The sequence below is a fragment of the Kitasatospora dryopteridis genome (assembly GCF_050749075.1).
Classification (GTDB): Bacteria; Actinomycetota; Actinomycetes; order Streptomycetales; family Streptomycetaceae; genus Kitasatospora.
The window spans coordinates 5,422,099-5,479,769 of sequence record NZ_CP192749.1 but is presented as its reverse complement, the minus strand read 5'-3'; the positions used below and the strand labels follow the sequence as shown (position 1 = coordinate 5,479,769).

45 protein-coding genes and 2 rRNA genes (1 of these 47 running past the window's edge) are annotated in these 57,671 nt (G+C 73.0%); 13 read left to right on the top strand and 34 right to left on the bottom strand.

Annotated features, from left to right (window positions below):
- The 5 genes from ACQ614_RS24745 to ACQ614_RS24725 form a co-directional block, all read right to left on the bottom strand.
- Positions 1–169: ribosomal RNA gene (locus ACQ614_RS24745) — 23S ribosomal RNA — on the bottom strand (it extends 2,937 nt beyond the left edge of the window).
- Positions 170–442: 273 nt separating this feature from the next.
- Positions 443–1,957, bottom strand: a 16S ribosomal RNA gene (locus tag ACQ614_RS24740).
- Together the 16S and 23S rRNA genes form the textbook arrangement of a ribosomal RNA operon.
- Before the next feature lie 408 nt (positions 1,958–2,365).
- Positions 2,366–3,154 carry a DUF3710 domain-containing protein gene (locus ACQ614_RS24735; protein WP_431680855.1) on the bottom strand — a complete coding sequence of 263 codons (789 nt, stop codon included), beginning with the start codon at positions 3,152–3,154 and terminating at the stop codon, positions 2,366–2,368.
- 80 nt (positions 3,155–3,234) lie between these two features.
- Positions 3,235–3,702 (bottom strand): dUTP diphosphatase, encoded by a 468-nt coding sequence (dut, locus tag ACQ614_RS24730; RefSeq protein ID WP_431680853.1) that lies wholly within the window; start codon positions 3,700–3,702, stop codon positions 3,235–3,237.
- Positions 3,699–4,241 carry a PaaI family thioesterase gene (locus ACQ614_RS24725; protein ID WP_363491003.1) on the bottom strand — a complete coding sequence of 181 codons (543 nt, stop codon included), beginning with the start codon at positions 4,239–4,241 and terminating at the stop codon, positions 3,699–3,701. Before ACQ614_RS24725 ends, dut begins: the two co-directional genes overlap by 4 nt.
- A 183-nt stretch (positions 4,242–4,424) precedes the next feature.
- Between ACQ614_RS24725 and ACQ614_RS24720 the strand changes: the two genes are divergently transcribed.
- The gene (locus ACQ614_RS24720; protein WP_431680851.1) at positions 4,425–4,874 is read left to right on the top strand and encodes a DUF3093 domain-containing protein; all 450 of its coding nucleotides are present in this window, start codon (positions 4,425–4,427) and stop codon (positions 4,872–4,874) included.
- 320 nt (positions 4,875–5,194) lie between these two features.
- Here ACQ614_RS24720 and ACQ614_RS24715 read toward each other — a convergent pair whose 3' ends face one another.
- From ACQ614_RS24715 to ACQ614_RS24700, 4 genes are all read right to left on the bottom strand, one after another.
- A complete protein-coding gene (locus ACQ614_RS24715; RefSeq protein ID WP_030277357.1) occupies positions 5,195–5,494 on the bottom strand; it encodes a DUF4193 domain-containing protein in 300 nt (99 codons plus the stop codon).
- 478 nt (positions 5,495–5,972) lie between these two features.
- Complete coding sequence (locus ACQ614_RS24710) at positions 5,973–6,950, bottom strand: acyl-ACP desaturase (RefSeq protein WP_431680850.1); 978 nt, start codon at positions 6,948–6,950, stop codon at positions 5,973–5,975.
- Positions 6,951–7,241: 291 nt separating this feature from the next.
- Positions 7,242–8,558 carry a sensor histidine kinase gene (locus ACQ614_RS24705; RefSeq protein WP_431680848.1) on the bottom strand — a complete coding sequence of 439 codons (1,317 nt, stop codon included), beginning with the start codon at positions 8,556–8,558 and terminating at the stop codon, positions 7,242–7,244.
- Between the two features lie 92 nt (positions 8,559–8,650).
- Positions 8,651–9,304, bottom strand: a complete 654-nt coding sequence (locus ACQ614_RS24700) for a response regulator transcription factor (protein ID WP_030277361.1) — start codon at positions 9,302–9,304, stop codon at positions 8,651–8,653.
- Between the two features lie 514 nt (positions 9,305–9,818).
- On the opposite strand from ACQ614_RS24700, the gene ACQ614_RS24695 reads away from it, so the two are divergent.
- Positions 9,819–10,004: a hypothetical protein gene (locus ACQ614_RS24695; RefSeq protein ID WP_363490817.1), complete on the top strand. Its 186-nt coding sequence runs from the start codon at positions 9,819–9,821 to the stop codon at positions 10,002–10,004.
- Positions 10,005–10,209: 205 nt separating this feature from the next.
- Here ACQ614_RS24695 and ACQ614_RS24690 read toward each other — a convergent pair whose 3' ends face one another.
- Together ACQ614_RS24690 and ACQ614_RS24685 are read right to left on the bottom strand one after the other, a co-directional pair.
- Positions 10,210–11,025, bottom strand: coding sequence for an inositol monophosphatase family protein (locus tag ACQ614_RS24690; RefSeq protein WP_431680846.1), 816 nt, complete (start codon positions 11,023–11,025; stop codon positions 10,210–10,212).
- A gap of 29 nt (positions 11,026–11,054) precedes the next feature.
- Complete coding sequence (locus tag ACQ614_RS24685; protein WP_431680845.1) at positions 11,055–12,191, bottom strand: ferrochelatase; 1,137 nt, start codon at positions 12,189–12,191, stop codon at positions 11,055–11,057.
- A gap of 140 nt (positions 12,192–12,331) precedes the next feature.
- Here ACQ614_RS24685 and ACQ614_RS24680 point away from each other — a divergent pair, with 140 nt between their 5' ends.
- From ACQ614_RS24680 to sepH, 3 genes are all read left to right on the top strand, one after another.
- Entirely contained in the window at positions 12,332–13,579 is a 1,248-nt protein-coding gene (locus tag ACQ614_RS24680; protein WP_431680844.1) for an MFS transporter, read from the top strand.
- Positions 13,580–13,675: 96 nt separating this feature from the next.
- Complete coding sequence (locus ACQ614_RS24675; protein WP_431680842.1) at positions 13,676–14,992, top strand: D-arabinono-1,4-lactone oxidase; 1,317 nt, start codon at positions 13,676–13,678, stop codon at positions 14,990–14,992.
- Between the two features lie 449 nt (positions 14,993–15,441).
- A complete protein-coding gene (sepH, locus tag ACQ614_RS24670) occupies positions 15,442–16,515 on the top strand; it encodes a septation protein SepH (protein WP_431680841.1) in 1,074 nt (357 codons plus the stop codon).
- A 97-nt stretch (positions 16,516–16,612) separates the two neighbouring features.
- Here sepH and ACQ614_RS24665 read toward each other — a convergent pair whose 3' ends face one another.
- From ACQ614_RS24665 to ACQ614_RS24645, 5 genes are all read right to left on the bottom strand, one after another.
- Positions 16,613–17,467, bottom strand: coding sequence for a sulfurtransferase (locus ACQ614_RS24665; RefSeq protein WP_431680839.1), 855 nt, complete (start codon positions 17,465–17,467; stop codon positions 16,613–16,615).
- 64 nt (positions 17,468–17,531) lie between these two features.
- Entirely contained in the window at positions 17,532–18,179 is a 648-nt protein-coding gene (locus ACQ614_RS24660) for a thymidine kinase (RefSeq protein WP_363490831.1), read from the bottom strand.
- Between the two features lie 47 nt (positions 18,180–18,226).
- Entirely contained in the window at positions 18,227–19,384 is a 1,158-nt protein-coding gene (locus ACQ614_RS24655) for an alkaline phosphatase family protein (protein WP_431680837.1), read from the bottom strand.
- Positions 19,385–19,396: 12 nt separating this feature from the next.
- Entirely contained in the window at positions 19,397–19,987 is a 591-nt protein-coding gene (locus tag ACQ614_RS24650) for a DUF5998 family protein (RefSeq protein ID WP_363490835.1), read from the bottom strand.
- Positions 19,988–20,109: 122 nt separating this feature from the next.
- A complete protein-coding gene (locus tag ACQ614_RS24645) occupies positions 20,110–22,902 on the bottom strand; it encodes a GNAT family N-acetyltransferase (protein WP_431680836.1) in 2,793 nt (930 codons plus the stop codon).
- Positions 22,903–23,068: 166 nt separating this feature from the next.
- On the opposite strand from ACQ614_RS24645, the gene ACQ614_RS24640 reads away from it, so the two are divergent.
- Positions 23,069–23,347 (top strand): HPr family phosphocarrier protein, encoded by a 279-nt coding sequence (locus ACQ614_RS24640; protein ID WP_431680835.1) that lies wholly within the window; start codon positions 23,069–23,071, stop codon positions 23,345–23,347.
- Between the two features lie 73 nt (positions 23,348–23,420).
- On the opposite strand, the gene ACQ614_RS24635 is transcribed toward ACQ614_RS24640, so the two are convergent.
- The 4 genes from ACQ614_RS24635 to ACQ614_RS24620 form a co-directional block, all read right to left on the bottom strand.
- Positions 23,421–24,332 carry a glutaminase gene (locus tag ACQ614_RS24635; protein WP_431680834.1) on the bottom strand — a complete coding sequence of 304 codons (912 nt, stop codon included), beginning with the start codon at positions 24,330–24,332 and terminating at the stop codon, positions 23,421–23,423.
- 113 nt (positions 24,333–24,445) lie between these two features.
- The gene (locus ACQ614_RS24630; RefSeq protein WP_431680833.1) at positions 24,446–25,639 is read right to left on the bottom strand and encodes an RtcB family protein; all 1,194 of its coding nucleotides are present in this window, start codon (positions 25,637–25,639) and stop codon (positions 24,446–24,448) included.
- Between the two features lie 305 nt (positions 25,640–25,944).
- Entirely contained in the window at positions 25,945–27,312 is a 1,368-nt protein-coding gene (locus ACQ614_RS24625; protein WP_431684012.1) for a M16 family metallopeptidase, read from the bottom strand.
- Positions 27,313–27,320: 8 nt separating this feature from the next.
- Positions 27,321–28,658 carry a M16 family metallopeptidase gene (locus ACQ614_RS24620; protein WP_363490845.1) on the bottom strand — a complete coding sequence of 446 codons (1,338 nt, stop codon included), beginning with the start codon at positions 28,656–28,658 and terminating at the stop codon, positions 27,321–27,323.
- Positions 28,659–28,966: 308 nt separating this feature from the next.
- On the opposite strand from ACQ614_RS24620, the gene ACQ614_RS24615 reads away from it, so the two are divergent.
- Positions 28,967–31,417, top strand: a complete 2,451-nt coding sequence (locus ACQ614_RS24615) for a DNA gyrase/topoisomerase IV subunit A (protein ID WP_431680832.1) — start codon at positions 28,967–28,969, stop codon at positions 31,415–31,417.
- A gap of 108 nt (positions 31,418–31,525) precedes the next feature.
- Entirely contained in the window at positions 31,526–32,425 is a 900-nt protein-coding gene (locus ACQ614_RS24610) for a sucrase ferredoxin (protein WP_431680831.1), read from the top strand.
- Between the two features lie 54 nt (positions 32,426–32,479).
- On the opposite strand, the gene ACQ614_RS24605 is transcribed toward ACQ614_RS24610, so the two are convergent.
- The 3 genes from ACQ614_RS24605 to ACQ614_RS24595 form a co-directional block, all read right to left on the bottom strand.
- Positions 32,480–33,544 (bottom strand): ABC transporter substrate-binding protein, encoded by a 1,065-nt coding sequence (locus tag ACQ614_RS24605; protein ID WP_431680829.1) that lies wholly within the window; start codon positions 33,542–33,544, stop codon positions 32,480–32,482.
- A gap of 65 nt (positions 33,545–33,609) precedes the next feature.
- Complete coding sequence (locus ACQ614_RS24600) at positions 33,610–34,479, bottom strand: ABC transporter permease (protein ID WP_431680828.1); 870 nt, start codon at positions 34,477–34,479, stop codon at positions 33,610–33,612.
- Complete coding sequence (locus ACQ614_RS24595) at positions 34,469–35,293, bottom strand: ABC transporter ATP-binding protein (RefSeq protein ID WP_431680827.1); 825 nt, start codon at positions 35,291–35,293, stop codon at positions 34,469–34,471. The genes ACQ614_RS24600 and ACQ614_RS24595 overlap by 11 nt, the downstream gene beginning before the upstream one ends.
- Positions 35,294–35,531: 238 nt before the next feature.
- Between ACQ614_RS24595 and ACQ614_RS24590 the strand changes: the two genes are divergently transcribed.
- The 3 genes from ACQ614_RS24590 to ACQ614_RS24580 all read left to right on the top strand — a co-directional run bounded on the left by ACQ614_RS24590 (position 35,532) and on the right by ACQ614_RS24580 (position 38,360).
- Positions 35,532–37,118 (top strand): ATP-binding protein, encoded by a 1,587-nt coding sequence (locus ACQ614_RS24590; protein WP_431680826.1) that lies wholly within the window; start codon positions 35,532–35,534, stop codon positions 37,116–37,118.
- Positions 37,115–37,798, top strand: coding sequence for a response regulator (locus ACQ614_RS24585; RefSeq protein ID WP_431680825.1), 684 nt, complete (start codon positions 37,115–37,117; stop codon positions 37,796–37,798). The genes ACQ614_RS24590 and ACQ614_RS24585 overlap by 4 nt, the downstream gene beginning before the upstream one ends.
- 226 nt (positions 37,799–38,024) lie before the next feature.
- A complete protein-coding gene (locus ACQ614_RS24580; protein WP_431680824.1) occupies positions 38,025–38,360 on the top strand; it encodes a hypothetical protein in 336 nt (111 codons plus the stop codon).
- Between the two features lie 41 nt (positions 38,361–38,401).
- Here ACQ614_RS24580 and ACQ614_RS24575 read toward each other — a convergent pair whose 3' ends face one another.
- The 3 genes from ACQ614_RS24575 to ACQ614_RS24565 all read right to left on the bottom strand — a co-directional run bounded on the left by ACQ614_RS24575 (position 38,402) and on the right by ACQ614_RS24565 (position 42,941).
- Complete coding sequence (locus ACQ614_RS24575) at positions 38,402–40,045, bottom strand: solute symporter family protein (RefSeq protein WP_431680822.1); 1,644 nt, start codon at positions 40,043–40,045, stop codon at positions 38,402–38,404.
- Entirely contained in the window at positions 40,042–40,524 is a 483-nt protein-coding gene (locus tag ACQ614_RS24570; protein ID WP_431680820.1) for a DUF485 domain-containing protein, read from the bottom strand. Before ACQ614_RS24570 ends, ACQ614_RS24575 begins: the two co-directional genes overlap by 4 nt.
- Positions 40,525–40,832: 308 nt before the next feature.
- Positions 40,833–42,941 (bottom strand): DNA gyrase/topoisomerase IV subunit B, encoded by a 2,109-nt coding sequence (locus ACQ614_RS24565; protein WP_431680818.1) that lies wholly within the window; start codon positions 42,939–42,941, stop codon positions 40,833–40,835.
- A 496-nt stretch (positions 42,942–43,437) separates the two neighbouring features.
- Between ACQ614_RS24565 and ACQ614_RS24560 the strand changes: the two genes are divergently transcribed.
- Complete coding sequence (locus ACQ614_RS24560; RefSeq protein ID WP_363490867.1) at positions 43,438–43,668, top strand: DUF7455 domain-containing protein; 231 nt, start codon at positions 43,438–43,440, stop codon at positions 43,666–43,668.
- Between the two features lie 148 nt (positions 43,669–43,816).
- Here the strand turns inward: ACQ614_RS24560 and ACQ614_RS24555 are convergent, their stop codons facing one another.
- The 7 genes from ACQ614_RS24555 to ACQ614_RS24525 form a co-directional block, all read right to left on the bottom strand.
- Positions 43,817–44,734: a S1 family peptidase gene (locus ACQ614_RS24555; protein WP_431680817.1), complete on the bottom strand. Its 918-nt coding sequence runs from the start codon at positions 44,732–44,734 to the stop codon at positions 43,817–43,819.
- Between the two features lie 223 nt (positions 44,735–44,957).
- The gene (locus ACQ614_RS24550) at positions 44,958–46,595 is read right to left on the bottom strand and encodes an RNA polymerase sigma factor (RefSeq protein WP_431680816.1); all 1,638 of its coding nucleotides are present in this window, start codon (positions 46,593–46,595) and stop codon (positions 44,958–44,960) included.
- Between the two features lie 633 nt (positions 46,596–47,228).
- Entirely contained in the window at positions 47,229–48,155 is a 927-nt protein-coding gene (locus ACQ614_RS24545) for a FadR/GntR family transcriptional regulator (protein ID WP_431680815.1), read from the bottom strand.
- A gap of 205 nt (positions 48,156–48,360) precedes the next feature.
- Positions 48,361–49,176, bottom strand: a complete 816-nt coding sequence (locus ACQ614_RS24540; RefSeq protein WP_431680814.1) for a hypothetical protein — start codon at positions 49,174–49,176, stop codon at positions 48,361–48,363.
- Positions 49,173–50,381, bottom strand: a complete 1,209-nt coding sequence (locus ACQ614_RS24535; RefSeq protein WP_431680813.1) for an ATP-binding cassette domain-containing protein — start codon at positions 50,379–50,381, stop codon at positions 49,173–49,175. The genes ACQ614_RS24540 and ACQ614_RS24535 overlap by 4 nt, the downstream gene beginning before the upstream one ends.
- Before the next feature lie 271 nt (positions 50,382–50,652).
- Positions 50,653–51,396: an NUDIX hydrolase gene (locus tag ACQ614_RS24530; RefSeq protein ID WP_363490879.1), complete on the bottom strand. Its 744-nt coding sequence runs from the start codon at positions 51,394–51,396 to the stop codon at positions 50,653–50,655.
- A gap of 206 nt (positions 51,397–51,602) precedes the next feature.
- The gene (locus tag ACQ614_RS24525; RefSeq protein WP_431680812.1) at positions 51,603–53,612 is read right to left on the bottom strand and encodes a glycogen debranching N-terminal domain-containing protein; all 2,010 of its coding nucleotides are present in this window, start codon (positions 53,610–53,612) and stop codon (positions 51,603–51,605) included.
- Positions 53,613–54,614: 1,002 nt separating this feature from the next.
- Here ACQ614_RS24525 and ACQ614_RS24520 point away from each other — a divergent pair.
- On the top strand, positions 54,615–55,928 hold the full coding sequence (locus ACQ614_RS24520; RefSeq protein WP_431680811.1) for an alpha/beta fold hydrolase: 1,314 nt from the start codon (positions 54,615–54,617) through the stop codon (positions 55,926–55,928).
- Positions 55,929–55,968: 40 nt separating this feature from the next.
- On the opposite strand, the gene ACQ614_RS24515 is transcribed toward ACQ614_RS24520, so the two are convergent.
- Positions 55,969–57,543, bottom strand: a complete 1,575-nt coding sequence (locus tag ACQ614_RS24515; RefSeq protein ID WP_431680810.1) for a DUF4192 family protein — start codon at positions 57,541–57,543, stop codon at positions 55,969–55,971.
- Positions 57,544–57,671 lie beyond the last annotated feature (128 nt).

Here is a 57,671-nt window from a genome sequence, read left to right as displayed (position 1 = left end):
TATGTGTTCAGGTATGGGTGACAGCCCATGACGACTGCCGGGTTTCCCCATTCGGACACCCCCGGATCAAAGCTCGGTTGACAGCTCCCCGGGGCCTATCGCGGCCTCCCACGTCCTTCATCGGTTCCTGGTGCCAAGGCATCCACCGTGCGCCCTTAAAAACTTGGCCACAGATGCTCGCGTCCACTGTGCAGTTCTCAAACAACGACCAGACACCCACCCTCGGCAACCCGAAGGCTGCGTCGCATGGGACCGGCATCCACGAGGAAACCATCGTTCCCTCAGGACCCAACAGCGTGCCCGACCCACCCGGCGGTGATCCACGTTCCACGCCCCGAAGAGCAGTACTGGTGACCCCTTACCGTGTGTGCCGAATAGTCAACGTTCCACCCATGAGCGAGCACTCCGGAACACTCGTCCGAAGCTGCTGTGTGCTCCTTAGAAAGGAGGTGATCCAGCCGCACCTTCCGGTACGGCTACCTTGTTACGACTTCGTCCCAATCGCTGGTCCCACCTTCGACGGCTCCCTCCCAAGGGTTAGGCCACCGGCTTCGGGTGTTACCGACTTTCGTGACGTGACGGGCGGTGTGTACAAGGCCCGGGAACGTATTCACCGCAGCATGCTGATCTGCGATTACTAGCAACTCCAACTTCATGGGGTCGAGTTGCAGACCCCAATCCGAACTGAGACCGGCTTTTGGGGATTCGCTCCGCCTCGCGGCATCGCAGCCCTTTGTACCGGCCATTGTAGCACGTGTGCAGCCCAAGACATAAGGGGCATGATGATTTGACGTCGTCCCCACCTTCCTCCGAGTTGACCCCGGCAGTCTCCTGTGAGTCCCCGACATTACTCGCTGGCAACACAGAACAAGGGTTGCGCTCGTTGCGGGACTTAACCCAACATCTCACGACACGAGCTGACGACAACCATGCACCACCTGTACACCGACCACAAGGGGGCTGATATCTCTACCAGTTTCCGGCGTATGTCAAGCCTTGGTAAGGTTCTTCGCGTTGCGTCGAATTAAGCCACATGCTCCGCTGCTTGTGCGGGCCCCCGTCAATTCCTTTGAGTTTTAGCCTTGCGGCCGTACTCCCCAGGCGGGGAACTTAATGCGTTAGCTGCGGCACCGACGACGTGGAATGTCGCCAACACCTAGTTCCCAACGTTTACGGCGTGGACTACCAGGGTATCTAATCCTGTTCGCTCCCCACGCTTTCGCTCCTCAGCGTCAGTAATGGCCCAGAGATCCGCCTTCGCCACCGGTGTTCCTCCTGATATCTGCGCATTTCACCGCTACACCAGGAATTCCGATCTCCCCTACCACACTCCAGCCTGCCCGTATCGAATGCAGACCCGGGGTTAAGCCCCGGGCTTTCACATCCGACGCGACAGGCCGCCTACGAGCTCTTTACGCCCAATAATTCCGGACAACGCTCGCACCCTACGTATTACCGCGGCTGCTGGCACGTAGTTAGCCGGTGCTTCTTCTGCAGGTACCGTCACTTGCGCTTCTTCCCTGCTGAAAGAGGTTTACAACCCGAAGGCCGTCATCCCTCACGCGGCGTCGCTGCATCAGGCTTTCGCCCATTGTGCAATATTCCCCACTGCTGCCTCCCGTAGGAGTCTGGGCCGTGTCTCAGTCCCAGTGTGGCCGGTCGCCCTCTCAGGCCGGCTACCCGTCGTCGCCTTGGTAGGCCATTACCCCACCAACAAGCTGATAGGCCGCGGGCTCATCCTGCACCGCCGGAGCTTTCCACCCACCCCCATGCAGGGGCGGGTCGTATCCGGTATTAGACCCCGTTTCCAGGGCTTGTCCCAGAGTGCAGGGCAGATTGCCCACGTGTTACTCACCCGTTCGCCACTGATCCACCCCGAAGGGCTTCACCGTTCGACTTGCATGTGTTAAGCACGCCGCCAGCGTTCGTCCTGAGCCAGGATCAAACTCTCCGTGAATGATGACCCGTTATCGGGTGCACACTCGCGTTGAGCGGCACGGCAACCACCGGAATAGGGCGGCCCCGCGCACTGCGTCCTCGCTGTGTTATTTCCAAAGGAATCTCCAACCGATCCACACGGACCGGCCGGGGATGTCAACATATCTGGCGTTGACTTTTGGCACGCTGTTGAGTTCTCAAGGAACGGACACTTCCTTCGGACCGCCTTCCAGCGGACCCTCCGGGCGTTTCGCTCTTTCGTGTTTCCAGCTTATCAGAGGATTTCCGGCCCGTTTCACCGGGCGTTTTCCTTCGACTCGCTTTCGTCGCCCCTCTCGGCGCGACTCCGGAACTGTACGGGGCCCGGGGCCCCGCAAGCAAATCGCCTCCGCCCGGCTCACAACCGGACGGAGGCGAGGTGCTCGACTCAGCGGACCTCGGTGATCTCCGGGCCGCGGGCGAAGGGGTCCAGCGAGGCGCTGTAGCGCTGGTCGCCGCCCTCGGTGGGGGTGCCGTCGGCCACCATCTGGGCGTCCTCGGGAAGCTTCAGCACGATCGGGTCGCGCGGTGCCATCGGGGCCTCGCCGCGGACGACGACGGTCTGGCGGAAGATCTCCTCCAGGATGCCGGCCATCTCGGGCTGCACGGCCGCCTGGCCGGAGATCACACCGCGCAGGAACCAGCGCGGGCCGTCGCAGCCGACGAACCGCACCAGCTGTGCGCCCTGGGTGCCGTCGGGCAGCTGGACGGGGACCTGGGCGCGGAGGTGCCAGCCGATCGGGCCCTCCTCCTCCTCGATGAGGCCGCCCTGCTGGGTGATGCCGTTGGCGATCTCCTCACGGACCTCGCCCCAGATGCCCTCGGACTTGGGGGCGGCGAACGCCTGGAGCTGGATCGCGCTGTTGCCGAGGACGAGCGTCGCGGCGACGATCGCGTCACCGGCGACCTCGACCCGGAGCTCCATGCCTTCGACCCCGGGGACCAGCAGACCCCCGAGGTCCACTCGCCCCTCCTCGGGCTTCTCGAGCTCGGAGAAGTCCCACGGGCCGTCCGGACGCGGTGCCGGCGGCAGTCCGACCCGGTCCGCCGGGTCGAGCTCGGTGTCGTTCTCGCTCTCGGCGGAACCTTCGACGTCATCGGCCGTCTCGTCGGCGCTGGTGGCGTCCTCGGCGAGCTGCTCGACAGCGTCCTCGCTCTTGTGGCGACGACGGAACACGGTCACTGTCCTTCCCGGTCCAAGACCGAATCCAAGACCGAAGCGAATACCTGCTCGGCTACTGCGAGACCGCGGGCATGCTAGACCGCGGCGTGGCCGCCGGTCGACCCGAACCCGCCTTCGGCTCGCGCCGATCCGGGCAGCTCCTCAACCTCGTGGAAACTCGCCCGCTCGACCTGCTGAATGACCAGCTGGGCGATGCGGTCCCCTCGGCGGAAGCTGACGGCCTCGCGCGGGTCCAAGTTGACGACGATCACCTTGATCTCACCACGGTACCCGGCATCGACCGTCCCCGGGGCGTTCACAAGGGCAACTCCGCAACGAGCTGCGAGCCCCGACCGCGGGTGTACGAACGCCGCGTAACCGTCCGGAAGCGCAATGGCTACACCGGTGGGAAGAACGGCCCGCTCGCCGGGGGCGAGGTCGGCGTCGACGGTGGTGCGGAGGTCCGCGCCGGCGTCGCCGGGGTGCTCGTAGGCGGGCAGCGGGAGATCGGCGTCGATCCGCCTGATCAGGACGTCCACCGGCGGACGGGCGGTGCTGGTCACGGGTTCACCTCGAAGGCTCTGGCGCGCTTGAACAGGTCCGGGTCGTCCAAGGCCTTCTTGATGTCCTCGGGACGACCGTGCGTGGTGAAGTGTTCCAGCTTCACCTGGATGAAGAGCGCCTGTGCCCGGATGGCGACCGGGCCGTCGGGGCCGTCGATGCGGCCCTCGGCCGCGCTGTACACCTTCCGCCCGTGCACACCGGTCACCCACGCGTGGATGTGCAGGACGCTGTCGACCGGCACCGGGCGGACGAAGTCGGTCTCCAGCCTGCCGGTCACGGCCGGGGCGTGCAGCAGCCAGTTGAGGGTGCCGAGGGTCTCGTCCATGGCCGTGGTGAGCAGGCCGCCGTGGGCGAGGCCGGGGCCGCCCTGGTGGACCGCCCGGACGGTGAAGGTCGCGTCCACCGTCAGCCCCTCGCCGGCGACCGCGCTGATCTGCAGGCCCTCGGGGCGCTGCGGCCCGCAGCCGAAGCAGAGGTCGTAGTGCGGACCGATCGGCGTGCCGGGCGCCGGCGCCCCGGGGGCGCGGGGCGGCAGCACGGCGTCGGCCGGGGGCGTCGTCGGGGTGAGGGGGGCGGGGCGGGCCCCCTGCGTGTCGTCGGCGCTCTGCGGCGCCCGGGCGGAGGCGATGGAACCGGTCACGGCCGCGATGCTACCCGCGAGTAGCTTCCGATGGGGAGGGTCAGCGGCGGACCGGCGCCGGCGAGCGCCCACAATAGGTGCATGTACGACGAACGCCTCACGGTCCCGCGGTCCTGGTGGCTGCTCCCGCTCGTCACCGGGGTCTCCTTCGCCCTCGTCATGCTGCGGTTCAGCGCGATCGGGGCGCTGATCGGCCTCGTCGTCGGCATCGCCGCGACCGCCGCCGCGCTCAGCTCCTACGGCTCGGCCCGCATCCGGGTCGTCCAGGGGTCGCTGGTGGCCGGCCAGGCCCGCATCCCGGTCGACGCGCTCGGCGGCGCGGAGGTCCTCAACCCGGCCGAGGCGGTCGCCTGGCGCTCGGTGAAGGCCGACTCACGGGCCTTCATGCTGCTGCGCAGCTACGTTCCGACGGCGCTGAAGGTGGAGGTCACCGACCCGGCCGACCCGACGCCGTACCTGTACCTGTCGACCCGCTCGCCGCAGAAGCTGGCGGAGGCGCTGCAGGGTGCCCGCCGGGCCGCCCAGCGCTGAGCCGCGCCGGACCGGGCCTCCGCCGGCAGGTCCGGCCCGCAGGCGGAAAAGGGCCGGAAGTCGCCCACTGTCCGCCGCCCGCTTGCCTCCGGGCCCGAGCCCCGGGCCCGGAGCGGCCCGGAAGGGCCCCGGAAACGGAGGAGGGACGGATCCGCATCCGCGGACCGTCCCAGCGCTCCTGTGGTCGCAGGCGCCCGACCTGCGGGTGCGGTCCCCCGAGGGGGCCGCGTCTGCTGCCTCCGGCCTTGCTGCCCAGGGCCGGCGGGGTGGCCTGCCGGGCCGACGGTGAGGCGTCGGACCCGAGCCATTCCGCACGGTGCTCAGGCGCCGCAGTCCCGGCAGATCGGCTGACCGTTCTTCTCGCTGTAGAGCTGGCTGCGGTGGTGCACCAGGAAGCAGCTCATGCAGGTGAACTCGTCGGCCTGGCGCGGCAGCACCCGGACCGACAGCTCCTCGTTCGAGAGGTCGGCGCCGGGGAGCTCCAGACCTTCGGCAGCGTCGAACTCGTCGATGTCGACCGAACCGGTCGTCTTCTCGTTCCGCCGCGCCTTCAGTTCCTCGATGCTGTCCTCGTTGAGGTCGTCATCGGTCTTGCGTGGGGTGTCGTAGTCCGTAGCCATGTTTCGCTCTCCCCCTTTGGGTGTGTGCGGTATCTCCAGCGCACGTAACGCGTGGGGGGTCGGTCTTGTGCCCGACCCGAGGCGGAGATTTTGCCTTACTTCAAGCCCCGTTACTCAATCGACACCCAGTTTCGGACCCGTTGGGGTGACCGAACGGGGCTCGAACGCATCGGGGCGGGGTCACCCGCCCGGGCCTGCAGGCCGACCGGAGCGGCTACCTTGGGTAGCAGCAGGCAGGTCGGCCGCTCGCCAATTCGCCCTGCCGACAGCAGGGTTGGCGACAGATCGACAAATCTGCAGCGGCCGACGACGGTCACCGTGCGCCACCGCGCCCGGAGGCGCGGCGGTCACCGTGCGACGTCGGCCGAACGTGTCCGGCGACTCAGTGTGAGCTTGGTCACATCTCACGTCTTTCCGGAAAATCCTGACATTCCCGGTGCGGTCCGGGTAGTCCGCGGCGGCCCGCCGCGGCCCGGACTCACTTGCGGTTGGCGGCCCTGCGGGCGAGCAGCGCGGCCTGCCGCTCGTCGAACTTCGCGGCCTGCTCGTCCAGGCCGTCCAGGAAGGCTCCGAGCAGCTCCTGGGCCTGCTGGCCGGAGGGGCCGAGGCCGGTGATCTCCATGACCTTCAGGTGGCGCAGCACGGGCTGCAGCACGTCGTCGTGGTGGATGCGCAGGTTGTAGACGCCGCCGATGGCGATCTGGGCGGCGGAGCGCTCGAAGCCGGGCATGCCGTGGCCGGGCATCCGGAAGTTGGTGACCACCTCGGCGATGGCGTTCATCGCCTCGTCCGGGGCGATCTCCAGGGCGGCCTTCAGCAGGTTCCGGTAGAAGACCATGTGCAGGTTCTCGTCGTTGGCGATCTTCGCCAGCAGCTGGTCGCACAGCGGGTCGCCGGAGTGGTGGCCGGTGTTGCGGTGGGCGATGCGGGTCGCGAGCTCCTGGAAGGCCACGTAGGCCACGGAGTGCAGCATGCTGTGCGCGTTGTCGGACTCGAAGCCCTCCGACATATGCGCCATGCGGGCCCGCTCCAGCTCGACCGGGTCCACGGCGCGGGTGGCCAGCAGGTAGTCGCGAATGGCTATGCCGTGCCGGCCCTCCTCGGCCGTCCAGCGGTGCACCCAGGTGCCCCAGGCGCCCTCGCGGCCGAACATGGTCGCGATCTCGTGGTGGTAGCTGGGGAGGTTGTCCTCGGTCAGCAGGTTGACCACCAGGGAGACCCGCGCCAGCGGGGTCACCTTGGACTGGTCCGGCGCCCACGCCTCGCCGCCCAGCACGCCGTCGAAGTCCCGCCCCTGGCCCCACGGCACGTACTCGTGCGGCATCCACTCCTTGGCGATCTTGAGGTGCCGGTTCAGCTCGGTCTCGACGACCTCTTCGAGGGCCAGGATCAGCTTGGCGTCGGTCCATGCGGTCGACGCGGGCGGGGCGGTGCGCTGGACGGGTGCGATGGTCACGACTGGTGCTCCTGTGGGCGGCGTCCGGCGCGTCGGGCGATGGGCCCGACGGCTGCTGCACGGACGGTGGCGGAACGGGGACGGGGGCGGGCGGCACGAGCGCGGAGGCGGACGCGACGGCTGTCCGGGTCGACCCACCTACGGCTCCGTAGGTTACGTAACCGTAAGTTGTTCCGACGGCAAAAGACAAGCCGCCCCCTGCCAGCGCTTATGTCGTCTTGACACGGCCGGCAGGGGGCGGAAGCGGTGCGGACGATCGGTCCGCGCACGGAGTGACGGTGCGGTGACGGGTCAGGGCCCGGGGATGCGCACCCTGATGGTCAGGCCTCCGCCGTGGCGCGGCGTGGCCTCGATGGTGCCGCCGTGCGCGCGGACCACCGAGCGGACGATGGACAGGCCCAGCCCGACGCCCTTGTCGCTGCGGGTGCGGTCGGCGCCCTTGACCCGGCGGAACGGCTCGAAGATGTGCTCCATCTCGTACCCGGGCACCACCGGGCCGGTGTTGGTCACGATCAGCTCGCCCACGCCGCCGGGAGCGGGCGCGGTGGAGATCTCCACCCAGCCGTCGGGGGCGTTGTAGCGCACCGCGTTCTGCAGCAGGTTGAGCGCGATCCGCTCCAGCAGGACGCCGTTGCCGGAGACGGTCACCGGGTTGAGCTCCGGGCGCAGCTCGACCTCGCGGGTGACCGCCTCGGGGCGCAGCTGCTCCAGGGCGCGCAGCGCCACCTCGGAGAGCTCGACCGGGCGGCGGTCGGTGATCTCGTTGTCGCTGCGGGCGAGCAGCAGCAGGCCCTCGACGAGCTGTTCGCTGCGCTCGTTGGTGGCGAGCAGGGTCTTGCCGAGCTGTTGCAGGTCGGGGGAGGCGGCCGGATCGGAGAGCTGGACCTCCAGCAGGGTCCGGTTGATCGCCAGCGGCGTCCTCAGCTCGTGCGAGGCGTTGGCGACGAACCGGCGCTGGGAGTCGAAGGAGCGGTCGAGCCGGTCGAGCATGTCGTCGAAGGTGTCGGCGAGCTCCTTGAGCTCGTCGTCGGGGCCGTCCAGCTGGATCCGGCGGTGCAGGTCCGAACCGGCCACCTCGCGGGCGGTGCGGGTGATCCGGCCGAGCGGGCGGAGCACCCGGCCTGCCATCGCGTAGCCGGCCGCGAAGGCGATCACGGCGAGGCAGATCAGGGCGGTGAGGGCCTTGCGCAGCAGGGTGTTGAGCGAGCGGTCGGCCTCGAGGTCCTGGTAGTGGTCGAGCCAGCGGGTGAGCTCGCCCTGTGTGGTGATCACCTGGCCGTCGGGGGTGGTGATGGTGACGCCCTGGCCGAGCCGCAGGGCGGGCAGGGTGCCGCTCTGCATGGCCTCGCGGACGAAGTAGTACATCAGCAGCAGCAGGACGACGCCGGCCATGAGGAACATGCCGCCGTAGAGCAGGGTGAGCCTGATCCGGACGGTGGGGCGCAGCGACAGCCAGGCGAACAGGCCGTCGCCGGGGTGGTAGTGCTGCGCGGTGTTCCCCGGCGCGCTCGACGCGCCCAGCTGGGGGCGGGCGGGGCGCGGCGGGACGTGGCCCGGGCCGCCGGCGGGCGCGCCGGGGGCCCCGCCGACGGGGGGCGGGGTGGTCATGTCCTGTCCTCTCGGTGCTGCGGTGGCGGTGCCGATGCGGCTGGATCGGGGGCGGTGTCCGTTTTCTGGCCGGATTCCGCCGATGCCGGTTGTCAGATGCGGTAGCCGGAGCCGGGCACGGTGACGATGACGGCCGGGTCGCCGAGCTTGCGGCGCAGTGTCATCACGGTGACCCGGACGACGTTGGTGAAGGGGTCGGTGTGCTCGTCCCAGGCCTTCTCCAGGAGCTGCTCGGCGGAGACGACGGCGCCGCCGGCGCGCATCAGGACCTCCAGGACGGCGAACTCCTTGGGAGCCAGCTGGACGGGCTTGCCGTCGCGGAGCACTTCGCGGCGGCCGGGGTCGAGGCTGATGCCGGCGCGCTCCAGGACGGGCGGCAGCGGGACGGTGGCACGGCGGCCCAGGGCCCTTACGCGGGCGACGAGTTCGCTGAAGGCGAACGGCTTGGGGAGGTAGTCGTCGGCGCCGATCTCCAGGCCCTCGACCCGGTCGCTGATGTCGCCGGAGGCGGTCAGCATGATGACGCGGGTGGCGAGGCCCTGCTCGACCACCCGGCGGCACACGTCGTCGCCGTGCACCAGCGGGAGGTCCCGGTCGAGGACCACCACGTCGTAGTCGTTGACGGCGATGCGCTGCAGGGCGGCCTCTCCGTCGTAGACGACGTCGACCGCCATGGCCTCGCGGCGCAGACCGGTGGCCACGGCCTCGGCGAGCAGCTGCTCGTCCTCGACGACGAGTACCCGCACGGTGGTTGTCCCTTCCTCGGAGCGGCCCGCCGTGCTCCGCCCGTGCGGGCCGTGGGGCGCCGGGCGCGGAACCGCGTCCAGGGACACGGTTCCGACGGTGCCTCCATCCTGCCTGGTCTTCGGATAAAGCAGCTGTAAGCTGCGGGCTCGGGCCTCCCCCACCCGGTTGACCAGCCGTGATGCGGAGTTCGGGGCGGTCGGGCACCGGCGGGCCGAAAGCATTCCCTCCGGTTGGACTGTGACACCGGCAACTTTCTCGCGGTGGAGAGGTTTCCCGGGCGTGCGGTTGGGGAGGACAAGCTCACACCGCGATCGCGCCGTGCGCGGATCGCACCTACCCGCCGTGTGCTCATCCGCACCGGATCGGGGGATCGACGTCATCGGGAGCGGCCGCCGCGCCGTCTCCGCGCCCACCCGGGGCCGGCACCGTACCGACCGTGGGGCGTCCCGTGGCAGTGTCCACCGACCGGGGAGCATGCGGGCCCGTGCCCGTCCGACACAGCAAGGGGGCCGTATGGACGCCTTCACCGCCGGAATCCTGCAGCGCATACAGAACGCCGAGCAGGATCTCCACCGCGCTCTCGAGTCCGGGGACGAGTTCCTGGCCGAGGTCGAGCAGTCCGAGCTGGAGGACCTGCGTCGGCTGGCCGCCGACCACGGCATCGATCCGGTGCACGAGATGCACCGGTCGGCTGCCTGATCCCGGCCGCAGGACCGACACCCGCCCCGCCCCCGCGGGGCAACCGCACCATCAGGCGACACAGCAGGACGCATCCGCGAGCCCTGGCACCACCCGTGCCAGGGCCCTTCTGCGCTCCGGGCCCGTGCCCGAAGGGCCTGCCACCGTCCCCCTCGCGGGGCGGTGGCAGGCCCTTCGCCGTCTCTGCGGGACGCCTGCGGGGGGATCAGCCGTGCCAGGCGCCGAGGGCGTCCAGGCGGGCCTGCAGGGGCTCGAAGACGCCGGGGGCGGCGGCGACGGTGAGGTCTCCGTCGGCGGGCCGGCCGGGGCGGCCGCCGGCCAGGGCACCGGCCTCCCGGGCGATCAGCAGGCCGGCCGCCATGTCCCAGGGCTTGAGGCCGCGTTCGTAGAAGGCGTCGACCCGGCCGGCGGCGAGGTCGCACAGGTCGACGGCGGCGGCGCCGGCCCGGCGGATGTCGCGGACCTCGGGCATCAGGGCGAGCAGCACCTCGGCCTGGTGGACGCGTTCGGCCTGCACGTAGTTGAAGCCGGTGGCGACCAGCGCCTGCCCCCACGGCGGGGCGGGGCGCACTGCGAGCGGGCGGCCGTCGAGGTCGGCGCCGGCACCGCGGACGGCCCGGAAGAGCTCGCCGCGGGCGGGCACCGCGACCACGCCGACGACGGCCTCGCCGTCCAGTTCGGCGGCCACGCTGACGCCCCAGGAGGGCAGCCCGTACAGGTAGTTGACGGTGCCGTCGAGCGGGTCGACGACCCAGCGGACGCCGCTGGTGCCGGGCCGGTCGGTGCCCTCCTCGCCGAGGTAGCCGTCCTCGGGGCGGCGGGTGGCGATCAGCTCCTGGACGAGCTTCTCGGAGGCGAGGTCCATCTCGGTGACCACGTCGACCGGGCTGGACTTGGTGGCGGCGACGCCGAGGTCGGCCGGGCGGCCGCGGTGCAGCAGTTCGCCGGCGGCGCGGGCGGCCTCCTCGGCGACGGCGAGCAGTTCGGCCAGCAGCGGGTCGGTCGGCACGGTGCCGGTCACGCGGGGTCCTCCGGGGTTCGGGGTGCGGGTCACTGTTCGGCGGTGGCGGGCCGCGGGGCGCGCGGGTTGGGGCAGCAGGCCGCGGCGCAGACGTCGTGGCTGGGGCCGAGGGTGCCGAGGGCGCGGCGTTCGGCGGCGGCGCCGCGCTCGACGGCGGCGCGCTCCAGGACGAGTTCGCGCACGGCGGCGGCGAACCGCGGGTCGGCGCCGACGGTGGCGGCCCGGGCGACCGGCAGGCCGAGCTCGGCGGCCTTGGCGGCGGCCTCGGTGTCGAGGTCGTACTTGACCTCCATGTGGTCGGAGACGAAGCCGATCGGCACCATCACCGCCGCGGGCGCGCCGGCGGCGTGGAGGTCCTCCAGCCGGTCGCAGATGTCGGGCTCCAGCCACGGGACGTGCGGGGCGCCGGAGCGGCTCTGGTAGACGAGCTCCCAGGGGCGGTCGGCGGTGCCGGTGGCGGCCGCGACGGCCTCGGCGACCAGGCGGGCGACGTCGAGGTGCTGGGCGACGTAGGCGCCGCCGGGCGTGCCGCGGGCCGGGTCGTCGGGGGCGCCGGAGCTGTCGGCCATCGCGTTCGGGATGGAGTGCGTGGTGAACACCAGGTGGGCGCCGTCGCGGACGTCCTCGGGCAGCGAGGCGAGCGCGGCGAGGGTGGCGTCGATCACCGGCTCGACGAAGCCCGGGTGGTTGTAGAAGTGCCGGAGCTTGTCGACGCGCAGCGCGGGCAGGCCGTCGCGGGCGAGTCCGGCGAGCGCGTCTGCGAGGTTCTCGCGGTACTGGCGGCAGCCGGAGTATCCGGCGTAGGCGCTGGTGGCGAGGGTGAGCACCCGGCGGTGGCCGTCGGCGGCGATCTCCTTCAGGGTGTCGGCCAGGTAGGGCGCCCAGTTCCGGTTGCCCCAGTAGACCGGCAGGTCGAGGCCGTGCTCGGCGAAGTCCTTGCGCAGCGCGGCGAGCAGGTCGCGGTTCTGCTCGTTGATCGGGCTGACCCCGCCGAAGAGGAAGTAGTGCTTGCCCACCTCGGCGAGGCGCTCCTTGGGGATGCCGCGGCCGCGGGTGACGTTCTCCAGGAACGGGACGACGTCCTCCGGTCCCTCCGGGCCGCCGAAGGAGAGCAGCAGCAGCGCGTCGTAGGGCTTGTGGTCGGTGGGGGTGCGCGAGTCGGACATGGCTCCGATCCTGCCACCCGGCGGCGTCCGGGCTGTTGCGGCCCACCCGTCCGCCGGAAATCCCTTCGCGGGCGCCGCGGGACGGTTCGTAAGCTGTCGTTACGATCGACGTTCCTTACGCACCATTCCCCGGAGCACCCGTGCTGTCCAGCTACCGCCAGATCTTCGCCGCGCCCGGCAGTCTGGCCTTCTCGTCCAGCGGCTTCGTGTCGCGCCTGCCGATCTCGATGACCGGCATCGGCATCGCCACGATGCTCGCCCAGCTGCAGGGCTCCTACGGGATCGCGGGCGCGGTCTACGCGACCCTCGCGGTCTCCGCGGCGGTGCTGGGCCCGCAGGTGTCCCGGCTGGTCGACCGGTACGGGCAGCGCCGGGTGGCCCTCCCGGCGACCGCGCTGACCATGGCGGCCGCGGCGCTGCTGCTGGCCTGTGCCCGGCTCGACGCCCCGACCTGGACGCTGTTCGTGGCCGCGGCCGGCATGGGCGTCATGCCGAGCACCGGGTCGATGGTGCGGGCCCGCTGGGCCCACCTCTACAGCGACCGGCCGGAGCGGCTGCACACCGCGTACTCCTTCGAGGCGGTGATGGACGAGGTCTGCTTCATCGTCGGGCCGATCCTGTCGATCGGGCTGGCCACCTCGGTGTTCCCGGAGGCGGGCGTGGCGCTGGCGGGCGTCTTCCTGCTGATCGGCGTGGTGTGGTTCACCGCGCAGCGCTCCACCGAGCCGCCGCTCCACCCGGCGGCCCACCGTGAGGGCGGTTCGGCGCTCCGGTCGGCCGGCCTGCAGGTGCTGGTGGTGACCTTCGTCGCCACCGGCGCGATCTTCGGGGCGGTCGAGGTGGTCACCGTGGCCTTCGCCGAGGCGCAGGGGCACACCGCCGCGTCCAGCCTGGTGCTCGCGGTGTACGCGCTGGGCTCCTGCCTGGCCGGCGTGGTCTTCGGCACGCTGCGGCCGCGCGGCTCGATGGCCGGGCGGTTCCTCGGCGGGGTCGGCGCGATGGCGGTCGGCATCCTGCCGCTGGTGCTGGTGGCCTCTCTGCTGCACGGCACCGCCGGCCTGGTCGGCATCGGCGCGGCGCTGTTCCTCTCCGGGCTGTCCATCTCCCCCACGATGATCACCGCGATGGCCCTGGTCGAGCGGCTCGTCCCGGCGGCGAAGCTCACCGAGGGGATGACCTGGACGACCACCGGGCTGGCGCTCGGCGTGGCCCTCGGCTCCTCGCTGGCCGGCTGGGTGGTGGACGCCGCGGGCGCCGCCACCGCCTACTGGGTGCCGGTGGCGGCCGCGCTGTTCGCCGCCCTCACCGCGCTCGCCGGGCTGCCCCGGCTGCGCGGCGGGCTGCACGTGCCCGAGCCGGAGCCGGTGGGCACCGCCGCGGGTCGGTGAGCAGGGCCGGGCAGTCCGTCGGGGCATTTACCGGGAGCGGCCGAGTGACTACGCTCACCCTACCCACTGGTAGTTCGTGAGCAGGAGGCACTCGGCATGCCCCACGGCACCACCCCCGGCACCTGGACCAACTGGGCCGGCAACCAGACCGCCCGGCCCGCCCGGACGGTCGCGCCCGGCTCCGCCGAGGAGATCGCCGACACCGTGCGCCGGGCCGCCGAGCAGGGGCAGCGGGTCAAGGCCGTCGGGTCGGGCCACTCCTTCACCGCGATCGCCTCGTCCGGCGACGCGGTGCTCGTCCGCCCGGACGCCCTGACCGCCGTCCGCTCGCTCGACCGGGAGGCCGGCACGGTCACCGTCGAGGCCGGCCTGCCGCTCGCCCGGCTGAACCGGCTGCTGGCCGCCGCCGGGCTCTCCCTCACCAACATGGGCGACATCGAGGTGCAGACCGTCGCCGGCGCGACCAGCACCGGCACCCACGGCACCGGCCGCGACTCGGGCTCGCTGGCCGCGCAGATCCGCGCGGTGGAGATCGTCCTCGCCGACGGCAGCATCCAGCAGTGCTCCCCCACCGAGAACCCGGAGCTCTTCCAGGGCGCCCGGCTCGGCCTCGGCGCACTCGGCGTGGTCAGTGCGCTGACCTTCGCCGTCGAGCCGGCCTTCCTGCTGACCGCCCACGAGAAGCCGATGCCCTTCGGGGCGGTGGTCGACGGCTTCGAGGACCTCGCGGCCGTCAACGAGCACTTCGAGTTCTACTGGTTCCCGCACACCGACCTGTGCACCACCAAGCGCAACAACCGCACCACCGGCCCGGCCGCGCCGCTGCCGAGGTTCAAGGCCTGGCTGGACGACGACTTCCTGTCCAACACCGTCTGGGAGGGCGCCTGCCGCATCGGCCGGCGCTTCCCCGCCGCGATCCCCGCCATCGCCCAGGTCGCCGGCCGCGCCTGGAGCGAGCGCACCTACACCGACACCGCGTACAAGGTGTTCACCAGCCCGCGCCGGGTGCGCTTCATCGAGATGGAGTACGCGGTGCCGCGCGAGGCGGCGACCACCGTGCTGCGCGAGCTGAAGGCACTGGTGGAGCGCTCCGACTGGCGGATCAGCTTCCCGGTCGAGGTGCGGGTGGCGCCCGCCGACGACCTGTGGCTGTCCACCGCGAGCGGCCGGGACAGCGTGTACATCGCCGTCCACCTCTACCGGGGCACCGCCGAGAGCGGCTACTTCACCGAGGTGGAACGCCTCATGACGGCGCACCAGGGCCGCCCGCACTGGGGGAAGCTGCACACCCGCGACGCCGAGTACCTCGCCGGTGTGTACCCGCACTTCGGCGACTTCACGGCGCTGCGCGAGAAGGTCGACCCGGATCGGGTGTTCACCAACGACTACCTCCGCCGGGTGCTGGGGGACTGACGCCACGTCGGAAGCAGTTCTCTCGGTCACACGCCGGAGATTCGAACAATTCTGTCCATTGTGCTCGGCCGGGGACACAACGGGCGAAATTCCGGTTCAGCGCAGTCGATATATGTGAAGATGATCACCGTTCGGCGATCACGGAGCGCTCTCCGGTGTGGCCGCTCTTGAGATTCCGGTGAATCGCGGGAGACTTGAGCGGCGAGCCGCCCCGCTGGGTGCCACGAATGGAGTACTGTTCGTTGGGCCTGAGCCTTCGCCGTTCCTGTTGACTGCCCGTCTGACAGCGGACGAGGGGTCCGGGCGCGACGTCGACCGGCGACGTGGCGAACAGGCAACCGTGCCACAGCGGCGTGCCCGGGCTGAAGCCCGACACGCCGGGTAACTCAGCAAGGTTGTGGCCAGTCGCAGGCGGGCAGGCCACACTCAGTACGGGAGCAGCGACGCAGGTGACGTCGGCAGGCACCACCCGGGAGGTAACCGTGCCCGAACTGCGCGTCGTGGCCGTCAGCAACGACGGCACACGGCTGGTGCTCAAGGCTGCCGACAGCACGGAGTACACCCTCCCCATCGACGAGCGGCTGCGCGCCGCCGTCCGCGGCGACCGGCCGCGCCTCGGCCAGATCGAGATCGAGGTCGAGAGCCACCTGCGGCCCCGTGACATCCAGGCCCGGATACGAGCCGGTGCCTCCGCCGAGGAGGTCGCACAGGCGGCGGGGATCTCCGTCGAGCGCGTCCGGCGCTTCGAGGGCCCGGTGCTGGCCGAGCGGGCCTTCATGGCCGAGCGCGCCCGCAAGACCGCCATCCGCCGGCACGGCGAGTCCACCGGCCCGCAGCTCGGCGAGGCCGTCGCCGAGCGGCTGACCCTGCGCGCCGCCGAGAAGGACACCGAGCGGTGGGACTCCTGGCGCCGCGACGACGGCACCTGGGAGGTCATCCTCAGCTACCGCGCGGACGGCGAACACCGCCGCGCCAGCTGGACGTACGACCCGCCCCGCCGCCTGGTGCAGCCCAACGACGACGAGGCGCGCGCCCTGATCGGCGAGAGCGTCGACCGCGACGAGGACTCGGTCTTCCCGTTCATCCCGCGGATCGCGCGGCTCCCCCAGGAGCGGCCGGCCCGCGCGATGATCGAACGGCCCTCCGCCGACCGGATCATGTCCGGCCGGGAGGTCCGCGAGGCCAGGGAGGCGTCCGCGGAGAACCGCGACTCGCTGACCAGCCTGCTCGACGTCGTACCCGCCTACCGCGGCGACCTGGCGATCGGCCCCGCGCCGGAGCCGGTGCCCGCCGCCGAGGAGCCGGAGGAGGCCGAGGAGCCGGCCGCCCCCGCCGCCAGCGTCGGCGCCGGATCGGCCTACGCGGACATCCTCATGCCGCGGGCCGTCGCCCCGCACCGGGAGCGGCTGGTCGGCACCACCGACCGGCAGGCCGAGGCCGACGGCGTCCGCCCCGGCCGCCGGGCCACCGTGCCCAGCTGGGACGAGATCGTCTTCGGCAGCCGCCGCAAGAAGCAGGAGTAACCGGACACGTCCGAGGGGCGGTCACCCGTGCGGGTGACCGCCCCTCCGGCTGTCCTTCGGCGGCGCATGGGTACCCATCAGCCGCCCGAGTGCCCTGCTAGCCCGGCAGTGCCCCGGTTGCCGCCGGGCGGGCCGGATCGCCCGACCACTCGCTCCAGGAGCCCGGGTACAGCGCCGCACCCGTGATGCCCGCACTCTCCAGCGCCAGCAGCTCGTGCGCCGCCGTCACCCCCGAACCGCAGTACACGCCGAGCGGCACCGACCCGTCCGCGCCCAGTGCGGCGAACCGGGCCGCCAGCTCCGCCGGGCTGCGGAACAGCCCGTCCGCACCCACGTTGTCCGCCGTCGGCGCCGACACCGCACCGGGGACGTGGCCCGCCCGCGGATCGACCGGCTCCACCTCGCCCCGGTAGCGCTCGCCCGCCCGCGCGTCCAGCAGCACCCCGGAACGCGCCAGAGCCGCGGCCTGCTCCGCGTCCACCGTCGGCAGGCCGCCCGGCACCGGCCCGAAATCGCCCGCCCCGTCCGCCGGTTGCTCCGTCGACACGGCCAGTCCGGCCGCCCGCCACGCGGCCAGGCCACCGTCCAGCACCCGCACGTCGCCATGGCCCGCCCAGCGCAGCAGCCACCACCCGCGGGCCGCCGACATCGCCGGCCCCGCGTCGTACACCACCACCGGGCGGTCCGCGTCCACACCCGCGCGGCGCAGCGCCGCCGCCAGGACCTCGAGGTCCGGCAGCGGATGGCGGCCTGCCGGACCGGGCGGGGCGGCGAGCTCGGTGTCCAGGTCGACGTAGTGCGCGCCCGGCAGGTGCCCGGCCGCGTACTCGCCGGCCCCGGGCGGGCCGCCGAGCTGCCAGCGGACATCGAGCAGGACGGGCGGCCGCGGGCCGGCCAGGGCCGCGGCGAGCTCGCCGACGGAGATCAGCGGGGACGTACCCGAAGAGGTCATAACGCCATTGTCGCAAGCCCCGGGCATGCGCTGTCGACGGCGCGTCAGCCCCCGTCGGCTCCCGTCAGCCCTCGAAGGGCAGCACGTCCGGGGAGAGTACCGAGGCGCGGGCCGTCGCCGCGGTCAGCCGGCGCCGGTGGTGGCGGCGGCACAGCACCTCGTAGCCGATCTGGTCCTCGGAGACCGCCACGTCGCCCACCACCACCTGGGCACCCTCCACCACCATCACCCCGCCCACCGTGCGGGCGTTGTGGGTGGCCCGGGCCCCGCACCAGCAGAGCGCCTCCACCTGCAGCACCTCCACCCGGTCGGCGAGCTCGATCAGCCGCTGCGAACCGGGGAAGAGCTTCGTCCGGAAGTCCGTGGTGATGCCGAACGTGTAGACGTCAATGCCGAGTTCGTCGACCACCCGGGCCAGCTGGTCGATCTGCTCCGCGGAGAAGAACTGCGCCTCGTCACAGATCAGGTAGTCGGCCTTGCCGCCCGCCGACAGCAGGTGCACCACGTGCGCCTGGAAGTCGAAGTCGTCGGTCACCTCCACCGCGTCCGCCCGCAGGCCGAGCCGGCTGGAGATCGTCGCCGCACCGGCCCGGTCGTGCCGGGTGAAGATGATGCCCTGCCGGCCGCGCGCCGCATGGTTGTGGTCCATCTGCAGCGCCAGCGTCGACTTGCCGCAGTCCATCGTGCCCGAGAAGAACACAAGTTCAGCCATGGGTGGGACGGGGGCCTTTCGGTCGGGGAGGAATCGGTGCGCGGGAATCAGGTACGGACGTCGAGCAGCGGCACCAGCTGCTCCACCGGGGTCATCGAGCCGTGCAGCCCGATCATCGACGACTCCCCCGGCTCACTGCGCGAGGCGATCACCGCGACGTCGTCACGGGCCGCGGCCACCACGTCGCCGATCCGCCGGTACACCCGCTCGTCCACCACGGGACCGAACCAGCCCGCCGCGATCGCCTGGTCCCGGGTGGCCACCCACATCCGGTCGCCGAGCACCTCGCTCCACACCGTGTGGACGTCCGCCGCCGCCCCCGGCACCGCGTACACGTGCCGGGCCCGGCCCTCGCCGCCCAGCAGCGCCACCCCCGCCGACAGCTCCCAGTCCTCGTCGAAGTCGACCCGGTCCTCCGGCGCGATGTCGATCATGCCGTGGTCCGCCGTGACGTACAGCGCCGACCGCGGCGGCAGCTGCTCAGCCAGCCGCTTCACCAGCCGGTCCACCGTGTTCAGCGTCATCCGCCACTCGTCCGAGTCCACGCCGAACCGGTGCCCCGCACCGTCGAGTTCGCTCACGTACGTGTACACCAGCGCCCGGTCGTGCTCGCCCAGCCAGCGCGCCGCGAGATCCATCCGCTCCTCGCCGGTCGTCCGGCCCAGGAACGTACCCCCCGACAACGCCACCTGCGTCAACGGCGTCTGCGCGAACAACGGCGACGACACCTGCGCCGTCGCCACCCCCGCCCGGTCCGCCAGCTCGAACACCGTCGGATACGGCTGCCACTCCCGCGGCGGCATCGGCGGCTGCCAGCGCAACTGGTTCATCAGCTCGTTCCGGCCCGGAATCCGCACCGTGTACCCGGCCAGGCCGTGCACGCCCGGCGTCAGGCCCGTCCCCACCGACGCCAGCGACGTCGCCGTCGTCGACGGGAACCCCGACGTGATCGGACTCGCCCCCGCCGTCAGCGACGTCAGGAACGGCGCGTACTCCGGATGCCTCCGGATCAGCTCCCACCCCATGCCGTCCACCAGGAACACGCACACCCGGTCCGCCGGCTCCAGCAGCAGCCCGCTCTCGAAACCGGGCACGCCGAGCCCCGCCGCCACCGCGGGCAGCAGGTCCGCCAGCGAACCGCAGCCGTACGCGGGCGCCGGAGCGTCCGAAGGATCAAGAATCTCGAAAGCGTCGTAACCGAGCATGCAGCGGCGGCCTCAGACCCGGGTGGCGGTGGTCGCCTCGGACAGCGCCCGCGCGAACACCAGGGCCTGCGCCACCGTCTCCGGGCCGTCCCCCGCCTCGCTCACCCGCAGCGACAGGTCGTCCGCGGTCGCCGAACCCGTGTACCCGTGGTCCGCGTCGCAGTTCGGATCCGAACAGCCCGCCGGCTCCAGGTCCAGCCGCTGAACCGCACCCCAGCCGATCGTCAACACCACCTCACGCGGCAGCGTCCCCGGCGTGTACGTCTCCGGATTCGCCACCATCCTGCTCAGCACGACCGAATTGATCCGGTCCAGCCGGACGCTCTCGGTCGACGTCGTCGCATACGGCACCGGCGTCGCCGCATCGCCGTTCTGCTCGTCGGTGTGGCTGACCACGAAACGCGACGGGGTCAGCACCAGCACGGTGACATGCCGCCGAACCTCGTTCGCATCGAACGTCGTCTCCTGGTGCACCAGGTAGGAGGTGATCGGCTCGGGGCCCACCGCGGACTCCACGGCCTCGGACACCAGGGCCGGGTAGTAGCCGCTGCGCTCGATCGCGGAACGCAGGTCCTGCGTGGTGGTGGTACCGGTCTTGGCCATGTCTCCATCCTGGCATGTCCCGCCGACGAAGCGGGCGGCACTGCGCCGAGCTTCCGGACCCGTCTGCCGGGCCCGCCCTGCGGGGGCTGGTCAGCGCCGCCGACCGGCGCAGCCCAGCAAGGCTACAGGCTGCTCATCGCGCGCGGTCCCAGATCCGTCCGCACCGGCAGCGGCGCGATCCGCACCACCGCCCCCAGCACCGCCAGCCCCTGCGGCGCCACCACCACCGGTTCCAGATCCACCGACGCCACCTCCGGCAGATCGTCCACCAGCCGCGACACCCGCAGCAGCAGTTCCTCCAGCGCCCCCGTGTCCACCGGGTCCGCCCCCCGCCACCCGAACAGCAGCGGAGCCGCCCGCACCTCCCGGATCAGCCCCGCCACGTCCCGGTCCGTCGCCGGCACCAGCCGGTGCGCCACGTCCCCCAGCAGCTCCGCCGGGGCCCCCGCCAGGCCGAAGCTCAGGATCGCGCCCACCGCCGGGTCGACCGTCGCCCCGATCACCGTGTCCACGCCCCGCGGCGCCAGCTCCTGCACCACCGGCCGGGCCTGCGCCGCCCCGCCCAGCAGCGCGTCCAGCTCCCGGAACGCCCGGCGCAGCCCCTCCTCGCCGGTCAGGTCCAGGCGCACACTGCCCAGGTCGGGCCGATGCCGCAGATGGTCCGCCGTCGCCTTCAGCGCCACCGGATACCCCAGCCGCGCCGCCGCCCGCACCGCCGACTCCTCGTCCGGCGCCGCCAGCACCGGACGCACCGCGATCCCGTAGCAGGCCAGCAGCGCCTCGGCGTCCCCCTCCGGCAGCGTGATCCGCGCGCCGCCCGGCTGCGTCCGCGCCGCCACCCCCTGACGCGAACTCAGCGCCTCCTCCACCAGCGCCCGCGCCCGCCCCTCGTCGATCCCCTCCAGCTCGGGAATCCGTGCCGTCCGCTCCGCCTCCGCGCTCCGCTCCCGCCACTGCGCGTAGTGCACCGCATGCGCCAGGGCACGCACCGCCCGCTCCGGAGCCGGGAACGACGGGATCCGACCCGCCCGCAACCGCTCCACCAGCCCGCCCAGCGCCAGGTGTGCCAGCAGCAGCGGCTTGCCCAGCTCCCGCGCCCGCACCCCCGCGTCCAGCAGCGCGGCCGCGATCTCCGGGTCGTCCTCCGGCAGCTCCCGCTCCGGTTCCGGCGCCCCCTGCACCCCGATCGGCGGGATCGCCACCGCGATCACCGCGTCCACCGCCGGATCGCCCAGCGCGGTGTCCAGCGCGATCCGGAAGTTCTCCCCCGTCGCCGCCGTCGTCAGGTCCACCGGCGACCGCGGCCGCAGGCCGCTCCCCAGGCACGCGTCGTACGTCAGCAGACCCAGCGAGTCCGAATTGCCCACCACCGCCACCCGGTCCCCGGCCGGCAGCGGCTGCCCCGCCAGCAGCTCCCCCGTGTCGAACAGGTCCGTGATCGTCTCCACCCGCACCACACCGGCCTGCTCGAACAGCGCGTCCACCGTCGCGTCCTTCAACCGGCTCGCCGCCGGCTGCACCGCGTGCCCCGGCGGCAGACTCCCCGTGTGCCGCGCCCCCTTCACCACCACCACCGGCTTCGAGGCCGCCAGCCGCCGGGCGATCCGGGTGAACTTCCGCGGATTCCCGAACGACTCCATGTACATCAGCACCACCTCGGTGGCGGCGTCCTCCTCCCAGTACTGCAGCAGGTCGTTGCCCGACACGTCCGCCCGGTTCCCCACCGACGCGAACGACGACACACCGAGCCCCCGCCGGTGCGCCGCCTCCAGCAGCGCCACCCCGATCGCCCCGGACTGGCAGAACACCCCGAACGGGCCGCGCGCCGGCAGCACCGGCGCCAGCGAGGCGTTCAACGGCCGCTCCGGATCGGTCGACACCAGGCCGAACGCGTTCGGCCCCACCACCCGCATCCCCGCCGCCCGCGCCTGCCGCACCAGCGCCCGCTGCCGGTCCCGCCCCTCCGGGCCGGTCTCCGCATAGCCGGCCGTCACCACCACCAGGCCCTGCACGCCGTGCGCGCCGCAGTCCGCCACCGCGGCCGGCACCGCGGGCTCCGGCACCGCGATCAGCGCCAGGTCCACCGGCCCGGGAATGTCCAGCAGGGACCGGTGGGTCGCCACCCCGTCCAGCACCGTGCCCTCGGGCGCGCTGCGGTTCACCGCGTACAGCTCTCCCCGGAAGCCCGCCAGGCTCCGCAGCAGTCCCCGTCCCACCGACAGCGGACTGCGCGACACCCCCACCACCGCCACCGACCTCGGCGTCAGCAGCCGCTGCACCGAGCGCGCCTCCGCCCGGTGCTCGCGGCCCCGCATCACCGCCAGCGAGGCCGCCGTCGGCTCCAGGTCGAACTCCAGGTGCACCACGCCGTCGGCGAAGCTGCGGTGCTGGGTGTAGCCGGCGTCCGTGAAGACCTTCACCATCTTGCGGTTCTCCGGGAGCACCTCCGCGGTGAACCGGCGGATGCCGCGCTCCTGGGCGACCGCCGCGATGTGCTCCAGCAGCGCCGAGGCGACCCCGCGGCCCTGGTGGGCGTCCTGCACCAGGAAGGCCACCTCGGCGTCCGTCCCGGTGGTCGAGGGGCGGCCGTCCTTGTCGATCCGGTCGTAGCGGACGGTGGCGATGATGCCGTCCCGCACCACCGCGGCCAGGCCGACCCGGTTCACGTAGTCGTGGTGGGTGAACCGGCGGACGTCCTTGTCGGACAGCCGAGGGTACGGGGCGAAGAAGCGGAAGTACTTCGACTGGTCGGAGACCTGGTCGTAGAACTCGACCAGCCGCTCGGCGTCGGCCGGCGTGATCGGCCTGATCCGGGCCGCGCCGCCGTCGCGCAGCAGGACGTCGGCCTCCCAGTGCTGCGGGTAGCCGGTCTCGTCGGCCTGGTCGGTGCGGGGTGCCGTCCCGGATTCGTCCACAACCGCCAGGTTATCCGGGGCGGGCCGCGGCGAGCCGCACGGCGGGTACGGCACCGGCGGGGCGAAGGTGGGGGTGCCCGGTGGCGCACCGTTCCGGACGTGCGGCGGACGTGCGACACTGGTCTAGACAACTGGCTCCACCCAGCACCACCGAAAGGCACGTCCCATGGCAGAGCGCCGCGTCACCGTCGGCTGGGCCGAAGGCCTCCACGCCCGTCCCGCCTCCATCTTCGTCCGCGCCGTCACCTCCACGGGCGTGCCCGTCACCATCGCCAAGGACGGCGGCGCCCCCGTGAACGCCGGCTCGATGCTCGGCCTCCTCGCCCTCGGCGCCGCGGGCGGCGACGCCGTGATCCTGGCCTCCGACGCCGACGGCGCCGACCAGGCCCTCGACCGCCTCGCCAAGCTCGTCCAGGAAGGCCTCGACGAGCTCCCCGCCGCCTGACCGCGGGCCCACGACGAAGGGGTGCACCACGGCGTTCCCGCCGGGTGCACCCCTTCGTCCGTCTGCGGTTCGGCTAGAAGACCGACCAGCCGGTCGCGGTGGTCAGCGCGTCCAGCGCCGCGACCCCCAGCACCGAGTTCCCCGCCGCGTCCAGGCCCGGGCTCCACACGCACACCGCGCCCCGCCCCGGCAGCACCGCCAGCACGCCCCCGCCGACGCCGCTCTTGCCCGGCAGGCCCACCCGGTACGCGAACTCCCCCGCCGCGTCGTACGTGCCGCAGGTCAGCAGCACCGCATTGATCCGCTTCGCCTCGCTCCGGGTGAGCAGCCGGGAGCCGTCCACCCGCACCCCGTGCCGCGCCAGGAACAACCCCGCCAGCGCCAGGTCCCGGCAGCTCGCCGAGATCGCACAGTGCGCGTAGTAGTGCGCCAGCACGCTGTCCACCGGGTTGCGCAGATTCCCGTAGCTCGCCATGAAGTGCGCCATCGCCGCGTTCCGGTGGCCGTGCCGCGCCTCGGAGGCCGCCACCGCGTCGTCCGTGGCCACCGACCCGTTCCCGGACTCCTGCCGCAGGAACTCCCGCACCGCCCCCACCGCGTCGCCCGTCAGCTCCAGCAGACGGTCCGTCACCACCAGCGCGCCGGCGTTGATGAACGGATTGCGCGGAATCCCGTGCTCGGTCTCCAGCTGCACCAGCGAGTTGAACGGATTCCCGGACGGCTCCCGACCCACCCCGCGCCACAGCGCCTCGCCGCCCTCCGCCAGGGCGAGCGCCAGCGTGAACAGCTTCGAGACCGACTGGATCGAGAACGGCTCCTCCCAGGAGCCCACCCCGAACACACCGCCGTCCACCGTCGCGATCGCCATCCCGAACGCCTCCGGATCGGCCTGCGCCAGCGCCGGAATGTAGTCCGCCGCCCGCCCGCGCGCCGGCGCCCCGAGGGCGGCCTCCATCGATTCCCGCAGAAGTCCCTGGTAGTCCACGCGGCCATTGTGTCCCCGCCCGCCCGCACCGCCCCGCCCGGGCTCGATGCGGCACCGGAGGCCGGTGGACCGAAAAGAGCCGGGGTGCGCTTCCCGCGCGCCCCGGCCCGATCTCAACCCTTCACGCAGACGACCTGCTTGAGGTGGGCGACCACCTCGACCAGGTCGCGCTGCTGGTCCATCACCTTCTCGATGGACTTGTACGCGCCCGGGATCTCGTCGACGACGCCCGCGTCCTTGCGGCACTCCACGCCCTTGGTCTGCTCGACCAGGTCGTGCGTGGTGAACCGCTTCTTGGCGGCGGTGCGGCTCATCTTGCGGCCGGCGCCGTGCGAGGCCGAGTTGAAAGCGGCGTCGTTGCCGAGACCGCGGACGATGTACGAACCGGTGCCCATCGAGCCCGGGATGATCCCGTAGTCGCCGGAGCCGGCCCGGATCGCACCCTTGCGGGTGACCAGCAGGTCGACGCCGTCGTACCGCTCCTCCGCCACGTAGTTGTGGTGGCAGCTGATCATCTGGTCGAAAGCCACGTTCGCCTTCGGGAACTCCCGCCGGACGACGTCCTGGAACAGCGCCATCATGATCGCGCGGTTGCGCTTCGCGTAGTCCTGCGCCCAGAACAGGTCCTGGCGGTAGGCGTTCATCTGCGGGGTGTCCGAGATGAACACCGCGAGGTCGCGGTCGATCAGGCCCTGGTTGTGGGGCAGCGACCGGGCGACGCCCATGTGGTGCTCGGCGAGCTCCTTGCCGATGTTGCGCGATCCGGAGTGCAGCATCAGCCAGACCGCATCGGTCGCATCAACGCACAGTTCGATGAAGTGATTACCGCCACCGAGCGACCCCATCTGCTGGGCAGCCCGCTCGCGCTTCCAGAGGACCTCGGGCGCGATGCCGTCGAAGCCGTCCCAGAAGCGGTCCCAGCCGCCGGTGGCCAGCCCGTGCAGCTTGCCCGGGTCGACCGGGTCGGTGTGCAGGCCGCGGCCGACCGGGATGGCCTGCTCGATCTTGGAGCGGAGCCGGGACAGGTCGTCCGGCAGGTCCTTCGCGGTGAGCGAGGTCTTGACCGCGGTCATTCCGCAGCCGATGTCCACGCCGACCGCGGCCGGGCAGACGGCGCCCTTCATGGCGATCACGGAGCCGACGGTCGCGCCCTTGCCCAGGTGGACGTCCGGCATGACGGCGAGGCCGTGCAGCCACGGGAGCGAGCTGATGTTGCGCAGCTGCTGCATGGCCTGGCCCTCGACGGTGGCCGGGTCGGTCCACATCCGGATGGGCACGCGGACGCCGGGTACCTCGGTGTACGACATGGTGATTCGACCTCCACAGGTCGCTTGTTTCCAGCGTAGGGGGGTGCCGCGCAACTGGTCCCGGTGCGGCTCGGGGAAGTCTGTGTGGACCGCGCTCAGGCGGCGGAACAGCCGGAGGACGGTCGTGGGGAGCGTCGATTGCCTCGCTCGACCCGCATGGTGACCGCCTCCTCTCGTGCTGTGTCCGGTGCGGCCGCGGTGTGCGGCAGCGGGAGTATCTACCCACGCGGGCCGACTGCGGCGCAATGCAATAAACGCGAGGGCCCGGCGGAGCTGATGCTCCGCCGGGCCCCGGGTGCCGTACGTCAGTTGGCGACGACGGTGACCTCTCCGATGCCGAGGTCGCGGACGGCGTCGCCGATGACGGCGGCGTCGCCGACGAGCACGGTGACCAGGCGGTCCGGCGGGAAGGCGGCGACGACGGCCTCGGTGGCGGCCTCGGTGCCGAGCTCGGCGAGCTGGCGGTAGACCTCGGCCTGGTAGTCGTCGGGCAGGTTCTGCTCGACCTGGTCGGCGAGGGTGGCGGCGACCGAGCCGGCCGTCTCGTACTTGAGCGGGGCGACGCCGACCAGGAACTGCACGGCCTCGTCGCGCTCGGCGTCGGTGAGGCCCTCGGCGGCGAGGGTGCGCAGGATGGTCCAGGTGTCGGCGAGGGCCGGGGCGGTGGAGGCGGTGTCGACGGAGCCGCTGATCGCGAGCAGGGCGCGGCCGGTGCCGTCGGCGGCGGAGCGCAGCGGCTGGGCGAAGGCGCGGACGCCGTAGGTGTAGCCCTTCTCCTCGCGCAGGACGCGGTCGAGGCGGGAGGTGAGGGTGCCGCCGAGGCAGTAGGTGCCGAGGATCTGGGCGGCCCAGGTGGGGTCGTGGCGGTCGGGGCCGATGCGGCCGATGAGGAGCTGGGTCTGGACGGAGCCGGGCCGGTCGACGATGATCACGCGGCCCTTGTCGTCGGCGGTGACGGGGGCGTGGGCGGCGGTCTCGGCGGTTTCGGCGGTCCAGGTGCCGAGGGTGCTCTCGAGGAGGGCGGGGAGGTCGGCGCCGGTGAGGTCGCCGACGACGACGGCGGTGGTGGTGGAGGGGCGGACGTGGGCCCGGTAGAAGGCGTCGACCGCGGTGCGGTCGATGGTGCGGACGGTGTCCGTGGTGCCGCTGCGGGGGCGGGAGAGCCGGTCGGTGGCGTCGAAGAGGGTGGCGTAGAGGGCCTTGGCGGCACGCCGGGCGGGGTTGGCGAGTTCGTGGGTGATCTCGTCGAGGCGGTTGGCGACGAGGCGTTCGATCTCGTCCTCGGGGAGGGCGGGGGCGCGGAGGGCGTCGGCGAGGAGGGTGAGGCCGCGTTCGAGCCGGGAGGCGGGGACTTCGAGGCTGACGCGGATGGCGGGGTGGTCGGCGTGGGCGTCGAGGGTGGCGCCGGCGCGTTCGAGCTCGGCGGCGAACTCCTCGGCGGTGTGGTGCTCGGTGCCTTCGTTGAGGGCGCGGGCGAGGATGTTGGCGACGCCGTCGAGGCCGGTGGGTTCGGCGGCGAGGGGGGCGTCGAGGACGAGGTCGACGGCGACGAGCTGCTGGCCGGGGCGGTGGCAGTGCAGGACGGTGATGCCGTTGCCGAGGGTGAGCCGCTGGGGTGCCGGGAACGCCCAGGGGGTGGCGGTGCCGGCGGTGGGCTGGGGGTGGAAGGTCATCGGGGTGGTCACGCGGCCGTCTCCTGCTCGGTGGTGTCGTCGGCGTCGGGGCCGGTGGTGGTGGGCTCGTAGGCGAGGACGGCCCGGTTCTCGGGGTGGAGGCGGGCGGCGGCGACGGCGCGGACTTCTTCGGCGGTGATGTCGAGGACCTTGGGGAGGGCCTCGTTGACGAGCTTGGGGTCCCCGAAGAGGACGGCGTAGCGGCAGAGTTCGTCGGCGCGGCCGGCGACGGTGGTGAGGCGGTCGAGCCATTCGCGCTCGATCTGGGCCTGGGCCCGTTCGAGTTCTTCGGGGGTGGGGCCTTCGGCGGCGAAGCGGGCGAGCTCCTCGTCGACGGCGGTGTCGATGGCGTCGAGGGTGGCGTCGCCGCTGGTCTTGACGTCGAGCCAGCCGAGGCTGGGGGCGCCGGCGAGGCGCAGCAGGCCGAAGCCGGCGGTGACGGCGGTGCGGTCGCGGCGGACGAGCCGGTTGTAGAGGCGGCTGGATTCGCCGCTGCCGAGGATGGTGAGGGCGAGGTCGGCGGCGTCGGCCTCGCGGGTGCCGTCGTGCGGGAGGCGGTAGGCGGCCATGAGGGCGCGGCTGGGGACGTCCTCCTCGACGAGTTCGCGCAGTTCGCGGCCGATGGTGTCGGGGAGGGTGCCGTCGCGCGGGGGCTGCTTGCCGTTGTGGGCGGGGATGGTGCCGAAGTACTTCTCGACCCAGGCGATGGTCTGTTCGGGGTCGAGGTCGCCGACGATGGCGAGGACGGCGTTGTTGGGGGCGTAGTAGGTGCGGAAGAAGGCGCGGGCGTCTTCGAGGGTGGCGGCGTCGAGGTCGGCCATGGAGCCGATGGGGGTGTGGTGGTAGGGGTGGCCGTCGGGGAAGCTGAGGGCGGTGAGCTTCTCGAAGGCGGTGCCGTAGGGGACGTTGTCGTAGCGCTGGCGGCGCTCGTTCTTGACGACGTCGCGCTGGTTCTCCATGGAGGTGTCGTCGAGCGCGTCGAGGAGGGAGCCCATCCGGTCGGCCTCGAGCCAGAGGGCGAGTTCGAGCTGGTGGGCGGGCATGGTCTCGAAGTAGTTGGTGCGCTCGAAGCTGGTGGTGCCGTTGAGCGAGCCGCCCGCGCCCTGGACGAGTTCGAAGTGGCCGTTGTTGGAGACGTTGCGGCTGCCCTGGAACATCAGGTGTTCGAAGAGGTGGGCGAGGCCGGTGCGGCCCTTGACCTCGTGGCGGGAGCCGACGTCGTACCAGAGGCAGACGGCGGTGACCGGGGTGAGGTGGTCCTCGGAGAGCACCACGCGCAGGCCGTTGGCCAGGCGGTGTTCGGTGATGGCGAGGCCTCGGTGGGAGGCGGGGGCCGGCTGGGCCATGCGCTGTGGGTCCTTCCCTGGTGGTTGTGCAGGTCGGGGGCTGTGTGCGTGTCCCCATTGTGGTGCAACGCGCGGGGGCCCGGGATGTGTCCGCGCACGTGGGGCGTTCGCCAGGGGCGGACGCGGCGGGGTGCCGGGGCGGTGGCTGCGGTGGGGTGCCGGGGCCGGGGTGCGGCGGGGGTGGGCATGGCTGTGGGTGGGAGGGTCCACAATGGGGGGCGCCGTGCCCCCGTAGGGTTCGACGCGGCGGTTTCCGGTCGGAGGCCGCCGGTCAGCCGCCAGTCCGACACGCAAGGAGCCCCGCCGCGATGGCCCGCCGCAGTTCGCCCACTCCGCCGCCCGGTGATTTCGAGGAGCGGATTCTCGATGTCGATGTGGTGGACGAGATGCAGGGCTCGTTCCTCGAGTACGCGTATTCGGTGATCTACTCGCGGGCGCTGCCGGATGCCCGGGACGGTCTGAAGCCGGTGCACCGGCGCATCCTGTACCAGGCCAACGAGATGGGCCTGCGGCCGGAGCGCGGGCACGTGAAGTGCGCGCGCCTGGTGGGCGAGGTGATGGGCCGGCTGCATCCGCACGGTGATGCGTCGATCTACGACTCCGTGGTGCGCATGGCGCAGCCGTTCTCGATGCGGTTGCCGCTGATCGACGGGCACGGGAACTTCGGGTCGCTCGGGAACGACGACCCGCCGGCGGCGATGCGGTACACGGAGTCGCGGCTGACGGCGGCGTCGATGGCGATGGTGGAGTCGATCCACGAGGAGACGGTCGACTTCGGTCCGAACTACGACGGCAGCGAGGCCGAGCCGATGGTGCTGCCGTCGGCGTTCCCGAACCTGCTGGTGAACGGCGCGTCGGGCATTGCGGTGGGTATGGCGACGAACATGCCCCCGCACAATCTGGCGGAGGTCGTGGCGGCGGCGCGGCACCTGATCAAGCACCCGAATGCGGATCTCGAGACGCTGATGCGTTTCGTGCCGGGTCCGGATCTGCCGACGGGCGGCCGGATCGTCGGCCTGTCGGGCGTGCGGGACGCGTACGAGAAGGGCCGGGGCACGTTCAAGATCCGGGCGACGACGTCGATCGAGAACGTGTCGGCGCGGCGCAAGGGGATCGTGGTCACCGAGCTGCCGTACAGCGTGGGGCCGGAGAAGGTGATCGCGAAGATCAAGGACCTGGTCAACGCGAAGAAGCTGCAGGGCATCGCAGACGTCAAGGACCTGACGGACCGTGAGAACGGTCTTCGCCTGGTGATCGAGGTGAAGAACGGGTTCGTGCCGGAGGCGCTGCTGGAGCAGCTGTTCAAGCTGACGCCGATGGAGGAGACCTTCGGCATCAACAACGTGGCGCTGGTGGACGGTCAGCCGCTGACGCTGGGTCTGAAGGAGCTGCTGGAGGTCTACGTCGACCACCGGTTCGAGGTGGTTCGGCGGCGGAGCGACTTCCGGCGGCGCAAGCGCCAGGAGCGGCTGCACCTGGTCGAGGGCCTGCTGGTGGCGCTGGTCGACATCGACGAGGTGATTGCGCTCATCCGGTCGAGCGACAATGCGGCGCAGGCGAAGGAGCGGCTGATCGAGCGCTTCTCGCTGTCGGAGGTGCAGACGGCGTACATCCTGGACACTCCGCTGCGGCGGCTGACCCGGTTCGACCGGGTGGAGCTGGAGGACGAGCAGCAGCGGCTGAACGCGGAGATCGCGGAGCTGACGGAGATCCTGGAGTCGGACTCGCGGCTGCGCAGTGTGGTGTCGTCGGAGCTGGGCGCGGTGTCGAAGCAGTTCGGCACGGCGCGGCGGACGGTGCTGCTGGAGGCGGGGGCGGTGCCGAGTGCGGCGCTGTCGGTGCCGCTGGAGGTGGCGGACGATCCGTGCCGGGTGCTGCTGTCGTCGACGGGCCTGCTGGCCCGGACGGCCGACGGTGGGTCGGAGGCGGTGTCGGAGCAGCGGGCGAAGCACGACGTGGTGATGTCGGCGGTTGCGGCGACGGCGCGGGCGGACGTGGGTCTGGTGACGTCGGCGGGCCGGGTGCTGCGGCTGCCGGTGATCGATCTGCCGCAGTTGCCGCCGGGCGGTGCGGCGTCGCTCGCGGGCGGTGCCGCGGTGTCGGAGTTCCTGCGGCTGGAGGCCGGGGAGCGGGCGTTGGCGTTGACGACGCTGGACGAGTCGTCGCCGGGTCTGGCGCTGGGCACGGTGCAGGGCGTGGTGAAGCGCGTGGTGCCGGAGTGGCCTGCGAACAAGGACGAGTTCGAGGTGATCGCCCTGAAGGAGGGCGACGAGGTGGTCGGTGCGGTGGAGTTGAGCACCGGCGAGGAGGATCTGGTCTTCATCACCTCGGATGCGCAGTTGCTGCGGTACCCGGCGGGCCAGGTGCGTCCGCAGGGCCGCCCGGCGGGCGGTATGGCGGGCATCAAGCTGGCGGACGGGCACCGGGTGCTGTCGTTCACGGCGGTGGATCCTGCGGTGGACGCGGTGGTGCTGTCGGTGGCGTCGGCGTCGGGGACGCTTGCGGGGGGTGAGCACACGACGTGGAAGGTGACGCCGTTCGAGGTGTATCCGCGCAAGGGCCGGGCGACGGGTGGTGTGCGCTGCCAGCGGTTCCTGCGCGGTGAGGATGTGCTGGCCTTCGCGTGGGCGGGTGCGGCGCCGGCCCTGGCTGCGGCGGCGAACGGTTCGCCGGTGGAGCTGCCGGAGCGCGATCCGCGCCGGGACGGTTCGGGTTCGCCGGTGTCGGCGCAGGTGTCGGCGGTCGGCGGCCGGGCGTAGCGGCCGGTTGTGAGGTGTCGGGGGCGCTGCCGGTGCAGCGCCCCCGCGCTGTTGGGGCGGGGTTTCGCCGCCGTGGCGGGCGGGGGTGGCGAGGGTAGGCTTGCCTGGGTGAGCACCTGCGCGACGCTGTCGCTGGAACTGTCCGAGCCGCTCGCTGCGACTGCGGCGACGGCCTCGACCTGGCTGCTGGTGGAGCAGGCGGGGCCGTGGGGTGCGAAGGCGCTGGTGGAGAGCCATCTGGATGCCGAGGTGGGGCGTGCGCTGGAGGCGGCGTCGGCCGGCTCGGGCGTGCGGGTGGCGCTGGTGCGTACACCGGGGCGGCATGCGGATGCGCGGGAGGTCGCGCGGCACGGGGTGATCGTGGCGCACACGGTGCCGGGGCGTTCGTGGGTGCGGCGCTGGTCGGTGGCGGACCCGGCGGAGCTGCTGGGGCTGGATTTCGCGGCGCTGGGTGCGGGGGTGCACGGCGGTGTGGGGGTGGAGCACGGCGGCGGCCCGATCGCGCTGGTGTGTACGAACGGCCGTCGGGACCGGTGCTGTGCGCTGCTGGGGCGGCCGTTGGCGGCGGAGTTGGCGGTGTCGGGGCTGGGCGAGGTGTGGGAGGTGACCCATCTGGGGGGTCACCGGTTCTCCCCGACGATGCTGGTGCTGCCGTTCGGTTATGCGTACGGGCGGCTGTCGGGGGCGGCGGCGAAGGAGGTGCTGGCGTCGACGGCGGCGGGGCACACGGTGCCGGAGTTCTCGCGGGGCCGGTCGTGCTGGGAGCGTCCGGGTCAGGCGGCGGAGCATGCGGTGCGGCTGGCGGTGGGCGAGTCGTCGGCGGAGGCGCTGACGGTGCACCAGACGGCGGTGGACGGCGGCTGGTCGGTGGAGGTGCGGCACGTGGACGGGCGCCGCTGGCGGGTGCCGGTGGTGGAGGAGGCGGGTGAGCCGCCGCGTCCGGAGAGCTGCGGGAAGGCGGCGGGCCGGCCGTCGCGGATGGTGGCGGGGCCGGTGGAACGGCTGTGACGGCCCTGCGCCCGCTGTCCGGGGGTGCGCGGGGCCGTCACAGGTCCGGGGTGCTCAGCCGGTTGCGGCCTTGGTGACGAACTCGGTGGTGTAGGTCTTGGCGAGGTCGATGCTCGCCTCCTTGCCCTTGACGTCGGGGTGGAAGGCGCCGAGGACGGCGAGGACGGTCTTGGGGCCGTCGGCGGGCATGACGCCGTCGGTGGTGAACATGGGGAGGGTGGCCTTGATGGCGGCCGCGTACTGCTCGGCGCCGCCCTGGGCGTAGTCGGCGGGCATCTTCGCGGCGATCTCCTCGGGGGTGTGGGTGTTCATCCACTTGAGGGTCTTGACGAAGGCGTTGGCGAGCTTCTGCACGGTGTCCTTGTTGCTGTTGACCCAGGCGGTGTTCATGTACAGCGAGGACGAGGGGTAGAGGCCGCCGAGGGCCGCCTTGGAGCCTTCGGGGGTGCGCATGTCGTAGAGGACGGTGCCGATGTTCTTGGCGAGGATGTTGGCGACGGTGGGGTCGGTGGTCATGCCGGCGTCGATGGAGCCCTGCTGCATGGCGGCGATGAAGGTCTGGCCGGCGCCGACGGCGATGGGGCTGAACTGGCTGGTGTCGACGCCGTTCTTGACGGCGAGGTACTTGGTGAGGAAGTCGGTGGAGGAGCCGATGCTGGTGACGCCGAGCTTGCGGCCCTTGAAGTCGGCGCCGCTCTTGATGGCGGCGGCCTGCTTGGCGGAGACGACCTCGACCTCGCCGGGGGCCTGGGAGAACTGGACGACGGATTCGACGCTCTTGCCCTTGGCCTGCAGGTCGATGGTGTGGTCGTAGAAGCCGACGGCCCCCTGGACGTCGCCGGCGAGGAGGGCGGTGGTGGCGTTGACGCCGGCGGGCTCGCTCATCAGCTCGACGTTGACGCCGGCCTCGGCGAAGTAGCCGAGGCGCTGGGTGAGCATGGCGGGCATGTAGATGACCTTGTCGAGGCCGCCGACCATGATCTTGACCTTGGGGCCTTCGACGGTGGGGCCCGCGGGGGCGGCCCCGCTGTGCGAGGTGGAGGCGGCGTCGTTGGCGCAGGCGGCCAGCGGCAGGAGGAGGGCGGCGGCGAGGGCGGCGGCGGCGGCGGTTCTGCGCATGGGTGGGGGCCTTCCTGGGTGCGCGGGGGTGGGTTCTGCGGAGGGTCTGCGGGGTGGGGGCGAGGTCAGCGACCGTCGCCGGAGTCGGCGGGCTTCCAGCGGAAGAGCCGCTTCTCGGCGAAGGTGAGCAGGCCCTCGGTGAACAGGGCGACGACGGCGAGGATGGTCATCGCGGCGTAGACGCCGGCGGCGTTGAAGGTGCCCTGGGCGGCGGCGACCATCAGGCCGAGGCCCTTGGTGGCGCCGATGTACTCGCCGACGATGGCGCCGATCAGGGCGAAGCCGAAGCTGACGTGGAGGCTGGTGAAGATCCACGTGGTGGCGGCGGGGATGACGACCTGGAGGGTGACCTTGCGGTTGTCGGCGCCGAGGATGCGGGCGTTGGCGACGAGGTTGCGGTCGACCTCGCGGGCTCCCTGGAAGGCGTTGAAGAACACCGGGAAGAACACCAGGACGACCGCGGAGGCGACCTTGGACGCCGGGCCGAGGCCGAACCAGATGAGGAAGATCGGCGCCAGGACGATGCGCGGGATCGCGTTGAGGACCTTGATGTAGGGCCCGAACACGTCGGCGAGGAAGCGGATCCGGCCGAGGGCGATGCCGAGCAGGACGCCGGCGACCACGCCGACCACCCAGCCGCTGAGCGCCTCGTACAGGGTGTAGCCGATCTGCTCGCCGAGGGAGCCCTGGGCGGTGCCGTGGGTGATCCACTGCCAGATCTGCGCCCAGATCTTCGACGGCTGGGAGAAGTTGAACGGGTCGATCACGCCGGTGCGGGCGCAGACCTCCCACAGGCCGAGGAAGGCGACGAGGACTCCGGCGCGGGCGGCGAACACGCCGTTGCGGCGGTTGCGGGCGGCCCTCTCGCGGACCTCGCTGCGGGTGGCGGCGGGGGCGGCCGCAGGGGCGGCGGCGGGGGCGGTCTCAAGCGGCACGACCCGCTCCTCTCTCACGGGTGATGCGGACTTCCTCGCCGAGGGAGGCCCAGATCTCGCGGTACAGCTCGACGAAGCGGGGCTCCAGGCGGACGGCCTCGACGGTGCGCGGCCGGGGCAGGTCGACGGTGAAGACCTCCTTGACGGTGGCCGGCCCCGCGGTCATCACCACGACCCGGTCGGCGAGGGCGATCGCCTCGTCGAGGTCGTGGGTGACGAAGACGACGGAGGAGCCGGTGCCGGCCCACAGCTCGAGCAACTGGTCGGACATCAGGGCCCGGGTCTGCACGTCGAGCGCGGAGAACGGCTCGTCCATCAGCAGGATCTTCGGGTCGTTGACGAAGGTCTGGGCGAGCGCGACGCGCTTGCGCATGCCGCCGGACAGCTGGTGCGGGTAGCGGTCCTCGAAGGCCGCGAGGCCGACCCTGGCCAGCCAGTCGCGGGCCTTCTCGCGGGCCTCGTCGGCGGGCACGCCGCGGAAGCGCGGCCCGGCGGTGACGTTGGACAGCACGGTGCGCCACGGGAAGACGGCGTCCTGCTGGAAGACGAAGCCGACGTTCGGGTTGATCCCGTCGACGCTCTCGCCGTAGACCTTCACCTCGCCCTCGGTGGGCTCCTCCAGGCCGCTGACCAGGGTCAGCGTGGTGGACTTGCCGCAGCCGGTGGGGCCGACGACGGCGACGAACTCGCCGGGGGCGACGGTCAGGTCGAGGTCCCGGACGGCGGTGTGCAGGGTGCCGGACGGCGTCCGGAAGCGTTTGGTCGCCCCGGTCAGCTCGATCGCCGGGACGGCGCCGGCCTTGTGCAGGCTCACGTGAACCACCTACCTCCTCGGCCGGCGTCGTCGCCGGCTCGGTGCTGTGGTCCGGGACGCTACGAGCGGCACCCGCCGCGACGGGAGGCTTGCGGGCTTATCGCGGCTTTGCCGCGTTGAGGGGTGTTCTGCTCCTTTTGCTTCCGCTACAACGGCTGGGCGGGGCTGGCACGAAACACGGGCGAAACGTAGGGTGACCGTCCACCCCGCCCCCGCTGAGCACCGAAGGAGGGCCGCGATGAGGCGACTGCACTGGCCGCGCCGGGTCTTCGCCCAGCTGCTGCTCAGCCAGACGGTGGTGACCGTCGGCGTCACCGCGGTGACGGCGGGCCTGTTCCTCGCCCCGGTCAGCCGGGAGCTGGACCGGGACGCGATGCAGCGGGCCCTGTCGATCGCGCAGGTGACGGCCGCCGACGAGTCGCTCGCCCGGGCCGCGGCCGTCCGGGACTCGGCGACCGCGCAGCGGAACGCCGAACAGATCCGGCTGGCAACCGACGCGAGCTTCGTGGTGATCACCGACTCGGACGGCATCCGGCTCTCGCACACCGACCCGTCCCGGATCGGGCTGCGGGTCTCCACCGACCCGCAGCCGGCGCTGCGCGGCGAGAGCGTCACCGCGATCCAGGACGGCACGCTGGGACGGACCGCCCGCGGCAAGGTGCCGCTGCGGCTCGCGGACGGGCGGATCGTCGGCGAGGTGTCGGTGGGGATCAGCGACGTGTCGATCCGCCGCCGGATGCTGTCGATGGCGAACGGCATCCTGCTGTGCGCGGGCACCGGCCTGGCCGCGGGCCTGGCCGCGACGCTGCTGCTGGCCCGCCGGCTGAAGCGCCGCACCCACAACATCGCGGTCGCGGACATCTCCGCGCTGCTGGTGGAGCGGGAGGCGATGCTGCACGGCATCCGCGAGGGCATGGTGGCGCTCGACGGTGCGGGCCGGATCAGGCTGGCCAACGACGAGGCGCTGCGACTGCTCGCCCTGCCGGAGGACTGCACCGGCCGGACGGTGGACTCGCTGCTGCCGCCGGGCCGGCTGGCGGACGTGCTGACCGGCCGGATCACCGGCACCGACCTGCCCGCCGTCCGCGACGACCGGGTGCTGGTCGTCAACCGGATGGCCACCGCGGACGGCGGAGCCGTCACCACGCTCCGCGACCGCACCGAACTGGAGTCGCTCGTCCGGGAGCTGGACAACACCCGGAGCCTCACCGAGGCACTGCGGGCGCAGGACCACGAGCACGCGAACCGGATGCACACCCTGCTCGGCCTGCTGGAGCTCGGCCGGCACGAGCAGGCGGCGGCGTTCATCTCCGAGGAGTCCGGTTCGCACGCCGCACTGTCCGCCCGGATCGGCGAGCAGGTGCAGGACCCGCACGTCGGCGCAGTGCTGGCGGGCAAGGCCGCGGTCGCCGCCGAGCGCGGGATCACCCTCGCCGTCACCGCCGACAGCCATCTGCCGGACGCCGCGGTGGACTCGCGCGCCCTGGTCACCGTGGTCGGCAACCTGGTCGACAACGCCCTGGACGCGGTCGGCGCCGGCCCCGGCGCGGTCGAGGTCCGGCTGCGCCCGGTCGGTGCGACCCTGCTCGTCGAGGTCGCGGACAGCGGCCCCGGCGTGCCCGAGGAGCTGCGGGCGCTGGTCTTCGAGGAGGGCTGGACCAGCAAGGACGCCCCCGCGCACCGGCCGAGGGGCCTCGGCCTCGCGCTGGTCCGGCGGGTGGCGGAGCGCTCCGGCGGCCGGCTCGCGGTCGGCACCGGCCCGCTCGGCGGCGCCCGGTTCACGGTGGAACTGCCCGAGGCCCTGCACCCGGCGGAGGCGGCATGATCGACGTACTGGTGGTGGACGACGACTTCCGGGTCGCCGAGGTGCACGCGGCGTACGTCGCCAAGGTGCCCGGCTTCCGGGTCACCGGCCGGGCGCACAGCGCCGCGGAGGCCCTCGCCTCGCTGGAGCGCTCCCCCGTCGACCTGGTGCTGCTCGACCACCACCTGCCCGACGAGACCGGTCTCGCCCTGGTGCGGCGGCTGCGCGAGGGCGGCATCGGCTGCGACGTCATGATGGTCACCGCCGCCCGGGACGTCTCCACGGTGCACGCGGCGATGCAGCACGGCGCGCTGCAGTACCTGGTCAAGCCGTTCACCTTCGCCGGGCTGCGGGAGAAGCTCACCGGCTACGCCGAACTGCGGCACGCGCTCGCCGGGGCGGGTGCCCGGGAGGCCGGCCAGGACGAGGTCGACCGGATGTTCGCCGCCCTGCGGACGGCCGCCTCCCCCGCCTCGCTGCCAAAGGGGCACTCGGCGCCGACGACCGACCTGGTGCTGGGCGCGCTGCGGCGGGCCGGGCAGCCGCTGTCCGCCCAGGAGGTCGCGGACGGGACGGGGCTGTCGCGCTCGACCGCGCAGCGCTACCTGAAGCAGCTGGCGCGGGACGGGCGGCTGCGGCTGAGCCTGCGGTACGGGGACACCGGCCGGCCGGAGCACCGGTACGGCCTGGCGGGGCGGTAGGCCCGCCGCCGCGGCGGCACGCGCGGCGCACTGCGGTCGACCGGCCTGTGGTTAATCGTCGGGATGCCTGACGTTCGGTCATGTGATGCACACTCACGGTGGCTATTCTGTCACGGACATGACATAGTCGGCGCAGGCAACCCGACGAGGCTCTGATTCAAAGGAGAACAGTGCCATGATTTCACGTATCGCAGGTCTGGCCGCGGCTGTGGCAACGATCACGGCTGTGACCACAGGCTCCGCGGTGGCTGCGCCCCAGCCGGAGTGCCAGACGGCGACCGTCCGGCCGTGCGTCTGGCAGCAGCCGAGCACCGAGGGCGTGGTGGGCGCGGCGCGCCTGGACGCGACCGGCCATACCCGGCCCGCCCTGCTGCGGGTCGAGGTCCGCATCCAGCGGGCCTGGGGCAGGCCGTGGGAGACGGTGGCCGCGTCCTCGCTGGTCGGCACCGGCAACCTCGCGCTGACCACACCGGCCGTCCGCACCGACTACCGCGCGATCGTCTGCGCCACCGGCGGCCCCGCCGACCGTCCGGACCTGCAGAACACCACCTGTACGATCTGACGCCCGGTCACCGGCGCCGGGGCTGCCGCACGGGCGGGCTGCTACACCGCCCCGGCGCCGGTGAGCGAGCGGACCTCCATCTCCGCGAAGCGGTCCCCGTCGGCCGGCTCGCGGGAGGTCACCGTACCCAGCCAGCCGGCCAGGAAACCCAGCGGGATCGACACCAGGCCCGGGTTCTCCAGCGGGAACCAGTGGAAGTCCACCCCGGGGAGGACCGCGGTCGGCGCACCCGAGACCACCGGGGAGAACACCACCAGCAGCACCGCCGGCAGCAGCCCCCCGTAGACCGCCCAGACCGCGCCGCGGGTGGTGAAACGGCGCCAGAACAGGCTGTACAGCAGGGTGGGGAGGTTGGCCGAGGCGGCGACCGCGAAGGCCAGGCCGACCAGGAAGGCCACGTTCAGCCGCTGGGCGAACAGGCTGAGCACAATGGCGAGCGCTCCGATCACCACCGCGGAGACCCGGGCGGCCACCACCTCCTCCTGCTCGGTCCTCCCCGGCCCGGCCTCCCCGGCCCGGCCGCGCCGCCGGGCCCCGGCGTACAGGTCGTGCGCGAAGGCGGCGGAGGAGGCCAGGGTCAGGCCCGCGACCACCGCCAGGATGGTGGCGAAGGCGATCGCGGAGATCAGCGCGAACAGCACCACCCCGCGGGTGGCGCCCTGACCGCCGCCGAGCTCGGCCGCGAGCAGCGGCACGGCGGTGTTCCCCGCGGGGTTGGCGCTGCGCACCGCCCGGGTGCCGACCAGCGCCGCCGCACCGAGGCCGAGCACCACGGCCATCAGGTAGAAGGCGCCGACCAGGCCGATCGCCCAGATCGTCGAGCGGCGGGCGGCGCGGGCCGTCGGCACCGTGTAGAAGCGGCAGATGATGTGCGGCAGCCCGGCGGTGCCGAGCACCAGGGCGAGGCCGAGGCTGACGAAGTCCAGCCGGCTGGTGAGGGCGGCGCCGTACTTCAGCCCCGGCTCCAGGTAGGCGCGGCCGGCCCCGCTGCGGTCGGCCGCGGCCTGCATCAGCGCGCCGAGGTCGCCGTGGAAGCGGACCAGCACCAGCACCGTCAGCAGCACCGAACCGGCCACCAGCAGCACGGCCTTGACGATCTGGATCCAGGTGGTGGCGCGCATGCCGCCGACCGTCACGTAGACGATCATCAGGGCGCCGACCGCGACGATCGTCCAGGCCTTGGCCGGGCCGTCGCCGGTGCCGAGCAGCAGCGCGACCAGGCTTCCGGCGCCGACCATCTGGGCGATCAGGTAGAGCAGGGAGACGACCAGACTGGCGGTGCCCGCCGCGGCCCGCACCGGGCGGGCGCGCATCCGCAGCGCCGGCACGTCCGCCAGGGTGTAGCGGCCCGCGTTGCGGACGAGTTCGGCGACGAGCATCAGCACCACCAGCCACGCCACCAGGAAGCCGATGCTGTAGAGCACCCCGTCGTAGCCGTACAGCGCGATCAGGCCGGTCACACCGAGGAAGGAGGCGGCGGAGAGGTAGTCGCCGGAGAGCGCGAGGCCGTTCTGCAGCGGGCTGAAGCCGCGGCCGCCGACGTAGAAGTCCTCGGCGGCGCGACCGCGGCGGCCGGCCCACAGGGTGATCGCCAGGGTGACCAGCACGATCACCGCGAACAGGGCGACGGCCAGGCCGCGGTGGCCGGCCGGGCCGGCGGCGGCGAGGGCGGCGGACGCGCTCACCGGAGCCGGTCCTGGGTGTCCCAGCGCAGTTCGAGGGCGGCCCGGTCGCGCTTGGTCCGGGCGTTGCGGGCGTACAGCCAGGTCAGCACGAAGGTCGAGGCGAACTGGCCGAGGCCGAGCAGCCACGCGACGTTCAGCGGGCCGGCGACCTGGCGGCGCATCAGGGCCGGCGCGGCGGCCTGCGCGAGCACGTACAGCAGGTACCAGCCGACGAAGAGCGCGGTGGCGGGCAGGACGAATCCCCGGTGGCTGCGGCGGATCGCGTCGAAAGCCTCGCTGGACTGCACCGCCCGGTACACCTCGCCCGCGGCCGGCACGGAGGTCTCCGACACCTGCTCCGACGCCTGCTCCGGCTCCGCCACCTGCTCCGGCGCTGCCGACGGCGCGGCGGCGGCCGGTGCGGGCACCCGGGCCTGCCGGGCGGCGGGGCGGCCCGGCACCCGGCCGGCCCACCAGTCGAAGCTCTGCTGCTGCGCCACGGGACGCTCCTGAACGGGGACGCGCGCGGACGGGCGGCGTCGGACTCGGCGCCGGAATGGAACCCTCCGGCCGCAGTGACCCGACCAGGATGGAGCTCCGCGGGGCGCCGCCGCCAACCGGTGCAGATACGTTCACTCGAACTGATGAGGGGAGGGCGGCCCCACGAACGGAGCCCCGCTCCGCCCGGACGGCCCACTCCTCGAAGCACTCTGACGCTCGGTCAGCGACCGGGTCGGCCCATTGCTCGGCGACACGCCGCGGGCCCTCCACCCCGCTGGGTGGAGGGCCCGTCCGGCCGGGGCCGTGCTCAGGCGTCGATGCGCGAGCGGTCCAGGGTCGCGGCGGAGTCCACGATGAACTCCTTGCGCGGGGCGACGTCGTTGCCCATCAGCAGGTCGAACGTCTTCTCCGCGGCCTCCAGGTCGCCGAGGTTGATCCGGCGCAGGATGCGGTGCCGCGGGTCCATGGTGGTCTCCGCCAGCTGGTCCGCGTCCATCTCGCCGAGGCCCTTGTAGCGCTGCACCGGCTCCTTCCAGCGCAGCCCCTTCGACTGGAACTCCAGCAGGGTGCGCCGCAGTTCGGCGTCCGAGTAGGTGTAGTGGTACTTGCCCTGGCCGCGCTTGGGGTTGGTCAGCTCGATCCGGTGCAGCGGCGGCACCGCGGCGAACACCCGGCCCTGCTCGACCATCGGCCGCATGTAGCGCTGGAAGAGGGTCAGCAGCAGGCAGCGGATGTGCGAGCCGTCGACATCGGCGTCGGCCATGAAGATGACCCGGCCGTAGCGGGCCTGGTCGATGTCGAAGGTCCGCCCGGAGCCCGCTCCTATGACCTGGATGATCGAGGCGCACTCGGCGTTCTTGAGCATGTCGGCCACGGAGGCCTTCTGCACGTTGAGGATCTTGCCGCGGATCGGCAGCAGCGCCTGGAACTCGGAGTTGCGGGCGAGCTTGGCGGTGCCGAGCGCCGAGTCCCCCTCGACGATGAAGAGTTCGCTGCGGTCGACGTCGTCGCTGCGGCAGTCGGCGAGCTTGGCCGGCAGCGAGGAGGTCTCCAGCGCGGTCTTGCGGCGCTGCGCCTCCTTGTGCTGCCGGGCGGCGACCCGGGTGCGGGCGGCCGCGACGACCTTCTCCAGGACGGCGCGGGCCTGGACCTTCTCGTCCTTCTTGGCGGAGGTGAGGAAGGCCTTCAGCTCCTTGGCGACCACGGTGGCGACGATGCGGTTGGCGGCCGAGGTGCCGAGCACCTCCTTGGTCTGGCCCTCGAACTGCGGCTCGGCGAGCCGGACGGTGACCACCGCGGTGAGGCCCTCCAGGGCGTCGTCCTTGGTGATGTCGTCCTCGGCGACGCGGAGCATCTTGGCGCCGCGCAGCACCTCGTTGACTGTCTTGGCGAGGGAGCGCTCGAAGCCGGTGACGTGGGTGCCGCCCTTGGGGGTGGCGATGATGTTCACGAAGGAGCGCATGGTGGTGTCGTAGCCGGCGCCCCAGCGCAGCGCGATGTCCACGCCGAGGTGGCGGGTGACCTCGGTGGGGGTCATGTGGCCGAGCTCGTCGAGGACGGGCACGGTCTCCTTGAAGTTGCCCTCGCCGTGCAGCCGCACCACGTCGCAGATCGGCTTGTCGGGCGCGAGGAAGTCGCAGAACTCGGCGATGCCGCCGTCGAAGCGGAAGGTCGTCTCGTCGACCTCCTCACTTTCCGTCAGTCGCTCGTCACGGACGATGATGGTGAGGCCGGGGACGAGGAAGGCGGTCTGCCGGGCGCGGGCGTGCAGGCTCTCCAGGGAGAGCCGGGCGTCCTTGAGGAAGATCTGCCGGTCCGCCCAGTAGCGGATGCGGGTGCCGGTGCGGCCGCGCGGGGCCCTGCCCTTCTTGGCCAGGCCGCTCGCCGCCTCGAACGGGGCGTCCGGGGAGAGCTCGGTGAAGATGCCGGGGGTGCCGCGGCGGAAGCTGATCGCGTGGGTGTGGCCGCTGCGGTCGACCTCGACGTCCAGGCGGGCGGAGAGGGCGTTCACCACGGAGGCGCCGACGCCGTGCAGACCGCCGGAGGCGGCGTAGGAGCCGCCGCCGAACTTGCCGCCGGCGTGCAGCTTGGTCATGACGACCTCGACGCCGGACAGACCGGTCTTGGGTTCGACGTCGACGGGGATGCCGCGGCCGTTGTCGCGGACCTCCACCGAGCCGTCGTGGTGCAGGAGGACCTCGATCCGGTCGCAGAAGCCGCCGAGCGCCTCGTCGACGGAGTTGTCGATGATCTCCCACAGGCAGTGCATCAGGCCGCGACTGTCCGTGGACCCGATGTACATGCCGGGGCGCTTGCGGACGGCCTCCAGGCCCTCCAGGACGAGCAGGTGCCGAGCGGTGTAGTTGGAACCGTCGTCTTTGGCCAGCAGGGCGGACGGCACTGATTCGGCACTCATGCGGCGTTGCACTCCTCAATGAAGTTCTCTGACTCGTCTGCTCGGACCGCCGCTCGCCCCCGACGCGCTCTCACAGGGCGAGACGGCGGAGTGTGGCGGCCGTCGCAGCCTGTACGCGCTGCGCGAACACGACCTTGGCCGGGCACCGGGGCGCCGGAACGCCATCTCCTCCTGCCACCACGGTTCCTGGCGGACCGTGGCACCCGGTCGCAGGCGGCGGAGCTGCTGCGATGCAGGCTACCGGTGCTCGGGACGGGGCTTATGCTCCAACCCAGCAGAGGATTATGCTACGCGGACCTCGGACATCGCCTCGATCGGGCGTTCGACGAGGGGTGGCCGCCACGGGAAACGGCACGCATGAACCGCCGGGCCCCGGGGCACGTCCTCATCAACACAGCAGAATCCTCAGAGAAGAAAAGCCACGAGCGGGAACGAAATCGACCTGGTTGGATGTTGACCCTGGTACGACAGCTCGTCGAGCTAGAGAAGAGGCGACGTGACTACTGTTCTGACCCCTGCGAGCCCGCTCACCGCGGCTGACCGCTGCGACCGTTGCGGCGCCCAGGCCTACCTGCGCGTCGTCCTCGCCAGCGGCGGAGAACTGCTCTTCTGTGCCCACCATGGCCGGAAGTTCGAGCCCGAGCTCAAGAAGATCTCGGTGGAGATACAGGACGAGACGGGTCGTCTGAGCACGACGCCCGCCACGGCCAACGACGACGAGCGCTGACCGCAGCACTCGCGCGACGAGCCAAGTCGGCACGGGCCGACGGGCCGGACGGCAGGTCGATCGACCTGCCGTCCGGCCTTTTTCCGTCCCGACCCTCGCCATCCGTGAGCGGGTGCACACGGACTGACACCACGTCGGACGGTGAGCGTCAGAGCACGGAGCGCACATCGTCGCTCACCGCGGCCACCCGGGTGTAGACGCCGGGGTGGGCCGCCTCCGCGCAGCCCGTCCCCCAGGACACCAGCCCCGCCAGCCGGCCGGCGACCACCAGCGGCCCGCCGCTGTCGCCCTGGCAGGCGTCCCGCCCGCCCTGCTCGGTGCCGGCGCAGACCATGACCCGCGCGTCGTACGGGCTGTCCCCACCCGCAGGGTAGGCGCGCGAACACACCTCGTCGGCGATCACCGGCACGTCGACCGACCGCAGGGTCGGCGAGTAACTGCCGTTCCCCCGGGTGTCGCCCCAGCCGTAGACCGTCGCCGGGGTGCCCGCCGCGTACGGCTCGGCCTCCCCCTGGCCGACCATGCCGATCACCGGGCGGCCGGACTGCGCCTCGGCGAGCGTGAGCACCGCCACGTCCCGCAGGTTGCGGCCGAAATCGTACCCGGGGTCGATCCACACACTGCGCACCGTCACCTCCCGTCCGTCGCGGGTGCGCAGATCGTCACGGCCGATCACGGCCTGCAGGCCGGGCCGGTCGGCGCGGCGGCCGGTGCGCTCGTCGTAGAAGCAGTGCGCGGCGGTGACCACCTTGGTCGCGGAGACCAGCACGCCCCCGCAGAACTGCCCGGAGCGGGTGGTGCCGAACTGCTGGCGGCTGGCGATCGCGACCATCCACGGGTGGTCGGCGGTGGAGGAGGCCGATCCGCCGACGATCCTGCGCTGCGCGTGGGCGGGCCCGGCGGTGCCGAGCACGACCAGCGAGGCCGGCAGCGAGGCCAGCAGCGCCGCGGCCAGCGCCCGCCGTGCGCGCCCGCGGCCGGCACCGACGACTGCGGGCGCCGGGCCCGGGCTGCTGCGGGGGGCGGGGAATCGGGGCCGGAAGGCGGAGGCGTCCAGGGAAGGCACTGGGTCTCCAAGCGTGGTCGACGACAGACAACCGGCACAGCGTAGTCGAGCGGTTACCTTACGTGTCGTCATGTGGCGCGTCGCCACCCGTACGAGCGATCGCGGGAGCCGGGCGGCGGAAGAGCAGCGACTGTGGCGGCGGCTGCGGGAACGCCGAAGGGGCCCGGAGCGTCTGCTCCGGGCCCCTTCGGGCTCGCTGGGTCTCCGGGGGTGCCCCGGGGGATCAGTCGAGGTAGTCGCGCAGGACCTGCGAACGCGACGGGTGCCGCAGCTTCGACATGGTCTTGGACTCGATCTGGCGGATGCGCTCACGGGTCACCCCGTAGACCTTGCCGATCTCGTCCAGCGTCTTCGGCTGACCGTCCGTCAGGCCGAAGCGCATCGAGACGACGCCGGCCTCGCGCTCGGACAGGGTGTCGAGCACCGAGTGCAGCTGCTCCTGCAGCAGGGTGAAGGAGACCGCGTCGGCCGGGACGACCGCCTCGGAGTCCTCGATCAGGTCACCGAACTCGCTGTCGCCGTCCTCGCCGAGCGGGGTGTGCAGCGAGATGGGCTCGCGGCCGTACTTCTGGACCTCGATGACCTTCTCGGGGGTCATGTCGAGCTCCTTGGCCAGCTCCTCCGGGGTGGGCTCGCGGCCCAGGTCCTGGAGCATCTGGCGCTGGACGCGGGCCAGCTTGTTGATGACCTCGACCATGTGCACCGGGATACGGATGGTGCGGGCCTGGTCGGCCATGGCGCGGGTGATCGCCTGGCGGATCCACCAGGTGGCGTAGGTCGAGAACTTGTAGCCCTTGGTGTAGTCGAACTTCTCGACCGCACGAATCAGACCGAGGTTGCCCTCCTGGATGAGGTCCAGGAAGAGCATGCCGCGGCCGGTGTAGCGCTTGGCCAGCGAGACCACCAGGCGGAGGTTGGCCTCCAGCAGGTGGTTCTTGGCGCGGCGGCCGTCCTCGGCGATGATCTCCAGCTCGCGCTTGAGCTTGGGGGCGAGCTTGTCGGCCTGGCTCAGCTTGTCCTCGGCGAACAGGCCGGCCTCGATGCGCTTGGCGAGCTCGACCTCCTGCTCGGCGTTGAGCAGCGGGACCTTGCCGATCTGCTTGAGGTAGTCCTTGACCGGGTCGGCGGTGGCACCGGCGACGGCGACCTGCTGGGCCGGCGCGTCGTCCTCGTCGTCGTCGGAGAGGACGAAGCCCTCCGACTCCTCCTCCGGGGTGTCGGAACCCTCGGCGGCCTTGTCGCCGGGGAGCGCCACGTCCTCGAGCAGCTCCTCCTCGCCGCCGATCAGCTCCTCGTCGCCCTTCTTGGTGGCGGCGGTCTTCTTGGCGGCGGTCTTCTTCGCGGGCGCGGCGGTCTTCTTCGCGGCGGCCTTCTTCGCGGGCGCGGCCCTCTTGGCGGCCGCCGCCTTGGCCGCGACGACCTCGGAGGAGGAGGCCTCGACCACGCTGATCTCGGCGGCGACGGAGGCGACCACGGACGGGGCGGCCACAGGGGCGGCCGGCGTCGCAGCCGGTGCGATGCGCACCGGCGGCTTCGTCGGGGCGGCCGGGGTACGGGTGGTGACCGTCTTGGTCGCGGTGCGCTTGGTGGTGCTCTTGGCCGCGACGCTCTTGCGCTTGGAGCCGGCCGGTTCGGCCGCACTGACCATGAGGTCCACTCCTTCCTCAATCAGCACCTGGTTGAGGCTGCGCATGACGTTCTTCCACTTGGTGACCGGGATCTGGTCCGCCTCGAAGGCCTGACGCACGTCGTCACCGGCGATCTGCCCCTGGGCCTTGCCCCGCTCGATGAGCGCGAGCAGTGCTGCGGACTCGGCGATCTCGGGGGGGAGGGAACGGGATGTGCTGGCCGACACGAACAACCTCTCGGACGATGAGTGGACTCGAACCCGTACCCGGCCGTACGAGAGAACCGGAGACGATCACGCACGCTCACGTGCGGGGTCGACTCCGACCGGCTCGGACTGGTGGACGAGGACTGGGTTTGCGGGACGGCAGCAGCGCCGCAGACCAACACAGCATTCTGACATGGTGGTGGTATTCCGGAGCTGCTTCCGCTCCGTACACATCGCTGCCACCCCTCCAGTGTTACGCATCCCGTTCGTGGCGCGGGTCACACCACCGGCGGAACCGCCTCCGGGCCCCTCCACTGCCCGCCGGCACGGCCCCCGGAAGCCTTGGGGGGACGGGCCGCGGGGCCGCGGAAGGGCCGTGGCGCAGGGGCCGAACGGCGGTCGGCCGGACGGGCGCGGCACCTGCGCCGGGCGGGGCCCGGTGCCGGCGCCCGGGGCGGGGTCCGATCCGCTCCTCGCGCCGGGTGCCGCGGCTCGCGCCGGGGCCGGCGGCCCGGGCTCACGGCCCGGGCCGGGGCCGGCGGCCCGGTCAGGTTCCGACGGCGCCGGATGCGGGATGCGGGAGTGTCGGTGCTCACGTCGAGTACCGGGTCGGCGCCGGGTGGGGTCCGGCGCTCGCGCACGGTGGTCGCCCTGCCCGGATCAGTGCTCGCGCGGCGCCGGGACGGCGTGCTCGATGTCCGGGTGCACGGTGAGCAGCGCCCGGACCGCCGCCTCCGCCGCGGTGCCGTCCCCGGTGCCGAGGGCGTCGACCAGGCGGGCGTGCAGGCTGATCGCCGCGTCCGAGGGCCGCTCGCAGGTCGAGCTGGGACCGCCGGACACCTGGAGGGCGCAGGAGACGATGCCGGAGAGGTGCTCCAGCATGCGGTTCCCCGCCATCTGCAGGACCAGACCGTGCAGTTCGGCGTCGGCCCGGGAGTAGCCGACCGTGTCGCCCTGGGCGGCGGTGTGGGCCATGATCTCGGTCAGTTCGACCAGGCGGTGCTGGACGTCCTCACGGCCGTGGCCGGCGGCGAGGCGGGCGGCCAGCGGCTCGATCGCCCAGCGCAGCTCGAACAGCTCGCGGCGCTGCTCGTCGCGCTGCGGGCCGAAGGCTCGCCACTCGATGATGTCGGGGTCGAGGAGGTTCCAGTCGGCGACCGGGCGGACCCGGGTGCCGACGTTGGGCCGGGCGCTGACCAGGCCCTTGGCCTCCAGGACCCGCAGGGACTCGCGGACGACGGTGCGGGAGACCTCGAAGCGCTGGCCGATCTCCTCCGGGACGAGAGGGCGGTCGGCGCCGAGGTCGCCGGAGACGATCATCTGGCCGAGCTGCTGGACAAGCTGGCCGTGCAGGCCGCGGCCGCGGCTGCTGGTGGTCTTGCGGCCGGCCCGGGCGAGCTCGGACTCGGCGCCCTCCCAGCGGGGGGCGGGCGGGACGGGCCGTTCGGCGTAGGGGAAGCGGTTGAGGTCGGCGGCGGCCATCGGGTCGGCCGAACGGGCAGTGGTCATGGCGGGGTGCGCAAGGGTACTCACACGTCCTTTGTCGGCGATCGCCCCACGCGGCTTGAGGATTCTCGTGAAAAGCACACGAAAGGGTGATCGTCTGCGGCTGGATCATTGACTTCTTATCAGGCAGAGCCTCCCAATTCGACCGCTCGAACATCACGCGGAGCACTTGTCGTTGACGCTGGGTGACGGCGGCCGGGGTCGGCGCCCCTTCTGGCTGTCCCGTCCCTCCGGCCTGTCCCGTCCCTCCGGCCTGTCTCCCCTTCCGGTCCGTCCTTCCGGTCTGTCAGAGCGCCCGGCGCCGGAACTGGACGGCGACCGCGCCGAGCAGGCCCAGAGCGGGCGGGGCCAGCACCACCGCCAGCAGCACCGGCACCGGCAGGTGCACGGCCTCGGCGGCCACCCGCCCGTCACCGAGCCGCAGCCGCTCCAGCGCGTTCTCGAACGGCAGCAGGGCCTGCATCTCCCGGACGGCCGGCAGCGCGGCGAACCCGTCCGGGCCGGTCCTGCGCAGCAGCAGCCCGGCGAGGGGTTCCCCCAGGACGGCCAGGGCGGTGAGCAGGGCCAGGCCCGCTGCGGCGTTCCGCACCAGGCAGGTGGCGAGCAGGCCCGCCCAGCCGGACAGCACCACCAGGGCTGCGAACAGCGCCAGCGGCCGCGCTGCCCCGGCCTGCGCACCGGGATCGAGCAGTTCCCGGGCGTCGATCCCCGGGGGCAGGGCCAGGGCGAACACCGACCCGTTCAGCAGGGCCGTCGCCGCGGACAGCGCGAGGCACACCGCGCCGACCACCAGCAGCTTGGCGGTGAGCAGCCCGAGCCGGCGCGGCAGCGCGACCCGGGAAGCGGGCAGGCCCGGGTGGCTCACCTCGTGCGCGTAGGACAGCGCGCCGAGGACACCCGCCCCGAGCGCCGCGACCGGCAACGGCAGCACCGGAACCACCGCGGTGACCGCCCGCACTGCATCGGCCGGGGACGGGCCCGGCTGCTGCTGCCGGGCCATCACGGCGGCCACCGCGGCACCGGCCAGCAGGACGACCGCCGCCGTCAGCCAGGTCGACCGCACGCTGCGGAGCCTGCGGACCTCGTACGCCAGGGCCTTCACGGTGCCTCGCTGCGGTGGTGGTCGGGCCCGGACACCGGGCGGTCGGACGGGAAGGGGCCGGGCGTCGCCGGCGGCAGGGGGGCGGGCCCGGGGGTGGGCGCGGGCGCATCCGCGGGCGCTTCCGCGGGTGTGGGCGCCGTTGCGGGCGCGGGCGCCGGCCCGGCGACGGGCACGGGCCGGCCGGAGGGAGGCGGTTCGGTGCCGGGGAACGACGCCGTGACCGGTCCGCCCCTGGTCGGCAGGGCGCCGCGCACGGGTACGGCGGGCTGGGGCAGCGAGGCTCGGCGCAGCCGGACGGTCTGGCCGGAGCGGCCGGAACCGGCGGGGAGGGTCGGGGCGGGCAACGGCCGTCCTGTCGTCCGGTCGGCGAGTTCGTGGAGCAGGATGCCGTGGCGGTGGGCGAGTTCGCCGATCTCGGCGCGGGCCACGCCGCCGACCGCGATGCCCGAGCCGCCGTCCGCGCGGACGCGGGCGCCCTGGGCGAGCAGCAGGTCCGCGAGGCGCCCCATCTGCGGGCCGCGGACGACCACTTCGGGGCAGAGACGGGTGCCGTGGAACTCCGCCGCGCCCTGGTCGGCGACCTGCCGGCCGCGGACGAGGGTGATCACGCGATCGGCCAGGGCCGCCTCCTGCGGGGCCCTGGTGGTGAGCAGCACGGTGCCGCCGGCGGCTGCGAAGGAGCGCAGGAAGGACTGGAACCACTCGGTGCTGCGCGGGGACAGGCCGGCGGTGGGCTCGTCCAGCAGGAGGGCCCGGGGTTCGCCGAGCAGGGCTGCGGCGAGGGCGAGGCGGCGGTTCATCCCGGGGGAAAAGGTGCGCAGCCGGTGGGTGGCGACCCCGGCGAGGCGGGTCTGTTCCAGCAGGTCGTCGGCGCGGCGGGCGGGCGCCCCGATGGCGGCGGCGAGCATCCGCAGGTGGTCGGCGGCCCGCAGGCCGGGGTGGCCGAGGCCCCACGCGCCGGTCTCGAGCACCACGCCGACGGTGTGCTCCGGGCGGCGGAGCCTGCGGTAGGTGCGGCCGTCGAAGAGGGCGGCACCGCGGCCGCGTTCGAGTTCGACCATCAGCCGGACGGCCGTGCTCTTGCCCGCGCCCTCGTCGCCGAGGAGGGCGGTGAGCGTGCCGGGGCGGGTGTCGAAGGTGAGGTCGAGCAGCGCCGGCGGGCCGCCCCGCCGGTGGACCTTGGTCAAGCCGGTGATCTGGATCATCGCTGCCTGCTGCTCCCATGCCTCGGCCGACCGGGTGGGCCGTGGGCCCGCGGAGCGTGGTGCTCCGGCGTGCCCGCGCCAGCACCCTAGGACTCGGCGGGGGAGATTCCGGGCATTGCGGCGGCCGACAGGGAGCGCTGCCCGTCTACCTCACTCGATCAGGGGACGTAACGGAACAGTTGACTGACCGTCGGGCAGTCGGCCGCCCCCGGTCCGGGGCCGGGTCTGCGTGCCGCGGGCGGGCGCGTGCCGGCCCGGCGGCAGCGGCGGGTCAGGCCTCCGGGCGGAGCATCGGCGGGTTGAGGACGGTCGCCCCGCCCGCGGTGAAGAGCTGGGCGGGGCGCCCGCCCTGGCGGGTCGTCGTTCCGCCGGACGGCAGCAGGAAGCCCGGGGTGCCGGTGACCTTCCGGTGGAAGTTCCGCGGGTCGAGAACCACGCCCCACACCGCCTCGTAGACCCGGCGCAGCTCGCCGACGGTGAACTCGGGCGGGCAGAAGGCCGTGGCCAGCGAGGAGTACTCGATCTTGGAGCGGGCGCGCTCCACGCCGTCGCCGAGGATCCGGCCGTGGTCGAAGGCGAGCGGGACGCCGTCGGCAGGCCTGTCGTCGAGCAGGTCGCGGACGGGTGCCCAGCGGGCGCTGCTGGCGTCGCCGCCGGGGCGCGGGGTCGGCAGGTCGGGGGCGAGCACCAGGTGGGCGACGCTGACCACGCGCATGCGCGGGTCGCGCTGCGGGTGTCCGTACGTGGCGAGTTGCTCCAGGTGGACGCCGGCCGCGGACTGGCCGGGTGCGGAGTGCGCGCGCAGCCCGGTCTCCTCGGCGAGTTCGCGGGACGCCGCCTCGCCCAGGCCCTCGTCCGGGCGCACGAAGCCGCCGGGCAGGGCCCAGTACCCCTGGAAGGGCGGCTCGCCCCGTCGGACCAGCAGCGCGCACAGCTCGTGGTCCCGGACCGTCAGTACCACCAGGTCGACGGTAACGGCGAACGGGGGGAAGGCCGACGGGTCATAGCGCGACATGGCGACGATCATAGTCGTCTTTCTGACGATAAACACAGAGTACCGGGAGGCCGGCCCGACCGGATGCTCCCGAACGGACGGCCGGGCGGGCGGAGCGGGCGGGGCGGAGCCGACGTGCCGCGAGTGCCCCGGTCGGTGCTGTGCACGGGCGGGTGCCCCGAGAGGCCCTCGGCGGGGCACCCCGGGGTGACGCCCCGGAGGGCGGGTCAGCCCGCGCCGAGCTGCAGCTGCGGCGAAGCCTCCTCCACGACGGCCACGCCGATCCGGCTGACCCGGACCGAGAACGGCTCCTCCGCCACCCGCAGTCCGGTCAGCTGGAGTTCGCCCAACGGCGTGCTGGAGGCCGGGCGGACGACCACCCGTCCGCCCGGCACGTCCGGGCGGACGCCGGCCATGGAAAGGACGAGATGGACCCCGGCCGCCGCCGACAGGGCCGCGGGCCGGCACGCAGCCGGGTGCGGCACCGGCGGGCATCCGGTCACCCGCTGCTCCCCCGCGTACATCTCCGGCAGTCTGCCGTCGAAGTGCTCGGCGGCGCCCAGCAGGCCCTCCAGCAGCAGCCCCGCCTCCCGCTCCAGGCCGCTGTCGGCGAGGCCGGCCACGGCCAGCGCCGTCTCGTGCACCCGGACGGCGCCGCTGCGGTGGCCGAGCGGATTGAACCGCGGCGACTTGCCGCCGAGTGTCCGCAGGCCCCAGCCGCAGTCCAGCTCAGGAGCGGTCAGGCGCTGGGCGAGGAGCCGGGTCTGCTCCCGGTCGAGCAGGCCCTCGTGCAGCTCGCCGTCCCGGGAGAGGCCGACGTCGAGCAGGTGGACGAAGGAGGAGGCCACCGCGGGGACCGTCCGCCCGCCGCCGAGCAGTGCGGCGGCGGGACGCCCACCCGACAGGTCGTCGATCCAGAACTGCTCCCGGAAGCGCTCCCGGAGCGCCGCGGCCCAGCTGCGCCACTCGGCCGCTCCCGGCCGGGCGAAGGCCGCGAGCAGCTCGGCGCCGTGCAGCGCCGCCCGGTAGGCCTGCGCCTGCACCTCGCAGCGGGCCGCGGCCGAGCGGGTGGACCTGTCCTCGGGCGGGCGGCTGAGGTCGACGACGAACCCCTCGGGCCCGTCCGGCCCTTCGGCGACCGAGCTGCGCAGCGCGGCCAGGGCGCGCTCGACGGCCGGCAGCAGCTCTATCACCTCGTGCCGCGGCAGGCCCCAACGCCAGGCCTCGGCCAGCACGGTGACGAACAGCAGGGTGGCCTCGGTGGCGGTGCAGGAGGGCGGCAGCTCGGGGCCGCCGTGCCGCATCGGGCCGGGGACGAGCCCGTCCGGGAGCTGCCCGGCCGCACCTGCCGCACCTGCCGGGCCGGTGGCTCCGGGCTGCCGGCCGGTGTGCTGACGGCGTGCCAGGGCACGGAGGGTGCCGGCCGCGAGGCGGGTGCCGAACGGCAGCGTCCAGCGGGCCGCCCACAGGGCGTCGGCCGGGGTGAGGCCGAACCGCCACGGCGCGCCGGAAGCCGCGTACAGGTCGGTCGGACGGTCGGCGTCGGCGAGGAGCAGGGCGCCCAGTGCGTCGAGGGAGCTCGGCACCAGGCGCTCGGCCCGGGCGTCGTCGCAGCGCACCTCGGGCTCGGCCCAGGGCAGCGGGACACCCTGGCCGCGGCCGGTGGGCGGCCGGCTGCCGGCCGGGGCGCTCTCCAGTTCGCTGCGCAGTTCGACGGACCAGCGGGCGCCGGGCTGCACCTCGAGGTCCCAGCGGAGCACACCCGCGCCGGCCAGTACGGCGTGCGGGGAGGGCCGCGCGGAGACGGTGGCGCTGCGGCCGGCGCCCGACCAGCGCAGGCCGGACGACTGGACCTGGCTCGGCAGGTCGGCGGCGCGCTGGCCGGCCGCGATGTCGCCCAGCAGGCCGAGGTCGGTGCCGAGGGTGATCTCCAGCGGCAGGCGGGCCGGGCGGCCGCCCGCGTTGCGGACGGTGACCGTCTCCGTGCCGTCGGCGTGGCGCAGGCGTTCGACGGTGAGTGCCGGGTCGGGGTCCGGGTCGCCGGGGATGCGGACACTGCCGACGAAGCGGGCCTCGGCGGCGGAGGTGAGGGCGCCCTGGAGGGGCATCGGCTCGATGCCGCCGAGGCGCAGCTCCATCCGTGCCAGGGTGCGCATGCCGGACCGGTAGAAGCCCTGGAGCCCCTGCCCGCGGAGCTGCCCGTCGATTCCGGACGCGGCCATCGCCGGGGCTGCCACGCAGAACAGCATGTCGTGGGCGGTCGCGGTCTGGGGCCGCGGCGGCGCAGGCGGTCTCGACTGGGCGGGCCCGGCAGGCGGCACCGGCACGCCGTACGGCGGGGTCGGTGTCAGCGGCACGCCGTAGGGCGGGGTGGTGGTCGGTGCCCCGGCGTACGGCGGACCGGCGGGCGGCGCGCCGGCCGGTGCTCGGCCCGGACGCGGCCCCGCTGCGCCCCCGGGCGGGGCGCCCATGGGCGGTGCCGCCGGTTGCGGGGGTGCGAAGGGTGTTGGCGGCGCCGCCGGCGGCGGGGGTGCGGACGACACCGGGGGGACCGCGGGCCCCTGGCGGACCGGCGGCACGGGGGGCGCCGGAGGTCCGGAGGGCGGCGGCACCGGCCCGGTGGGCGGTGCGGCGGGCGCGGGCGGCGGCGGTGTGGTCGCCGACGGTGCCGGTGCGCCCGGCTGTGGTGGCCTGGAGGCGGTCACCGGTCTCTCCTCCCCTCGGTCGGCCGGCTGCTGCTGGGCCGGTCGACCGCGAGCGTGCTCGTTCGCGGTCTGTGCTGCTCTGCCGGTGGGCAGGTCGATCGGTGGGAGCAGGCGGTCCGTCCCGGCACCGCACGGCCGGTACCGGCCGTTGCTCCGCGCTGCCCGTCCGGCCCGGCCCGGCCGGTGTCGGCATGCGCGCACCGGTGGTGCGGTGCACGTCGGCTCGGTGCAGGGCCTGCGGGCGGGTGGTGCCGCCCGGCCCCGTTGGGTGAACGTCCTGCATGTGCCACAGGTCACGCCGACCCGTGCGGCGGCAGTGGCGCGCCGGCCCGGCGCGACCGCCCGGCTGCCCCCCGTCACCCCCGTCGACGCTGCCCGGCCCGGCTGCCGGAAGCGGCTCGGCCACCTCGATGGCCCTCCCCTACCGGCTCCCGTCCGCCGCCAGGATACGGTGCGGATCGGCGGCGCTCGTACCCGGAACATGGTCGACGCGCGTCGCACCGCGCCTGCGACCAGCACGTACCGAGGAGCTGCATGTCCACCGTCGGCCGACTGCCCGGAATCGTCACCACGGACCACGTCTTCCGGGTACCGCTCGACCACCAGCGGCCGGAGGGCGAACGGATCGAGGTGTACGCCCGCGAGGTCGTGGCCTCCGACCGGGAGCACGACGACCTGCCCTGGCTGCTGTATCTGCAGGGCGGCCCGGGCGGCAAGGCCGGCCGACCGCTGGGGCGCGACGACTGGCTGAACCGGGCCCTGGACGACTACCGGGTGCTGCTGCTGGACCAGCGCGGCACGGGACGGTCGACCCCGGCCAACCGGCAGACGCTGGCCCGCCGCGGCGGGCCGGCCGAGCAGGCCGAGTACCTGGCGCACTTCCGTGCCGACTCGATCGTCCGGGACGCCGAGCTGATCCGCCGTCTGCTGCTCGGCGACCAGGGCAGGTGGAGCCTCCTCGGCCAGAGCTTCGGCGGCTTCTGCACCCTGACGTACCTGTCGCTGGCGCCCGAGGGGCTCCGTGAGGCGTTCGTCACCGGCGGGCTCGCGGGGCTGCGCGCCTCGGCGGACGACGTCTACCGCGCGGCGTACCCGCGGGTGGCTGCGAAGAACGCGGCGCACTACGCCCGTCACCCGCAGGACGTGGCCGCCGTCCGCAGGATCGCGGCGCACCTGGCGGAGCGGCCGGCGGCGCTGCCGGACGGCGGGCTGCTGACCGTGCAGGCCTTCCAGGCCCTGGGCCTGATGCTCGGCGCCGGGAGCGGCTCGGGGGCCCTCCACTACCTGTTGGAGGAGGCCTGGGTCGAGGGCGTCGACGGGCCGGAGCTGTCCGACACCTTCCTCGCCGGGGCACAGGCGCAGCTGTCCTTCGCGCAGAACCCGCTGTACGCGGTGCTGCACGAGTCGATCTACGGCCAGCGCTCGGTGGACCCGGCGGGCACGGCCTGGGCCGCCGAGCGTGTCCGCAAGGAGTTCCCCGCCTTCGACGCCGGGGCCGCGCTCGGCTCGGACGCTCCCGTGCTGTTCACCGGGGAGATGATCTACCCCTGGATGTTCGAGACCGACCCGGCGCTCCGGCCGCTGCGCGAGACGGCGCAGCTGCTCGCGGAGCGCCGCGACTGGCCCGACCTGTACTCCCCCGAGCGGCTGGCGGCCAACGAGGTGCCGGTGTTCGCGGCCGTCTACTTCGACGACATGTACGTGGACACCGCCGACTCGCTGGAGACCGCGCGGGCCGTGCGCAACCTGCGGTTCTGGCTCACCAACGAGTGGGAGCACGACGCGCTGCGGGTGAGCGGCCGGGTGGTGCTCGACCGCCTGATCCGGATGGCCCGCGGCGAGGTGTAGCGGCGGGCACCGGACCCGAACCCTCTGATCGGGCCGCACGTCAGCGGGCCGTCGGCCGCTGGGCACGGCGCTGTCCGAGGGCCCGCCCGACGGCTCCGCCGATGCCGGGGCGGGCCTGCGGCGCCGGACGGCCCCGGGATGCCTGCACGGGCGGCCGCGCGGGTGGGCGCACCGGACCGTGGGGCCGGCCGCACCCCGACGGCCGGGCCACCGATGCGGCGCCGCCGCCCGGTGCGGGGTCGGGGCCGTGCGAGGGACCGGCCGCCGGTTCGGGCCCGGTTTCGGGTTCTGGGCTGTGCCCCTCGTGGTGGCCGAAGGAGTGGTCGGCGGGGGCGATGCGGTCGGGCGTCCGGTCGGTGTCCTGGCCCGCGGTGCGGCCCTCCGTTCGGCCCTCGGCGGGGCCGCCGGTCGGTCGGGGCCGGAAGACCGGCCCCTGGGGTGTCCCGTCGGGGCTCTGCCCGGTGCAGGGCGCTGCCGGGCGGCGGCCCGCGCGCTGTTCGCGGACGCTCTCCAGCAGCCGCTCGGGGGCGAGGCCGCCGTTGATGGACTCGTACAGCAGCTGGGCGAGGGTGTAGCGGGCGTCCACCTCCAGTGCCCGGGAGAGCATGATGCGGGCGGTGGCGGTGTCGCCGGCCAGCCAGGCCGTCCAGGCGAGCAGCGTGAGCGGCGGCGGGGCGAGGTGTTCGAACGGGCTCACGCAGCGCTGGACGAGGAACCGCCAGACGCGCTGGGCGGTGGCCAGTTCGTCCGGCTCGGCGAACTCCGCGCCGCGGTCCCGGCCGAGCTTGTCCTGCAGGCCCAGCAGGAGCCGGGCGGTGCGCTCCGGGTCGATCTCGCGTGCACCGTCGCGGAACTCCGCCACCACCTCGGCGAGCAGTGCGCCCGTGCGGTCGACCGTGTGGGCGCGGCCCACCGCGAGCTCCTGGAGGAAGCCCGGCCCGGCCCGCTCGATCTCCTGTCGCTGGACGTCCGCGACCGGCGGCCCGACCGGGGCCAGCCCGGCGACGATGGACCTGCGGCTGCCCCGCGGCGCCAGGCCGGCGAAGGTCGCGGCGGTCGCGATGGGGCTGGGCAGGTGGGCCGGTCTGATCGGTGTGCCGGAGGGGTCGCAGCAGCCGGGGCGGGTGCACAGGAAGGACCACCAGCGGCCGCCCGAGACGCACAGCGACTCCTTCACCGCCACGCCCGCTCCGCGGAAGGCCGCCGCGAGCCGGTCGGCGAGCGGGCGCAGCGACTCCACCGGCCGGTGGCCGCCCGGCGGTGCGCCGCCCGGTGCCTCGGCGGCGTCGACGGGATCGCGTACGAGGTAGAGCAGCACCTGGTCGGGGCGGCGGTCGCGCTTCTCGGAGAGGTCCATCAGCAGGGCGGCGATGTCGCGTGCGACGGGCTGCCAGTGCGCAGGGTCCTCGGGGATGTCGACCCGGACGACGCCGCCCTGCTGGAGGGAGGGGCCCTGCAGGCCGACGGCGACGATGCTGTCGTCGGGGAAGAAGCCGAGCAGGTAGGGGAGCATTTCGGCCATGTCGGCCGGGCCGCGCATCTGCATCGGGAGGAGGGTGGTCGGCGGGCCTGCGAGGGGGCCGGCCGACGGGGTGCGGTGCTCGTCGTGGTTCATGGCCCGAAGAGTGCCGCAATTTCGACCGCGGGATCCGGCCTGTGGAAAAACCTGTGGATAAATCCGCGGCCGGCGCTCCCGCCTCGATCGAAACGCAAAACCCCTACCATTCAATTGAACTGATCGAA

What these genes read in the sequence shown, in the direction of transcription:
- ACQ614_RS24520 (WP_431680811.1), top strand. Translation starts at nt 54,615, where the DNA reads ATGTCCACCGTCGGCCGACTGCCCGGAATCGTCACCACGGACCACGTC.
- ACQ614_RS24615 (WP_431680832.1), top strand. Translation starts at nt 28,967, where the DNA reads ATGGCCCGCCGCAGTTCGCCCACTCCGCCGCCCGGTGATTTCGAGGAG.
- ACQ614_RS24655 (WP_431680837.1), bottom strand. Translation starts at nt 19,384, where the DNA reads ATGCTCGGTTACGACGCTTTCGAGATTCTTGATCCTTCGGACGCTCCG.
- ACQ614_RS24590 (WP_431680826.1), top strand. Translation starts at nt 35,532, where the DNA reads ATGAGGCGACTGCACTGGCCGCGCCGGGTCTTCGCCCAGCTGCTGCTC.
- ACQ614_RS24695 (WP_363490817.1), top strand. Translation starts at nt 9,819, where the DNA reads ATGGACGCCTTCACCGCCGGAATCCTGCAGCGCATACAGAACGCCGAG.
- ACQ614_RS24715 (WP_030277357.1), bottom strand. Translation starts at nt 5,494, where the DNA reads ATGGCTACGGACTACGACACCCCACGCAAGACCGATGACGACCTCAAC.
- ACQ614_RS24620 (WP_363490845.1), bottom strand. Translation starts at nt 28,658, where the DNA reads ATGGCCCAGCCGGCCCCCGCCTCCCACCGAGGCCTCGCCATCACCGAA.
- ACQ614_RS24685 (WP_431680845.1), bottom strand. Translation starts at nt 12,191, where the DNA reads ATGTCCGACTCGCGCACCCCCACCGACCACAAGCCCTACGACGCGCTG.
- ACQ614_RS24585 (WP_431680825.1), top strand. Translation starts at nt 37,115, where the DNA reads ATGATCGACGTACTGGTGGTGGACGACGACTTCCGGGTCGCCGAGGTG.
- ACQ614_RS24535 (WP_431680813.1), bottom strand. Translation starts at nt 50,381, where the DNA reads ATGATCCAGATCACCGGCTTGACCAAGGTCCACCGGCGGGGCGGCCCG.
- ACQ614_RS24665 (WP_431680839.1), bottom strand. Translation starts at nt 17,467, where the DNA reads ATGACCTCTTCGGGTACGTCCCCGCTGATCTCCGTCGGCGAGCTCGCC.
- ACQ614_RS24625 (WP_431684012.1), bottom strand. Translation starts at nt 27,312, where the DNA reads ATGACCTTCCACCCCCAGCCCACCGCCGGCACCGCCACCCCCTGGGCG.
- ACQ614_RS24605 (WP_431680829.1), bottom strand. Translation starts at nt 33,544, where the DNA reads ATGCGCAGAACCGCCGCCGCCGCCGCCCTCGCCGCCGCCCTCCTCCTG.
- ACQ614_RS24640 (WP_431680835.1), top strand. Translation starts at nt 23,069, where the DNA reads ATGGCAGAGCGCCGCGTCACCGTCGGCTGGGCCGAAGGCCTCCACGCC.
- ACQ614_RS24650 (WP_363490835.1), bottom strand. Translation starts at nt 19,987, where the DNA reads ATGGCCAAGACCGGTACCACCACCACGCAGGACCTGCGTTCCGCGATC.
- ACQ614_RS24565 (WP_431680818.1), bottom strand. Translation starts at nt 42,941, where the DNA reads ATGAGTGCCGAATCAGTGCCGTCCGCCCTGCTGGCCAAAGACGACGGT.
- ACQ614_RS24660 (WP_363490831.1), bottom strand. Translation starts at nt 18,179, where the DNA reads ATGGCTGAACTTGTGTTCTTCTCGGGCACGATGGACTGCGGCAAGTCG.
- ACQ614_RS24630 (WP_431680833.1), bottom strand. Translation starts at nt 25,639, where the DNA reads ATGTCGTACACCGAGGTACCCGGCGTCCGCGTGCCCATCCGGATGTGG.
- ACQ614_RS24515 (WP_431680810.1), bottom strand. Translation starts at nt 57,543, where the DNA reads ATGAACCACGACGAGCACCGCACCCCGTCGGCCGGCCCCCTCGCAGGC.
- ACQ614_RS24530 (WP_363490879.1), bottom strand. Translation starts at nt 51,396, where the DNA reads ATGTCGCGCTATGACCCGTCGGCCTTCCCCCCGTTCGCCGTTACCGTC.
- ACQ614_RS24720 (WP_431680851.1), top strand. Translation starts at nt 4,425, where the DNA reads ATGTACGACGAACGCCTCACGGTCCCGCGGTCCTGGTGGCTGCTCCCG.
- ACQ614_RS24705 (WP_431680848.1), bottom strand. Translation starts at nt 8,558, where the DNA reads ATGACCACCCCGCCCCCCGTCGGCGGGGCCCCCGGCGCGCCCGCCGGC.
- ACQ614_RS24675 (WP_431680842.1), top strand. Translation starts at nt 13,676, where the DNA reads ATGCCCCACGGCACCACCCCCGGCACCTGGACCAACTGGGCCGGCAAC.